50 protein-coding genes and 1 pseudogene (2 of these 51 running past the window's edge) are annotated in these 57,671 nt (G+C 33.1%); 49 read left to right on the top strand and 2 right to left on the bottom strand.

Going from position 1 to position 57,671, the window contains the following annotated elements; translation table 11 throughout:
* From BUB42_RS08045 to BUB42_RS08225, 36 genes are all read left to right on the top strand, one after another.
* On the top strand, positions 1 to 1,353 hold the 3' portion of the coding sequence (locus BUB42_RS08045; RefSeq protein WP_073018989.1) for a polysaccharide biosynthesis tyrosine autokinase. The gene continues 1,098 nt to the left of window position 1, outside the view; the window shows 1,353 of its 2,451 coding nt (coding positions 1,099-2,451); its start codon lies beyond the left edge, outside the window; it ends in the stop codon at positions 1,351 to 1,353.
* A gap of 25 nt (positions 1,354 to 1,378) precedes the next feature.
* Positions 1,379 to 2,362 (top strand): SDR family oxidoreductase, encoded by a 984-nt coding sequence (locus tag BUB42_RS08050; protein WP_073018991.1) that lies wholly within the window; start codon positions 1,379 to 1,381, stop codon positions 2,360 to 2,362.
* 119 nt (positions 2,363 to 2,481) lie between these two features.
* On the top strand, positions 2,482 to 3,873 hold the full coding sequence (locus BUB42_RS08055; RefSeq protein ID WP_073018993.1) for a UDP-glucose 6-dehydrogenase: 1,392 nt from the start codon (positions 2,482 to 2,484) through the stop codon (positions 3,871 to 3,873).
* Between the two features lie 333 nt (positions 3,874 to 4,206).
* The gene (locus tag BUB42_RS08060; protein WP_073018995.1) at positions 4,207 to 4,674 is read left to right on the top strand and encodes a UpxY family transcription antiterminator; all 468 of its coding nucleotides are present in this window, start codon (positions 4,207 to 4,209) and stop codon (positions 4,672 to 4,674) included.
* A gap of 399 nt (positions 4,675 to 5,073) precedes the next feature.
* Positions 5,074 to 6,357: a nucleotide sugar dehydrogenase gene (locus BUB42_RS08065; protein ID WP_073018996.1), complete on the top strand. Its 1,284-nt coding sequence runs from the start codon at positions 5,074 to 5,076 to the stop codon at positions 6,355 to 6,357.
* Positions 6,358 to 6,575: 218 nt separating this feature from the next.
* The gene (locus tag BUB42_RS08070; protein WP_073018998.1) at positions 6,576 to 7,583 is read left to right on the top strand and encodes a mannose-1-phosphate guanylyltransferase; all 1,008 of its coding nucleotides are present in this window, start codon (positions 6,576 to 6,578) and stop codon (positions 7,581 to 7,583) included.
* A gap of 454 nt (positions 7,584 to 8,037) precedes the next feature.
* Positions 8,038 to 10,104 carry a polysaccharide biosynthesis protein gene (locus BUB42_RS08080; protein ID WP_244533904.1) on the top strand — a complete coding sequence of 689 codons (2,067 nt, stop codon included), beginning with the start codon at positions 8,038 to 8,040 and terminating at the stop codon, positions 10,102 to 10,104.
* A 713-nt stretch (positions 10,105 to 10,817) separates the two neighbouring features.
* Complete coding sequence (locus tag BUB42_RS08085) at positions 10,818 to 13,274, top strand: SLBB domain-containing protein (RefSeq protein WP_073019004.1); 2,457 nt, start codon at positions 10,818 to 10,820, stop codon at positions 13,272 to 13,274.
* Between the two features lie 150 nt (positions 13,275 to 13,424).
* Positions 13,425 to 14,489, top strand: coding sequence for a Wzz/FepE/Etk N-terminal domain-containing protein (locus BUB42_RS08090; protein WP_073019006.1), 1,065 nt, complete (start codon positions 13,425 to 13,427; stop codon positions 14,487 to 14,489).
* Between the two features lie 105 nt (positions 14,490 to 14,594).
* Positions 14,595 to 15,545, top strand: a complete 951-nt coding sequence (locus tag BUB42_RS08095) for a GDP-L-fucose synthase family protein (protein WP_073019008.1) — start codon at positions 14,595 to 14,597, stop codon at positions 15,543 to 15,545.
* 218 nt (positions 15,546 to 15,763) lie between these two features.
* Positions 15,764 to 16,135, top strand: a complete 372-nt coding sequence (locus BUB42_RS08100) for a GxxExxY protein (RefSeq protein WP_073019010.1) — start codon at positions 15,764 to 15,766, stop codon at positions 16,133 to 16,135.
* A gap of 269 nt (positions 16,136 to 16,404) precedes the next feature.
* Complete coding sequence (gene gmd / locus BUB42_RS08105; protein WP_073019141.1) at positions 16,405 to 17,478, top strand: GDP-mannose 4,6-dehydratase; 1,074 nt, start codon at positions 16,405 to 16,407, stop codon at positions 17,476 to 17,478.
* Between the two features lie 6 nt (positions 17,479 to 17,484).
* Positions 17,485 to 18,453 (top strand): SDR family oxidoreductase, encoded by a 969-nt coding sequence (locus BUB42_RS08110; RefSeq protein ID WP_073019012.1) that lies wholly within the window; start codon positions 17,485 to 17,487, stop codon positions 18,451 to 18,453.
* Positions 18,454 to 18,503: 50 nt separating this feature from the next.
* Positions 18,504 to 19,778 (top strand): nucleotide sugar dehydrogenase, encoded by a 1,275-nt coding sequence (locus BUB42_RS08115; RefSeq protein ID WP_073019014.1) that lies wholly within the window; start codon positions 18,504 to 18,506, stop codon positions 19,776 to 19,778.
* Positions 19,779 to 19,799: 21 nt separating this feature from the next.
* Positions 19,800 to 20,198, top strand: a complete 399-nt coding sequence (locus tag BUB42_RS08120; protein ID WP_073019016.1) for a sugar 3,4-ketoisomerase — start codon at positions 19,800 to 19,802, stop codon at positions 20,196 to 20,198.
* A complete protein-coding gene (locus tag BUB42_RS08125) occupies positions 20,191 to 20,610 on the top strand; it encodes a sugar 3,4-ketoisomerase (RefSeq protein WP_073019018.1) in 420 nt (139 codons plus the stop codon). The genes BUB42_RS08120 and BUB42_RS08125 overlap by 8 nt, the downstream gene beginning before the upstream one ends.
* Positions 20,594 to 21,271, top strand: coding sequence for an LbetaH domain-containing protein (locus BUB42_RS08130; protein ID WP_073019020.1), 678 nt, complete (start codon positions 20,594 to 20,596; stop codon positions 21,269 to 21,271). The genes BUB42_RS08125 and BUB42_RS08130 overlap by 17 nt, the downstream gene beginning before the upstream one ends.
* Positions 21,272 to 21,542: 271 nt before the next feature.
* Positions 21,543 to 21,722 (top strand): hypothetical protein, encoded by a 180-nt coding sequence (locus BUB42_RS08135; protein ID WP_073019022.1) that lies wholly within the window; start codon positions 21,543 to 21,545, stop codon positions 21,720 to 21,722.
* A 10-nt stretch (positions 21,723 to 21,732) separates the two neighbouring features.
* On the top strand, positions 21,733 to 22,845 hold the full coding sequence (locus BUB42_RS08140) for a DegT/DnrJ/EryC1/StrS family aminotransferase (RefSeq protein ID WP_073019024.1): 1,113 nt from the start codon (positions 21,733 to 21,735) through the stop codon (positions 22,843 to 22,845).
* Positions 22,842 to 24,098 carry an O-antigen translocase gene (locus BUB42_RS08145; protein WP_073019026.1) on the top strand — a complete coding sequence of 419 codons (1,257 nt, stop codon included), beginning with the start codon at positions 22,842 to 22,844 and terminating at the stop codon, positions 24,096 to 24,098. Before BUB42_RS08140 ends, BUB42_RS08145 begins: the two co-directional genes overlap by 4 nt.
* A gap of 2 nt (positions 24,099 to 24,100) precedes the next feature.
* On the top strand, positions 24,101 to 24,988 hold the full coding sequence (locus BUB42_RS08150; RefSeq protein ID WP_073019027.1) for a glycosyltransferase family 2 protein: 888 nt from the start codon (positions 24,101 to 24,103) through the stop codon (positions 24,986 to 24,988).
* A 107-nt stretch (positions 24,989 to 25,095) separates the two neighbouring features.
* Positions 25,096 to 26,250, top strand: coding sequence for a hypothetical protein (locus tag BUB42_RS08155; RefSeq protein ID WP_170857200.1), 1,155 nt, complete (start codon positions 25,096 to 25,098; stop codon positions 26,248 to 26,250).
* Positions 26,251 to 26,259: 9 nt separating this feature from the next.
* Positions 26,260 to 28,191, top strand: coding sequence for an asparagine synthase (glutamine-hydrolyzing) (gene asnB, locus BUB42_RS08160; protein WP_073019031.1), 1,932 nt, complete (start codon positions 26,260 to 26,262; stop codon positions 28,189 to 28,191).
* A gap of 17 nt (positions 28,192 to 28,208) precedes the next feature.
* Complete coding sequence (locus BUB42_RS08165) at positions 28,209 to 29,372, top strand: glycosyltransferase (RefSeq protein ID WP_073019032.1); 1,164 nt, start codon at positions 28,209 to 28,211, stop codon at positions 29,370 to 29,372.
* A gap of 2 nt (positions 29,373 to 29,374) precedes the next feature.
* Positions 29,375 to 30,166: a glycosyltransferase family 2 protein gene (locus BUB42_RS08170; RefSeq protein ID WP_073019034.1), complete on the top strand. Its 792-nt coding sequence runs from the start codon at positions 29,375 to 29,377 to the stop codon at positions 30,164 to 30,166.
* Between the two features lie 3 nt (positions 30,167 to 30,169).
* Positions 30,170 to 30,760, top strand: a complete 591-nt coding sequence (locus tag BUB42_RS08175; RefSeq protein ID WP_073019036.1) for a DapH/DapD/GlmU-related protein — start codon at positions 30,170 to 30,172, stop codon at positions 30,758 to 30,760.
* A 10-nt stretch (positions 30,761 to 30,770) separates the two neighbouring features.
* A complete protein-coding gene (locus tag BUB42_RS08180; protein ID WP_073019038.1) occupies positions 30,771 to 31,586 on the top strand; it encodes a 2OG-Fe(II) oxygenase in 816 nt (271 codons plus the stop codon).
* 16 nt (positions 31,587 to 31,602) lie between these two features.
* Positions 31,603 to 32,406, top strand: coding sequence for a glycosyltransferase family 2 protein (locus tag BUB42_RS08185; RefSeq protein WP_073019040.1), 804 nt, complete (start codon positions 31,603 to 31,605; stop codon positions 32,404 to 32,406).
* The gene (locus BUB42_RS08190) at positions 32,407 to 33,303 is read left to right on the top strand and encodes an NAD-dependent epimerase/dehydratase family protein (protein ID WP_073019041.1); all 897 of its coding nucleotides are present in this window, start codon (positions 32,407 to 32,409) and stop codon (positions 33,301 to 33,303) included.
* 313 nt (positions 33,304 to 33,616) lie between these two features.
* A complete protein-coding gene (locus BUB42_RS08195; RefSeq protein ID WP_073019043.1) occupies positions 33,617 to 34,168 on the top strand; it encodes a sugar transferase in 552 nt (183 codons plus the stop codon).
* A gap of 259 nt (positions 34,169 to 34,427) precedes the next feature.
* Positions 34,428 to 35,564, top strand: a complete 1,137-nt coding sequence (locus BUB42_RS08200; RefSeq protein WP_073019045.1) for a DegT/DnrJ/EryC1/StrS family aminotransferase — start codon at positions 34,428 to 34,430, stop codon at positions 35,562 to 35,564.
* Between the two features lie 231 nt (positions 35,565 to 35,795).
* Positions 35,796 to 36,377, top strand: coding sequence for a hypothetical protein (locus tag BUB42_RS08205; RefSeq protein ID WP_073019047.1), 582 nt, complete (start codon positions 35,796 to 35,798; stop codon positions 36,375 to 36,377).
* Complete coding sequence (locus tag BUB42_RS08210; RefSeq protein ID WP_073019048.1) at positions 36,370 to 37,323, top strand: nucleotidyl transferase AbiEii/AbiGii toxin family protein; 954 nt, start codon at positions 36,370 to 36,372, stop codon at positions 37,321 to 37,323. The genes BUB42_RS08205 and BUB42_RS08210 overlap by 8 nt, the downstream gene beginning before the upstream one ends.
* Positions 37,324 to 37,552: 229 nt before the next feature.
* A complete protein-coding gene (locus BUB42_RS08215; protein WP_262987402.1) occupies positions 37,553 to 37,960 on the top strand; it encodes a sugar transferase in 408 nt (135 codons plus the stop codon).
* A gap of 259 nt (positions 37,961 to 38,219) precedes the next feature.
* Positions 38,220 to 39,362: a DegT/DnrJ/EryC1/StrS family aminotransferase gene (locus BUB42_RS08220; RefSeq protein WP_073019050.1), complete on the top strand. Its 1,143-nt coding sequence runs from the start codon at positions 38,220 to 38,222 to the stop codon at positions 39,360 to 39,362.
* A 284-nt stretch (positions 39,363 to 39,646) separates the two neighbouring features.
* The gene (locus BUB42_RS08225; RefSeq protein WP_170857201.1) at positions 39,647 to 40,162 is read left to right on the top strand and encodes a DUF2837 family protein; all 516 of its coding nucleotides are present in this window, start codon (positions 39,647 to 39,649) and stop codon (positions 40,160 to 40,162) included.
* A gap of 610 nt (positions 40,163 to 40,772) precedes the next feature.
* Here the strand turns inward: BUB42_RS08225 and BUB42_RS16230 are convergent.
* Positions 40,773 to 40,964 (bottom strand): hypothetical protein, encoded by a 192-nt coding sequence (locus tag BUB42_RS16230; protein WP_139257310.1) that lies wholly within the window; start codon positions 40,962 to 40,964, stop codon positions 40,773 to 40,775.
* A gap of 284 nt (positions 40,965 to 41,248) precedes the next feature.
* On the opposite strand from BUB42_RS16230, the gene rfbC reads away from it, so the two are divergent.
* The 10 genes and pseudogenes from rfbC (at position 41,249) to BUB42_RS08280 (ending at position 51,048) form a co-directional block, all read left to right on the top strand.
* Positions 41,249 to 41,797: a dTDP-4-dehydrorhamnose 3,5-epimerase gene (gene rfbC / locus BUB42_RS08235; RefSeq protein WP_073019054.1), complete on the top strand. Its 549-nt coding sequence runs from the start codon at positions 41,249 to 41,251 to the stop codon at positions 41,795 to 41,797.
* Positions 41,798 to 41,985: 188 nt separating this feature from the next.
* Positions 41,986 to 43,182 carry an ATP-binding protein gene (locus BUB42_RS08240; RefSeq protein ID WP_073019056.1) on the top strand — a complete coding sequence of 399 codons (1,197 nt, stop codon included), beginning with the start codon at positions 41,986 to 41,988 and terminating at the stop codon, positions 43,180 to 43,182.
* A gap of 111 nt (positions 43,183 to 43,293) precedes the next feature.
* Complete coding sequence (locus BUB42_RS08245; protein WP_073019057.1) at positions 43,294 to 43,659, top strand: helix-turn-helix domain-containing protein; 366 nt, start codon at positions 43,294 to 43,296, stop codon at positions 43,657 to 43,659.
* 176 nt (positions 43,660 to 43,835) lie between these two features.
* Positions 43,836 to 44,078 (top strand): hypothetical protein, encoded by a 243-nt coding sequence (locus BUB42_RS08250; RefSeq protein ID WP_073019059.1) that lies wholly within the window; start codon positions 43,836 to 43,838, stop codon positions 44,076 to 44,078.
* On the top strand, positions 44,069 to 44,305 hold the full coding sequence (locus BUB42_RS08255; protein WP_244533906.1) for a type II toxin-antitoxin system RelE/ParE family toxin: 237 nt from the start codon (positions 44,069 to 44,071) through the stop codon (positions 44,303 to 44,305). Before BUB42_RS08250 ends, BUB42_RS08255 begins: the two co-directional genes overlap by 10 nt.
* Positions 44,306 to 44,969: 664 nt before the next feature.
* On the top strand, positions 44,970 to 45,836 hold the full coding sequence (rfbD, locus tag BUB42_RS08260; protein WP_073019061.1) for a dTDP-4-dehydrorhamnose reductase: 867 nt from the start codon (positions 44,970 to 44,972) through the stop codon (positions 45,834 to 45,836).
* Positions 45,837 to 46,142: 306 nt separating this feature from the next.
* On the top strand, positions 46,143 to 47,192 hold the full coding sequence (gene rfbB, locus BUB42_RS08265) for a dTDP-glucose 4,6-dehydratase (protein WP_073019062.1): 1,050 nt from the start codon (positions 46,143 to 46,145) through the stop codon (positions 47,190 to 47,192).
* 28 nt (positions 47,193 to 47,220) lie between these two features.
* Positions 47,221 to 47,610, top strand: a pseudogene (locus BUB42_RS16720) (GxxExxY protein).
* Between the two features lie 40 nt (positions 47,611 to 47,650).
* Positions 47,651 to 48,520, top strand: a complete 870-nt coding sequence (gene rfbA / locus BUB42_RS08275) for a glucose-1-phosphate thymidylyltransferase RfbA (protein ID WP_073019064.1) — start codon at positions 47,651 to 47,653, stop codon at positions 48,518 to 48,520.
* Between the two features lie 566 nt (positions 48,521 to 49,086).
* The gene (locus BUB42_RS08280; protein ID WP_073019066.1) at positions 49,087 to 51,048 is read left to right on the top strand and encodes a polysaccharide biosynthesis protein; all 1,962 of its coding nucleotides are present in this window, start codon (positions 49,087 to 49,089) and stop codon (positions 51,046 to 51,048) included.
* A 398-nt stretch (positions 51,049 to 51,446) separates the two neighbouring features.
* On the opposite strand, the gene BUB42_RS08285 is transcribed toward BUB42_RS08280, so the two are convergent.
* A complete protein-coding gene (locus tag BUB42_RS08285; RefSeq protein WP_073019068.1) occupies positions 51,447 to 52,187 on the bottom strand; it encodes a tyrosine-protein phosphatase in 741 nt (246 codons plus the stop codon).
* Positions 52,188 to 52,458: 271 nt separating this feature from the next.
* Here BUB42_RS08285 and BUB42_RS08290 point away from each other — a divergent pair, with 271 nt between their 5' ends.
* From BUB42_RS08290 to BUB42_RS08300, 3 genes are all read left to right on the top strand, one after another.
* The gene (locus BUB42_RS08290) at positions 52,459 to 55,629 is read left to right on the top strand and encodes a SusC/RagA family TonB-linked outer membrane protein (RefSeq protein WP_073019070.1); all 3,171 of its coding nucleotides are present in this window, start codon (positions 52,459 to 52,461) and stop codon (positions 55,627 to 55,629) included.
* Positions 55,630 to 55,644: 15 nt separating this feature from the next.
* A complete protein-coding gene (locus BUB42_RS08295) occupies positions 55,645 to 57,108 on the top strand; it encodes a SusD/RagB family nutrient-binding outer membrane lipoprotein (RefSeq protein WP_073019072.1) in 1,464 nt (487 codons plus the stop codon).
* A gap of 228 nt (positions 57,109 to 57,336) precedes the next feature.
* Positions 57,337 to 57,671, top strand: the 5' end (the start) of a protein-coding gene (locus BUB42_RS08300; RefSeq protein ID WP_073019074.1) for a putative porin. Its footprint extends 1,618 nt past the window's final position; 335 of the gene's 1,953 nt are visible here — the first part of the coding sequence; its start codon is at positions 57,337 to 57,339; the stop codon falls past the right edge of the window.

Raw genomic sequence — 57,671 nt, forward strand, 5'->3', positions numbered from 1 at the left:
GCGCCATCTGTTGCCGGAATCGAAGATCCTAACATTGTAGTTAATGTTTCAAAACTAATTGCACTTTCTACGCAACGATCAGAAATGGCTTATGCGGTTAAAAGCGACAAGATTTTTAAAGATTTTGACAATCAAATGGAGGCTATTAAAAATGTACTTCTTGAAAACATAGCAACTGCTAAATCTTCTTTAGAGTACGATTTAGCAATGGTAAGTGGTAAGATAAATGAAACTGAAAGCACAATTAAGCGCCTTCCAGATGATCAACAAGAATTAATAAAGATCAAGAGAAAATACGATTTAAGCGATAACATTTACAGTACTTTTCTGCAAAAAAGGAGTGAGGCCGATATTGTAAAAGCAGCAAATTTATCTGATATTCATTTTATAGATCCAGCAAAAGATGTGGGAGGCGGATTAATTGGACCCAAGACATCAGTCAATTATGTGTTAGCTTTATTTTTAGGCATTCTCATTCCATTGATTTTTGTTTTTGCCATTTTCTTTATAAATGATTCGGTTCAAAATGCTGAGGACATCAGCAAGATGACAAAAATTCCATTAATAGGCGTTGTTGGAGTGAACAAAGACAGCGGAAATCTAGCAGTTTACGACAAACCAAAATCAGCACTGTCAGAATCTTTTCGGGCAATTCGATCTTCACTTCAATTTCTTTACAAAAAACAAAATGTTGATGGTGCTAAAACTTTGATGATAACCTCGTCAGTAAGTGGTGAAGGAAAAACATTCTGTTCTATAAACATCGCTACCGTTTTTGCCTTGAGCGAGAAGAAAACAGTTGTAATTGGTCTTGATTTAAGAAAACCTAAATTAGCTTCCGAATTTAATTTGACGAATGAGGTAGGCGTGGTTAATTATTTAATCAAGCAAAAAACGGTTGACGAAATCATAAATCATACTTCTATTCCTTATTTGGACGTTATATTGTCAGGGCCAGTGCCGCCAAATCCAGCTGAAATGATTCTTAGCGAAGGAATGAAAGAATTGATTGAGGAATTAAAGAAAAAATACGATTATATTATTTTAGATACGCCACCTGTTGGTCTTGTGTCGGATGCGCTAGAACTCGCACAATATTGCGATGTTACGCTATATATTGTTAGACAGAATGTGACTAAAAAAGATATGATTACAGTATTGAATAACCGAGTGAAACGCGGGGAATTAAACAATACGAGTATAATTTTGAACGGTTTAGAAAACAAGGCAAAATACGGAACAGGTTATGGCTATGGATACGGTTCTTATGCTCATGGTTATTATGAAGAGGACAAACCACTGAATTTATATCAAAAGATTGCTAAAAGATTGCGAAAAAGTAAATCGATTTAGAGACCGAACATAAAAATTTAATGTAATGACACAACGAAATCGAAGTGTAATTTTAATAACAGGAGGCGCTGGATTTATAGGTGCTAACTTATGCGAATATTTTTTGTCTAAAGGAGATCAGGTAATATGTTTGGATAATTTTGCCACTGGTCACCGCCATAATTTGACAAAATGCTTACAAAATCCAAATTTCAGATTAATCGAGGGCGACATTCGGAATGCTTCTGATTGTGTAAATGCAGTCAAAGGAGTAGATTATGTATTGCATCAAGCAGCTTTAGGTTCGGTACCACGGTCTTTAAAAGATCCTGTTACCACAAATGATGTCAATGTTTCTGGATTTTTAAATATGCTAGTTGCGGCTCGAGATGAGAAAGTAAAACGGTTTATATATGCAGCTAGTTCCTCTACGTACGGAGATTCAGAATCCTTACCAAAAGTGGAAGAAATAATAGGGAAACCGCTTTCTCCTTATGCAATAACAAAATACGTAAATGAGCTGTATGCCGAAATTTTTAGCAAAACCTATGGTTTAGAGACAATCGGACTACGATACTTTAATGTTTTTGGTCGAAAGCAAGATCCAAAAGGTGCTTATGCTGCTGTAATTCCAAAATTTGTAATGCAATTGATGCAACACGAAAGTCCAAATATAAATGGTGATGGCAATTATTCTCGTGATTTTACGTATATCGACAATGTAATTCAAATGAATGAGTTGGCGATGTTAACACAAAATCCTGAAGCTATTAATACTATTTACAATACTGCTTTTGGCGATAGAAATACATTAAATAATTTAATAGATTATCTTAAAGAGTTTCTAGCAGTTTATGATCCTAAAATTGCAAACATAGCTGTAAATTACGGACCAAATAGAGCCGGAGATATTCCGCATTCCTTAGCAAGTATTGACAAAGCGAAAAGACTACTCAGTTATAATCCGCAATATTCGATGCAACAAGGATTGAAAGAAGCAGTCAAATGGTATTGGGAGAATTTGAAGTAGCTTATTGATTCTAAGTAAGGAAAGGGAAAAGAACAAAGAAGAAAAAGCGTAAAATTATAAGCCTGAATGGCAAAGTAAAAGTTATTGAACCGACAACCAAAAACCAAAACGAAAAAAACATGGGAATTACAAAAATATGTTGCATTGGCGCAGGATATGTTGGTGGACCAACTATGGCAGTAATAGCACAAAAATGTCCTCACATACAAGTAACCGTTGTGGATTTGAATGAAGCTCGTATCGCAGCTTGGAATGATAAAGATTTAAGCCAAATACCAATTTACGAACCAGGATTAGATGTAATTGTTGGAGAGGCAAGAGGAAGAAATTTGTTTTTTTCGACAGATGTAGATAAAGCAATTGATGAAGCGCAAATTATTTTTATCTCAGTAAACACGCCCACTAAAACCTACGGAAAAGGAAAAGGCATGGCTGCTGACCTAAAATATATAGAATTATGCGCAAGACAAATTGCAAGGGTTGCCAAGGATAATAAAATTGTGGTCGAGAAATCAACACTACCTGTGCGGACCGCGGAGGCTATTAAAAGTATTTTAGATAATACTGGGAATGGTGTGCAATTCCAAATCTTATCAAATCCTGAATTCCTAGCAGAGGGTACCGCTGTAGAAGATTTATTAAATCCAGATCGGATTTTAATAGGCGGTGACAGTACTGTTGAAGGACAAAAAGCAATACAATCACTCGTTAACGTTTATTCAAATTGGGTATCTGATGAAAAAATCTTAACTACAAATGTGTGGTCTTCAGAATTGTCAAAGTTGACTGCAAATGCTTTTTTAGCACAGCGAATTTCGTCTATCAATGCAATGTCGGAATTATGTGAAAAAACAGGGGCCGATGTTAGTGAAGTAGCAAAAGCCATAGGAATGGACAGTCGAATTGGCTCAAAGTTTCTGAAAGCATCGGTTGGTTTTGGCGGTTCTTGTTTCCAAAAAGATATTTTGAATTTGGTTTATATTGCCAAGTCGTATGGATTAAATGAAGTAGCTGATTATTGGGAACAAGTAATTATCATGAATGATCATCAAAAAAGACGATTTTCGGATAAAATTGTTCAAACGCTTTACAACACCGTTTCAGGGAAGAAAATTACGTTTTTAGGTTGGGCCTTTAAGAAAGATACAAACGACACTAGGGAATCTGCCGCTATTTACGTGGCTGATGATTTAATCAATGAGCATGCAAATATCGCCGTTTACGACCCGAAAGTTTCTACAAATAAAATCATCGATGATCTAAATTATTTGGAAACTAGAACAGCTGAAAAGAATGAAAATAGAATAAGTTGCTTTACAGATCCGTACCAAGCCTGCCATAATGCACATGCTATTGCCGTATTAACAGAATGGGACGAATTTAAAACTTTTGACTGGCAAAAGATTTACGATGCTATGCAAAAACCAGCCTTTATCTTTGATGGTAGAAATTTATTAAATGGAGCGGAATTAAAAGCAATTGGATTTGTATATCATGGAGTAGGGGCATAATTAGGTACGAGGTAAAAGGTACGAGGTGCGAGGTTTGAAGTACGAGATACGAGGTAAAAGGAGGTATGAGGTAAAAGGTACGAGGTGCGAGGTTTGAAGTACGAGGTACGAGGTAAAAGGTACGAGGTAAAAAATATTTGGTACAAGGTATGAGGTAAAAGGTACGAGATATAAGGTACGAGATGCGAGGTGCGAGATTTAAGTTACGAGGTTCGGGGAGGAAAAGAGTTAATAAAATGAACGGAATAGTTTAGTTCACGATTTCGAATTCAAAAAAAGTAACTTCTAACAGATAACTTAAAACTGTCTCAACACATAAAAAAATAAAAAAGTATGAATTGGTATGTAGTTTACACGAAACCCAAATGGGAGAAAAAAGTTGCAGAACAATTAATAAAGAGTGGTATAGAATGCTATTGTCCGTTAATAACTCAAGTGCGTCAATGGTCAGATCGCAAGAAAAAAATTGAAGTTCCGCTATTTAATTCTTATGTTTTTGTTCAATTAGAGGAATCCCAGCGGAATACTGTTTTTAGCGCTTCGGGAGTTGTTCGGTATTTATTTTGGCTAGGGAAAGCTGCTATTGTTCGAGACGAAGAAATTAGCGTTATCAAAAAATGGTTGGACAATGCTGATGGAGCAGATATTTTGGTAGAATCTATTAAAATTGGCGATGCTATAAAATTAGAATCGGGGCCTTTCTCTAATCAGAAAGCAGTTGTACAAGAGATCAATAATACGCATTATGTGCTAGTTTTAGAATCGTTGGGATGCGTTTTGAAAATAAAAAAGAAGTTGTAATTCTAACGTCCGCTAAAAGTCAAAATTAAAACGCAACACATATAACATTACGCTGATCGAAGCAGATTTTGGGTATAATTAGTGCTTTTTTACGATTTAATTAAGAGCTTAGATGGACCTAAATATTATAAAACTGCTTTGTTTATGTTAGCGCAAAATTATTTAAAATAACTTTTTATTTTTGATATTAGTCTCATAAATTGCAATTACACAACGCATTTTTTAGTATCAGTAGTTTTACAAAATAAAGCTATTAAATTCTTTCTGTTTTGAAAAAGGACGAAAATAAATAACTGACTCACTATATTTGTGTAACCGTAAAAAGCGTGAATTGTTAATTTGGTTTTGAGTTGGAAAGCGAATTGTTAAAGGAATATTATCAAATAGGATTAAAAATAGATGGAATCTAATATAAAAATAGCGGTTGTAGGTCTTGGATACGTAGGTTTACCTTTAGCGCGCTTATTAGCTACAAAGTACTCCGTTGTGGGATTTGACATCAATGTGATTCGGGTTGCTGAACTGAAACTAGGAACCGATTCAACGCTAGAAATTGACTCTGAAACCTTGCAAAATGTTTTGGTAAATGATGTTTCAGCTAGCAATGGATTGTTTTGCACTACAAATATTAAAGATATAAGCCATTGCAATTACTATGTGGTTACTGTGCCTACGCCAGTCGATAAAAACAATCGTCCAGATTTGACACCGTTATATAAGTCGAGCGAGACGGTGGGCAAAGTATTGAAAAAAGGTGACATCGTTATATATGAATCAACAGTTTATCCTGGCGCAACGGAAGAGGAATGTGTACCTGTTTTAGAAAAAGTATCGGGCTTAAAATTCAACCTAGATTTTTTTGTGGGATATTCACCGGAGCGAATCAATCCTGGCGATAAGGAACATACTGTCGAGAAAATCTTAAAAATAACTTCAGGATCTACTCCAGAAACAGGTCAGAAAGTAGATGAATTATATCGCTCAGTAATTACCGCAGGAACACATTTAGCTCCTTCTATAAAAGTAGCAGAAGCAGCAAAGGTAATTGAGAATTCTCAACGAGATATAAACATTGCTTTTGTCAACGAATTAGCAAAAATTTTCAATTTGATGGAAATCGACACCCATGCTGTTTTGGAAGCAGCAGGAACTAAGTGGAACTTTCTACCTTTTAAACCAGGTTTAGTAGGCGGTCATTGCATAGGCGTTGATCCATATTATTTAGCCCAGCGAGCACAAGAGTTTGGTTACCATCCCGAAATTATTTTGGCAGGTCGTCGTTTAAATGATAGTATGGGAGAATACGTCGCTGCACAAATCGTTAAGCTTATGATTAAAAAAGGAATTTCAGTAAATGGAGCAACTCTATTAATGTTGGGTATTACGTTTAAAGAAAATTGTCCCGATGTTCGAAATACTAAAATCATAGATGTGATATCCGCCTTGACGGAATACGGTATTGAAATTACTATTTATGATCCTCTTGCAAATCCAATTGAAGTACAGAAAGAATATGCATTAATAACTACTAATACGATTCCAAAACAAAAATTTGATACGGTTGTACTAGGAGTAGCACATAAGGAATTTTTAGAACTTGATATTTCGGTATTAAAAAATACCAACAGTATTTTGTATGATGTCAAAGGCGTTTTAGGAGATAAAGCGGATGGGAAATTGTAATAGAATAAAGGGCGATCTGTAGAATTGAACACGTCACTTTTTATTTGAAGTAAACAAAATATTTAGTTATAATTCTGCTTTAAAAAGTCGGGTCGATGTTTTTAACAAAAGCATCCAATGTGAAAGTTATTTATTTTTGCTAGCGAAATTTACGTAAAGTAAAATTTAAGGTAATAAAATATAAAATAAGATTACTAATACGAATTAATAAGTAAGGTATGGAAAAGAAAAAATTAGTAACACATGTCATCTTAACTGGTGGAGTAGGGAGTAGACTTTGGCCATTATCAAGAAAAAGCCAACCCAAACAATACCTCGATATTTTTGAAGGTAAATCATTATTTGAAATGACGGTAGATCGCAATCGTAATATAGCTGACAAGGTAATGGTAGTTGGTAATATAGACAATTGTCATCTTAGCAAAGCTGTATTAGAAAAATCGAATACGAGTTATATAGATATTATCGAATCAACGCCACGAAATACAGCGGCAGCAATTGCTTTTGCTTCATTTGCATCAAATGAAGATGATATTTTGTTGGTCACACCTTCAGATCACATTATTGGTGAGATCGAACGTTATGAAGAAGCAATTCAAGAAGCAATTGAAAAAGCATCTCATGGAGCTATCGTTACTTTTGGAATTGTTCCTACCAAACCAGAAACTGGATACGGTTATATTGAACGCAATGGCGATAACGTGCTCTCATTTAGAGAAAAGCCAAACCAAGTTACCGCACGTGATTTTATTGCAAAAGGGAATTTTCTTTGGAACAGCGGGATGTTTTGCTTTAAAGCAGGTGTCTTTTTAGAGGAACTTAAAATGTATGCCCCAAAGGTATTTGAAACAGCAAAACTAGCTTGGGAAAATAATGATGAAGGCAATTTAGATTTAGCACTTTCTCTAGATATTCCTTCAATAAGTATTGATTATGCCGTGATGGAACGATCAAAAAAAATTAAAGTTGTAGGCTCTCAATTTGAATGGTCAGATTTAGGATCTTTCGAATCAGTATATGATTATTTGAAAACAATAGGTCATCCCGTTGATGAAAACGGTAATATGGTTATTGGCACCAAAAATTACACTGCTTTTATTGGTGTTCAGGATACTATTTTTGTTCATACAGATACTGCCAACTTAATTTTGAAAAAAGAGTTTTCACAAGATGTGAAAAGTGTCTATAGTGCCTTAGAGCGGGCGAAATCTGATTTGTTGAATTGAAAATGATGAGACTTTTCATTTAGATAGCCATTTGGTTTATCTGTATTTTTAGCAATAAAATATCAAAATTCGCGAAATAACAAGGAGTTACTTTTATTTTATAAAACTTTGAATTTTAAGAGTTTTGCTTTTTTTTCGATGTTAAGCAACTCCATGAAATAGGATTGAACAAGCAATATCGTTGAGCGTTGTATTAGACTTTCTTTTTTAGTAGTTTTTTTTTGAGATAAAAAATATAGTGATTCGTCAAAAACACATTAGTGAAAAACGTATCATTAATTTTTGAGCTTGTCGCAAATAAAAAAACGGTTTTCTGCGGTTGTGTAGCAGAATTATAATAAAGTGAAATCAATATATTCAAATTTTGATTTATAATGAAATAAATAATCACTAAAAAGTATGAATTTTTGGCAATCATACGAAGTTATTTTATCTTGATTAAAAACAAGCTGGAATGACAAGTAAAGTCAATCAATTACTATCTCCTTTAATAATATATTTTATATTTGCACACCGCCGCAATTTCGTTAGCGCGGTTCAATACATGAAAGCAAATTCCTCGCAAATAAAAAATAGTAATAATATACATGATTCGAAAAACTTTTCTCGAAGCAAGTTCTTTGAAAAATATATTCTAAGCTTAGAATACCTACCTAGATGGATAATCTTTTGCATTGATGTATTGTTTGTCGTTCTTGCTAATGTTATAACGTACACCGTTGTAAAAAATCTTGAAGTTGAATTTTACGATACTTTAACTATTGCGGTGCGATTTGGTATTATTTTGATAGTAAATATGATTTTCTTTTTACTGTTCAAAACATACTCAGGGATCATTCGCCACTCTTCTTTTATCGATGTTATAAAATTACTACTGTCCACAAGTTGTGCTTTAGTAACACTTGTATTATTTAATTATTTCACACATCTGATTACCGGGAAAAAAATATTTTTTATATCGGCATTGTTCATCAATTTTGTAATCACCTTTGTATTACTTTTTTTGTTTCGAATATTTGTCAAGAAATTTTTTGAACTTTTTACTAAACAAAGTGGTGAAGCAGAGGTTTTAAGAACAATGATTTATGGCACAGATGCCAATGCTATTTTTGTTGCCAATGCGTTAAAGTCAGAATTTCCATCGCGGTTTAAATTGCTAGGTTTTATAAGTAAATCAGAAAATAAATCAGCAAGAACCATTCATGGGCTTGCCATATTTAGTCAAAAACGGGGAATACCTATTTTGATGAGATCAAAGAATGCCAATGCATTAATTATTGCAGATAAAAGCCTGAGTACAGCAGACAAAATAACAATTGTAGATCGTTGTTTAGAATTTAATATCAAAGTGTTCACACTTCCCGCAATCTCAGATTGGGAAGATGCAAACGAAATTTCTAGAAAAGTTAAAAACATAGAAATAGCTGATTTACTTGAGCGCAGTCCTATTGTTTTGGATAATATGCTAATTTCGCGTCAAGTTAAATCGAAGACTATTCTTATTAGTGGTGCTGCAGGTTCGATAGGAAGCGAAATAGTTTGGCAAATTTTATCATTTAAACCCGATAAAATTATTTTAGTGGATCAAGCGGAAACGCCCTTGCATCATTTGTCTTTAGAACTCAATAAAGCTGATTCTACTGTTGAATTAAAATCATTAATTGCCGATATTCGGAATTTTGATACAATGGAAGACATTTTTCAAAAACATAAGCCTTCAATCGTTTATCATGCGGCAGCTTACAAACATGTTCCTTTGATGGAAGAAAATCCTGCGCAAGCTATTTTTACCAATGTAAAAGGGACAAAGAATTTAGCGGACTTATCGGTAAAATATAAAGTAGGAAGGTTTGTAATGATTTCTACTGACAAAGCTGTCAATCCAAGCAATGTTATGGGTGCAAGCAAACGTATAGCCGAAAAGTACGTTCAATCATTGTCTTTTAGGGACAATATGCAAGGATTTCATGAGACAAAATTTATAACAACACGTTTTGGTAATGTGCTCGGTTCTAATGGTTCTGTTGTTCCGCTATTTACGAAACAAATTGAAAGTGGAGGTCCCGTTACTATTACACATCAAGATATTATACGGTATTTTATGACCATTCCTGAGGCCTGTCAGTTAGTTTTAGAGGCAGGAGCAATGGGGAATGGAGGCGAAATTTATATTTTTGATATGGGTAAACCAGTGAAAATAATAGATCTGGCGAGAAAGATGATCAAATTAGCCGGTTTTATACCTGATAAAGACATCAATATTAAAATTATTGGACTTAGACCCGGAGAGAAATTATATGAGGAGTTACTAAATGACAGCTCGAAAACGGTACCAACACATAATGAAAAAATTATGATCGCACAGGAAAATGCCACAGACTTCGTTGCACTACATGTTGCAATAAACGAACTTCTAGAATGTGCTGAGCAACTAAATGATGATCTTATTGTGGCAAAAATGAAGGAAATAGTTCCCGAATTTAAAAGCATGAACTCAACTTTCCAGATTTTAGATAAGTAGGTCTGATTGTGTGTTTTCGATACAATTTTTAAAGTAAACGATTGGGGTGAATAGAAATTATTTTAAAGCTCTAAAAATCACTTCCAGCAAAAGTCCGGAATAAACATAAATTACTTGCACGATACAATTTTTAAGCGAGCGATTTTACTAATTGAACTCTATTTATCCATAAATACCGCTCGAATCGCCTTTTTAAATAATAACACTAAATGTTTAACGTTTACTATTCTCAACGCTTCATTATTCAAAAGCTAAGTGCGCTTTTTTGCGTGGTAAAATAACTTAGTGATTCAGAATATTTAATGTTTTAAACTAAAATGACTTATGTAACTATCTATATATGCATCACTAAATCTAGTGATATTTAATACCATTATTTTTATTTCTAAACGCACATCAATATGGTTGTAAAGAGGTTAACTTTTAATATGACATTTAATCGAAAATGCATGCCAAGACAAAATTTTTTTATACATTTTATAATACTATATTTGCCAACTGTTAAAAAGGGTTCTTTATTGCTAAGTCTCGATAAAACAAAAATTAATATAAAAATTTGTACTATGTGAGCCAATTATGGGATTCACTAGGGCGAAGCCATTTACAGAACGTTGTTTTTTATTTTTTAGAATCTGTCAGATTAAGAAAATAATCACCAATAGACAACCATTAAAATTTAAATTAAAGTATTTTTTTTCTCCAACTACATACACATGAAAAATTTCCTAATTATTGTTATGCTGTTTTTTGCTCTTTTTCAGTCGTCGGCACTGATGGCGCAAGATTTATTAAGAAGCAGTGATTTAAGCACCGTAAAAGTGGATTATTTATCGGATAGTGATATCGTAAAAATAAAAACACAATTGCAAGCCAATAATGTAACTGTCGAACAAGCTGAACCCATGGCCTTGTCTAAAGGTATGTCAGCTGGTGAGTTTAGCAAATTGAAAGCGCGTTTAGCTCAGTTTGAAACCAAAAAAGATCCTTCAAAAGACTCGTCAAAGAATGTTTCCAAAGATGGTGAGAAAGATTCAGAAGAGAAATTTAGACAAAAAGAATTTGGACGAAAACAACAGGAAATAATTAATACAAAGATTAAGGATTCGCTCAATGCCTTAGTTTTTGGATCAGAGTTGTTTGACAATCCCACATTAAATTTTGAACCCAATTTAAAACTAGCTACTCCTGTAAATTATGTTTTAGGGCCTGGTGATGAATTGCAAGTTAGTGTTTACGGTGTTCAGGAATTTAGCGCCAGTGTACCAGTAAGTGTCGAAGGGAGAGTAACCTTGCAGTACGTAGGGGAAATTTCAGTTTCTGGAATGAGTATTGAAGCCGCAACTCAAAAAATTAAAAGCGCATTTGCAAGAGTGTATAGTACAGTTGCTTCAGGACAATCACAAGTTAGTGTCAGTTTAAGCCAAATAAGAACTATCAAAGTTACTTTGATAGGAAGCAGACAACCCGGGAATTATTCTATTTCATCATTAGCAACTGTTTACAATGCTTTATTTTTAGGCGGAGGGCCAGCAAAGAACGGAAGTTATAGAAATATAGAGCTCCTGAGAAACAACAAAGTATATAAGACAGTTGATATATACAATTTTTTAGTCAACGGCGATCAATCAGATAATGTTGGTTTAAAAGATAATGATGTTATTCGGATTCCAGCTTACAACCAGAGAGTTACTGTTGAAGGGGAAGTCAAACGTCCGGGAATTTTTGAAATGAAAAAAGGAGAATCATTTGCTGATTTACTTCGATTCGCTTCTGGATTTAATGAATTTGCATATACCGCGTCGGTGAATGTTTTACAAAAAACAAGTACTGAATTTAAAGTTCGTGACATAAAACAATCTGAATTTTCAACATATAAGCCGTTATCAGGTGACGTTTTCAATGTTACAAAAATCTTAAATCGATTTGAAAATCGTATTAAAATTGAAGGAGCGGTTTTTAGACCAAATTTTTATTCTTTTTCTGAAGGAATGAAAGTCTTGGATTTGATACTTCGCGCCGAAGGATTAAAAGAGGATGCTTATAGCAAGCGAGGAATTATTATCCGACTAAAATCAGACTTAACCACTGAGATTGTTAATTTCGATGTTGCCAAAGCAATGTCAGGAGATTCAGCAGAAAATATACTTTTGAAAAGAGAAGATAATGTAACAATTTATTCGATACTAGATTTCAGAGAAGAATTTAAAGTTACAATAGATGGTGAGGTTAGAAAACCAGGCGAATATGACTATTATGACAACTTAACTTTAAACGATTTGATCGTTCAAGTAGGCGGATTGACAGGCTCAGCTTCTAAAAGAGTGGAAGTAGCCCGAATGATTACTTCTGAAGAAATAGATGATGCTAACCCTTTGAAAGCGCAACTATACACAATTGAGATCAGTCCTGGTAATAACGAACAAGCTAAAAATTTCAGTTTAAAACCGTTTGATGTAGTGAGTATCCGAAAAATGGCGGTATATGAGAAGCCAGAATCAGTTACAGTAACAGGAGCGGTCAATTATCCTGGGAAATATGCGTTAGTGAATAAAAAATCTAGAGTGTATGATTTAATTCAAAGAGCGGGAGGTTTAACATCATTAGCCAATGTTGAAGGAGTAAAAATAAAAAGACCAATTCAAGCAAAGCAAATTGAAGATCTTGAAAATGTAAATATTAATGTAGGTAAAAAAGATAGTATCCAAGATAAATTAGAGAAAAAACTAAAAGAGGAACTTAAGTTTGCTACTATTCCGTTGAACTGGAATGCAATAGTAAAAGATCCAAGTATAGGCGCTAATGTCACTTTATTTGCGGGAGATGAAATTGAAGTGGTTACTTTTAATGAGGGTGTTAAGGTTGCAGGTAATGTGTTATTGACCTCCGAGATTCCGTATGTCAAAGGAAAATCTTTCAAGTATTACTTGAATGCTGTAGGCGGTATTGACGGTAAAGGCTGGAAAAGAAAAGCGTATGTGATCTATCCAAATGGAAAAGCCTCTGTAACAACTTCATTTCTTTTTTTAAGAGCATATCCGAAAGTAAAGCCAGGATCTCAGATCATAGTTCCAGAGAAACCCGAAGTTAAAAAAGCAAGTGTGGGAGAGTTAGTAGGAATAGGAAGTGTAATATCTAGTCTTGCGCTATTAATTATTACTGCATTTAGATAGTGGTATTAACGTTTTGCAGAAGCATGGGTTTAAAATTGCTGTAGTATTTAATAGTAGTAATTTTTATATTTAGAAGATAAAGGCACAATACTTAAAAGACAAAAACTTCATTTAAAATAGCATCAACGATAAAAAAGATATTTGAATAATATGAATGAACCAACCCCAAACGACGAAATTTCGTTAAAGGAATTAATAGATAAAGCAAAGGAATGGTTTAAATACCTATTATCTCAATGGAAAATTGTTGTGTTAGCCGGAATTATTGGAGCTGCACTAGGCTTAGCGTACTCTTTTAGTAAAAAACCAATTTATACCGCAACTTTATCATTTGCGTTAGAGGATGAGAAAAGTGGAGGTGGTTTAGGCGGGGCTTTAGGTTTAGCAAGTTCTTTTGGTTTTGATTTAGGCGGAGGTGGCGGAAGTATTTTTACTGGATCGAATTTGAATGAGTTATTTAAATCGCGATCCATGGTAGAACAAACATTGCTGACACCAGTAAATTACAATGGTAAGGCTATTTCTCTAGCTGAAATGTACATTCAAGAAAATGAATGGAGAGAAAGTTGGGAAAATAAACCACAATGTAAAAACATTCAATTCCTACCACAAGCCAAACGCAAAGATTTTACCAGAGTCCATGACAGTATTATGGGAGTTATGTATAGCAACATATCTAAAACCGGTTTATCAGTTGGACAAAAAGATAAAAAAATAGCGATAATTACTATAGATGTAAATTCGACTAATGAATTATTTGCTAAATATTTTACCGAAGCTTTAGTTAAAAATGTATCTGATTTTTATGTTGATACCAAAAGTAAAAAGGCTCGTATGAATATGGCTATTTTACAAAAACAAACAGACTCGGTACGTGGTGCGCTAAACGGAGCCATTACTGGAGTTGCTGTTGCTAATGATAATACTTTTATGCTAAATCCGGCGCTCAATGTACGCCGTGCTCCTTCAGCTCGCCGACAAGTGGACGTGCAAGCCAACACTGCTATTTTAACAGAATTAGTAAAACAAAGCGAATTAGCAAAAGTAACTTTGCGAAAGGAAACGCCGTTAATACAAGTCATTGATCAGCCTATTTTACCATTAAAAATGGAAAAATTTGGTAAGGCTAAGGGCATTGTATTAGGTGGAATTTTGGCGGGATTTTTAACCGTTTTGGTTTTGATAATACGACGTGTTTTTAAAGGCTTGACTTAATTTACATTTACTTTTACATATCTTAGTAAAAAAATTCGTTTTGTAAGTGTTGAAAGAAATTTTTAAGTAAATTCACAATTGCCTTAAAAAGTAAAAAGCTTAGTTATGCAAAAACATACAAAAATTTATGTAGCGGGTCATAAAGGAATGGTAGGTAGCGCGATCTGGCGATCGCTTACAGCGAAAGGCTATACCAATCTGATTGGTGTTTCTAGCAAAGAACTTGATTTGAAAATCCAACAGGCAGTAAAAGATTTTTTTGCAAAGCAAAAGCCAGAAGTAGTAATTGACGCAGCTGCAAAAGTAGGCGGGATTTTAGCCAACAATGATTTTCCATACCAGTTCTTAATGGAAAACATGTTAATACAAAACAATCTTATTGATGCCGCATTGCAATCAGGTGTCGAAAAATTTATATTCTTAGGTAGTTCTTGTATTTACCCCAAATTAGCGCCGCAACCATTAAAAGAAGAATATTTGCTGACGGACTCATTGGAGCCCACAAATGAATGGTATGCCATTGCAAAAATTACGGGTGTCAAAGCGTGTCAGGCTATTAGAAAACAATTTAATAAAGATTATGTAAGCTTAATGCCAACAAATTTATATGGCACTCATGATAATTTTGATTTGAATTCATCTCATGTATTGCCGGCTATGATTCGTAAATTTCATGAGGCAAAAGAGAATAATAATGGGCCCGTAACGCTATGGGGAAGCGGCACACCGATGCGCGAATTTTTATTTGTTGATGATATGGCTGCAGCGGTTGTTTTTGCTTTAGAAAATAATTTACCGGAATACTTGTATAATGTAGGCACTGGTGAGGATTTAACAATTAAACAATTAGCAGAAACAATTCAAAAAATTACAGGTCATCAAGGAGAAATTGTGTGGGATTCAGAGAAGCCAGACGGAACGCCAAGAAAGCTGATGGATGTTTCTAAGATGCATGACCTAGGTTGGAAACATAAAACGCAGTTGGAAGAAGGAATCCAGAAAACATACAATTGGTTTTTAGAAAATATTGGTAATTATAAGGAAGTGAAATTATAGTTTTGTTACACAGAGTAACTCAGTGGAATAAAAAATTATAAAGTTTTGTTACACAGAGTATCGCAGAGTATTACACAGTGTAACACAGTGAAATAAAAAATTATTTAGTTTTGTTACACAGAGTAGCGCAGAGTACTGCACAGTGTAACACAGTGAAATACACAGTGTAACTCAGTGACACAAAAAAACCTACAGTGAAATAAAAACCTATAAAAACAATGGAACTAGATACAATAACCGGTAAAATCTTAACTGCGGCATTTAAAGTTCATTCTGCGTTAGGACCAGGTCTTTTAGAATCATCCTATCAAGCGTGTTTAAAGTATGAGTTACAAAAAGCTGGATTGTTTGTAGAAACTGAGAAGGCACTTCCATTAATATACGAAGAAGTGAAGTTAGATTGTGGTTATAGGATTGATATTTTGGTTGAAAACCAAGTTATTGTTGAACTAAAAACGGTTGATCACTTTACAGATGTTCACATCGCTCAAGTGTTAACCTATCTAAAATTTTCGAATAAAAAAATAGGATTGTTATTAAACTTCAATACTAAAAGTTTAAAAAATGGAATAAAAAGAATCATCCTATAAAATTTTTTGTCACTATGAATTAAAGTTGATTTTATTAATTTTAGTGTAGATTGGAAATGGCTTTAATACTGTGAAAATGCTCAATGTTATATTAAAATAGTTAGAAGCAAAATCAGTGTGGTTTTATAAATTATTTTAAACCAATACTATTATTGTAGAAATAAATAGTAATATAAGCTGTTAAAAAATTTAAAAAGCAACAATTAATTTATAAAAAACTTTGAGTAACTCAGTGCATAACACAGAGAAACTCAGTGAAACCAAAAAAAATGAAAGTAGCACTAATCACTGGAATTACAGGTCAAGACGGTTCCTATTTAGCCGAATTACTGTTAGAAAAAGGATATATGGTTCATGGTGTTAAGCGTCGTGCTTCCTCCTTTAATACCCAACGTATTGATCATATTTATCAGGACCAACATGAAAAACATGTAAATTTCAAATTACATTACGGTGATTTGACTGATTCTACTAATATTATAAGGATTATTCAAGAAGTCCAGCCAGATGAAATCTATAATCTTGGGGCGATGTCTCATGTGAAAGTCTCTTTTGATTCTCCTGAATATGTTGCTAATGTAGATGGAATTGGTACTTTAAGAATACTGGAAGCGATAAGGATTCTTGGTTTGATGGACAAAACTAGAGTTTACCAAGCTTCAACTTCTGAATTATATGGCGGATTGGCGGAGAATAAAAATGAAAAAGGTTTTTATGATGAAAACTCACCTTTTTATCCGCGATCCCCTTATGGTGTTGCTAAAATTTACGCATATTGGATCACTAAAAATTATCGCGAAGCTTACAATATGTATGCCTGTAATGGAATCCTATTTAACCACGAATCTCCAAGACGGGGTGAGACTTTTGTAACTCGTAAAATTACAATGGCAACCGCTGCAATTGCCAAAGGCAAACAAGATTGTTTGTATCTTGGAAATTTGAATTCACAAAGGGATTGGGGACATGCTAAAGATTATGTTGAAGCCATGTGGAGGATTTTGCAGCAAGATATTGCTGAAGATTATGTGATTGCAACCGGAGTTACCACTTATATTAGAGATTTTGTGATTATGGCTTTCGCCGAAGTAGGAGTTGAATTACTGTTTGAAGGTGAAAATGAAAACGAAACAGCAAAAGTTTCTGCTTGTAATAATCCTTTGTATCAAATAGAAATTGATAAAGTAATCGTTCGTGTAGATCCTGAATATTATCGTCCTACTGAAGTAGATTTACTAATTGGCGATCCAACTAAATCTAAGACTCAATTAGGATGGAAGCCTCAATATGATCTGAATGCATTGGTTAAAGAGATGGTGGAAAGCGATTTAAAGTTATATTAAAATTTTATGAAGATATTAATTACTGGAGGAGCAGGTTTTATAGGTTCTAATTTAACGGAACATTTTTTAAGTAAAGGTTACGAGGTGGTTTGTTTGGATAATTTTGCAACTGGTCATCGCCATAATATTATTTCGTTTTTACAAAATCCTAAATATTCATTGTTAGAGGGTGACATTAGAAATTTTATAGATTGTCAGAAAGCAGTTGCAGGAGTTGATTATGTTTTACATCAAGCTGCATTAGGGTCAGTACCAAGATCGATTAAAGATCCTATTACGACTAATGATGTGAATGTAACGGGATTTTTAAATATGCTAACGGCTTCACGTGATGCGAAAGTCAAACGTTTTGTATATGCCGCAAGTTCTTCAACTTATGGCGATTCGGAAAGTTTGCCTAAGGTTGAAGAGGTAATTGGAAAACCACTTTCACCTTATGCAATCACAAAGTATGTCAATGAATTATATGCCGATATTTTTAGTAAAACCTACGGCTTAGAAACCATTGGGTTACGCTATTTTAATGTATTCGGACGGAGACAAGATCCAAATGGTGCTTATGCTGCCGTAATACCACTTTTTGTTAAACAGTTTATGAATTATGAAAGTCCAGTAATTAACGGTGATGGTAATTATTCTAGGGATTTTACTTATATCGATAATGTTTTACAAATGAATGAACTGGCCATGACTACTCAAAATAGAGCAGCGCTAAACACAGTATATAACACAGCTTACGGAGACCGAACAACGCTTACACAATTAATTACTTTGTTAAAAAATAAATTATCGAAGTTAGACGCTAAAATTGGTGATGTAGAAATAGTCCATGGGCCAAACCGTAAAGGTGATATTCCACATTCCCTTGCTAGTATAGATAAAGCTAAAAGACTACTAGGTTATGATCCACAATTTTCTATCGATAAAGGCTTGGAGCAGGCTATAAATTGGTATTACAATAATTTAAAAAAATAGTTAGTTAAGAAAGTAGATTAACTTTTTAATCGCTGAAGTTAAGAATTAATATGAAAAAAATTGCAGTTGTTGGATTAGGTTACGTAGGTCTTCCGTTAGCGAGATTATTTGCTACGAAGTATCAGGTTGTGGGATTTGATGTTAGCCAAAAAAGGATAGATGCTTTAAAAGCAGGAAAAGATAATACTTTAGAAATCTCTGAAAGTGTTTTGAAAGAAGTTTTAGTTGAAAAGTTTTCTACTAAGAATGGTTTATTATGTTCTTCTTCTTCAATAGATATTGAAGATTGCAATTATTATATTGTAACAGTGCCAACCCCGGTAGATAAAAATAACCGTCCAGATTTAACTCCTTTATACAAAGCGAGTGAAATAGTTGGAAAGGTTCTTAAAAAAGGAGATATTGTTATTTATGAATCTACTGTTTATCCAGGAGTAACCGAAGATGAGTGTGTACCAGTTCTAGAAAAAATGTCAGGATTGAAGTTCAATATAGATTTTTTTGCAGGGTATTCACCTGAAAGGATTAATCCTGGCGATAAGGAACATACTGTGGATAAAATAGTTAAAGTTACTGCCGGTTCAACTCCTGAAATTGGATTGCAAGTAGATGCACTTTACAAAAGCGTGATTACGGCAGGAACCCATTTGGCACCTACTATTAAAGTTGCCGAAGCAGCAAAAGTAATTGAAAATTCGCAGCGTGATATTAATATTGCTTTTGTGAATGAATTAGCTAAAATTTTCAATTTATTAGACATTGATACGCATGCGGTACTAGAAGCTGCTGGCACTAAATGGAATTTTTTGCCATTTAAGCCTGGGTTGGTTGGGGGTCATTGTATAGGCGTAGATCCATACTATCTAGCTCAAAAAGCGCAAGAAAAAGGATACCATCCTGAAATTATTTTGGCAGGTAGAAGATTGAATGATAGTATGGGGGAATATGTTGCCTCCCAAGTAGTAAAATTGATGATCAAAAAAGGGATTACTATTAACGGTGCTGAATTGTTGATGCTGGGAATTACCTTTAAAGAAAATTGTCCTGATGTACGTAATACAAAAATTGTGGATGTAATTGCAGCATTAAAGGATTACGGAATTAAGATCACTATTTATGATCCTTGGGCTAATCCTGACGAGATTAAGCATGAGTATAACTTAAAAACGACTCAAGAAATACCAAATCAAAAGTTTGATGCGATCGTTTTAGGTGTTTCACATAAAGAGTTTCTAGAATCTGACTTCAGTACGATGCAGAAATTGAGAAGTATTATTTATGATGTAAAAGGAGTACTGAGTGGAAATGTTGATGGTAAATTGTAATTTAATTTAAATTTTGCAGTAATGATTCCTAAGTTAATTAATTTGCCCAAAATTCAGGATGTAAGAGGAAATCTATCTTTTTTTGAGTATCCAAATCAATTGCCATTTGTTATAGAAAGAACATATTGGATATATGATGTTCCTGGTGGAGAAAGTAGAGGTAGTCATGCTTTTAAAGAACAACAGGAATTCATAATTGCTCTATCAGGCAGCTTTGATGTAATTTTAAATGATGGAAAAAAAGAAATAAACTTTACCCTCAATAGATCGTATTACGGTCTTTATATTCCTTGTAAATACTGGAGAAAGTTAGAGAATTTTTCCACTAATTCTTTGGCAATGATTGTTTCTGATAAAGTCTATGATGAAAATGATTACATCAGAGATTATGAAGAATTTAAAATATTAAAAAATGTATAGCGTTGAAGATTGTATCATTGTTGATTTATGTAAAATTCATAATGATGCAGGGAACATTACTGTGTTAGAAAATAATAAAGATATTCCTTTCGCTGTAAAGAGGATATATTATTTGTATGATGTACCAATGGGTTCTGATCGTGGAGGTCACGGACATTATGAACTAGAGCAATATATCGTTGCAGCAAGTGGCTCGTTTACATTCATTTTAGATGATGGGGTTAATAGAAAAGAGTTTTTTTTAAATAATCCAGCAAAAGCATTGCATATTCCACCAGGTATTTGGAGAGAAATTGTTAATTTCTCCAGCGGTAGCATTTGTTTGGTTTTGGCATCAATGGAATATTGTGAAAGTGACTATATTAGAGATTATCAAGAATTTAAAATTCATAAATATGAACAAAATACATAAAACCGTTATAATAGAGGGTGATGTTAAAATAGGAGTCAATAATGAGATTTTGCCTTATAGTGTTTTAATTGGTCCTTTAGTAATTGGAGATAATAATTGGATAGGACCGCACGTAGTGATAGGAACTCCTGGTGAAGATACCAAAGACCCAAGGCATGATAGTGCGGATAAATTAATTGTCATAGGTAATAGAAATATTTTTAGAGAGCATGTGGCAATTCAAAAACCTTGTTATGAAGAGTTAACGATTATAGGTGATGATTGTTTTTTTATGCATGGATCTCACATTCCTCATGATGCAAGGGTTTCAAATCAAGTAACTCTAGCACCAAATGTTGTGGTTGGCGGTATATCTAAATTATTGGTCGGAGCAAATATAGGCATGGGGGCTGCTTTGCACCAACATAGTGTCATCGGACATTATTCAATAGTTGCAACTAATGCTGCAGCAATTAAAAATGTAAGACCTTTTTCGAGGTATATTCCAGGTAAAGCTATTTCGGTTAATACATATGCAATAAACAAATATGGTTTTGCTGAATTTGAAAAAGAAATTAGTGATTATGTATTGAATAATATTTCTCCAAAAAGCAAAATTATTAGCAGTATTATTGAAGAATTTAATCTTCTGCATAATGAATCTAATAGGGGTCTTTACTAAATAATCATTTTCTTAAACAGCAAAATAATTTACTGAAAATAGAAAGTTTCCACTAAATTTTTACAAATCTTCACAAAAGAGCTAATATAATTTTCTCGACTGATAGGACTTCGAATTTCTATCAGTCGAATGGGAAGAAATGTCTTAATCTACACTCCTGATCTAAAAATATAAAAAACAAACTATTTATTCAAGACGCGAAGATACGCTTGTAGTGTATTGGCAAAGTAAGATTTAAACAAAAATGAAGTAGCATTTTTATTAAAAAGATATGTCAATAGTTACACTAATCTTAAAACGAGTGATGCTTTGGTTAATAGGTGATGTTATTTTGATTGACTTAAGCGAAAATATTAAGATAAATGGAGAGATTAATCCAAATCGAAGTGATTTAATAATTTCTGTTTTCGGTTTTAATTCATCACAAAACAATCAATTTCAACAAAAGTAAAATTAATAATATGATTAGATTCTTAGATTTACAAAAAATAAATCTTGCTTATCAGCAAGAAATAGAAGAAAAATTATTAAGCGCTTTCAGATCAGGATGGTATCTTAATGGCATTCAATGTCAAAATTTTGAAGAAAACCTGGCTAAATATGTAGGATCGAATCATGCTATAGGTGTAGCCAATGGACTTGATGCGCTGAGATTAATTTTCAGGGCCTATATAGAACATGGTGTAATGTCAGAAGGAGATGAGGTTATTGTACCTGCAAATACATATATAGCATCGCTCTTGGCTCTTTCTGATAATGGACTCGTTCCAATACTTGTTGAACCTGATGAAACTACTTATAATATTGATCTTTTAAAAATTGAAAAAAAAATCACATCAAAAACGAAAGCAATTTTAATTGTCCATTTATATGGTCAGGTAGTTTTTTCTGATGAATTAGTTAGCATTGCTAAAAAACATAACCTTAAAATTGTAGAGGATAATGCACAGTCAATTGGAGCTAATTGGCGAGGAATTAATACAGGGAATCTTGGAGATGCTGCTGGTTTTAGTTTTTATCCTGGAAAAAACTTAGGTGCTTTGGGTGATGCTGGAGCCGTCACTTGTAAAGATGATGAATTAGCAAAAACAATCAGATCTATCGCTAATTATGGTTCTAAGCAAAAATACGTAAATATTTACAAGGGATTGAACAGTCGGTTAGACGAAATACAGGCTGCAGTTTTAACAGTTAAATTAAAGTATATTGACGATACAAATCAGAGAAGGCGATTAATTGCCGAAAGATATTGTGAAGAAATAGAAAACAAGCTAATTGTTTTGCCCAGTATTCCCTTAAATCCGCAAGAACACGTTTGGCATCTGTTTGTTATTCGATGTAAAGAGCGAAATGACTTGCAATCATTTTTAAAAGGTAATGGTATTGAAACATTAATTCATTATCCAATTCCTCCCCATAAACAATTGGCTTATAAAGAAATGAATTTGTTGTCACTACCAATAACTGAAAGTATTCATGATGAGGTATTGAGTTTGCCTATAAGTCCTGTAATGACTGATTCGGAGGTGACTGAAGTGATTAATGTTATAAATAAATTTAAATCGCTGACTTGAAGCTAATTAAAACATCTGTTTTTTCGGCAATAATAACTGTAATAAGAATAGCGTCAGGCTTTGTAGCAAACAAAATCGTAGCTATTTATACTGGACCTGGCGGCGTTGCTTTAATTGGAGCTTTCACTAATTTTATTTCGATCGCGTTGACCTTCTCTAATGGGGCGATTAATAATGGGGTTGTGAAATATGCCTCTGAATATAAAGATAAGGAAAAGAAGCAAAAATTACTGTATAGTACTTCATTTAAAATATCACTGTATTGCTCATTGTTGTTTGGACCAATTTTAATAATATTTGCAAAATATTTGTCTGATTTGGTGCTGACTAATGAAATCTATACCAATGCAATAAGAGTTCTTGGTTTTAGCATAGTTTTTTATTCGCTAAATAGTTTACTGATTTCGATTTTAAATGGAAGGCATGAAATAAAAATGTTCACTTTAGTCAATACTATTGGAAGTATTGTTGGTTTATTAGTAACCGTAGTGCTAGTGTATTTATATAAAGTTAATGGGGCATTGTATGCGTTAGTCCTTTCTCAGTCGATTGTTTTTCTTATTACACTAATTCTAGTGGTTAAATCTAATTGGTTTTCATTGAGCTATTTTACGCAGCCATTTAACAAAATCATTGCTCGCAAATTATGGGGATTTAGTTTAATGGCAATTATTACAGCTATAGCTGTTCCTGTATCACAAATAGTACTGCGGAATTTGTTAATTGATAAAGTAAGTATACAAGGAGCTGGATATTGGCAAGGTATGATGAAAGTGTCAGATGGCTACTTATTATTAATAGTAACGTCGTTAAGTACTTATTACTTACCTAAATTAGCGTCTCTTAAAACAGATAAGGAGCTACAAAAGGAAATTTTTAATGGGTATAAAATTATTTTGCCAGTAGTTTTATTGGGGTGTGTTGTAATATATAGTCTGCGATTTTTTATAATAAAATTGTTATATACGCCAACTTTTATTTCTATGGAATCCTTATTTTTATGGCAATTAGTGGGAGATTTCTTTAAGATGGCTGCATGGATTTTATCGTATTTGATGTTAGCCAAAGCCATGATCAAAGTTTTTATTATAACAGAGATAGTTTTTACCCTAATGTATGTTGCATTAGGATATCTATTCGTCAACTTCTGCGGATTACAAGGTATTACGATAGCTTTTGCATTGAATTACCTTCTCTATTTTGTGACTATGCTGTTTCTGTTTAGAAAGTTAATCTTTAAAAAATTTATTTAAATATGACGCCATTAGTTAGTGTTGCAATAGTTACTTACAATCAAAAAGAATATCTCAGGGAATGTATTGAATCAATCCTAAATCAGGACTATCCTAACAAGGAAATAATTGTGGCTGATGATGGATCAACTGATGGGACTCATGAAATGTTACTTGATTATGAGCAAAAACATGCAGGACTTTTTATACTTAAATTAGCAGTAAAAAATTTAGGTATCACAAAAAATCACAATGTAGCTCATTTTTCATGCAGTGGAAAATACATTGCTTGGATAGGTGGCGACGATTTAATGCTGCCTGGAAAGATTAGTAAGCAAGTTCAGTTTATGGAGTCTAATCCCAATTGTACACTATTATATCATAATTTAGATGTTTTTTATTCAGAGGGTTTTCAAGATTCGTATCTTTTAAATTCAAGTTCTAGTGCCAAAGAAGGTGATATTAAAACCATGATTAAATATGGTAGTTTTAATGGAGGTAGTTCAACTATGTTGAGAAGAAGTCAATCTCCCGTAATTGGTTTTGATGAGCGATTGCCTATTGCTAGTGATTGGATGTATTGGGTTGATGCACTAGGAAATGGAGGTGAGATTAAATATCTTGATGAAGTTTTAGGTAGATACAGACGTCATTCAAATAATGTAACTTCGCAAACTAATTATAATGCCTATATCGACCATCTTAATTCGTGTAATATTCTCTTAGCAAAATTTCCTCATTTACATAAAGAGATACTTTATAGATATTCTGAAAATTTGCGTGCTTTAAGGTATAAAGAGGATAGTAATTATTGCAATTGGTTAAAAGCAAGTATAATGGTTAATCTTAATTTTAAAAGTTTAATTGCTTATGTTTTATATTATATATCCTTTAAAACTATAAGGAAATAGTGATTAATCAAATAAGGTTTAGAAAGTCAATAATTAACGAGATATTTAGTTTTTTTACGAAATTGCTATTTGTCTTCAGTTTGTTATATGACATCAACTTTTCTTTTTTGCCTAGTTTTACGACCGCAAGAATTGCTTTTTTGTTTTTAGTTTTAATGAGCATAATGCGAAATTATGGAATTCCTAAAAAAGTTTTTTATTATTTATTTGTCTTGTTTTTAGTTCTAGCGGTAGCTTTTATTCAATTTATTTTCAAATCAGATTCTACACAATTGTCTAGATTGTTTTGGTTTATGATTTATGGAGTTATTTCGCCTTTTCTATTTGTTAATTTTTTAAAAAGTAGAAAGGAGTTCCTACTGCTAGTTAGTGTCGCAGTAGTAATTCAAGCTGTACTCTCGATTCTCTCATTTATGAATCCAGCTATTAAAGCGTTGTTTTATAATTTGGTCATTTTTACTTCTAATTTTGAAGAAGAACAAGTTTTGCGTGCTGTAGCATTCGCATCAATAGGAGGAGCAGGTTTGTCAGTGATTCAAAGTTTGGGAGTAATATCATCAATTGCACTTTTAAAGTTAAATGACTTTAGTATTTATAATAAAGTTTTACTTTGGGTCGGAATTACTATTACTCTAATTTCAATTTTTTTAATTGGCCGCACTGGTTTATTTATTTCTTTTTTATTTATCGCGGGGTATTTAATCAGTGAGATAAAAAGTTTTAAAAGTACACTAATCTTCGTTCTAATAATTGGGGCTATTTACCAAGTTAATTTTGTCTCTATTTTAGAGAATATGACCGCAAATGTTGATGGTTTTAATATCGATTTGTTTACTTCATGGATAGAAAATGCCTTTAAATTAAAAGGTAATGATACTAGTGAGGTACTAGCAAGTATGCCTATTCCGCCGATCAGTTTTGAAACTATAATCGGAACAGGTAGAGTTGTCGACGAGTCGGGTTTAGGTAATGCTTCAATGCACGATTCGGGTTATATTCAGACCTATTATTCACTTGGTTTATTATGTGCTTTTTATTTCTACTGCATTTATATTATTTTTTTATTACTACAGCTGAAAAGTAAGAGTAATGTATATAATTATTTTCTAATTTTAGTTATGTTAATTATAGAAGTAAAAGAGCCATTTATATTTCAATACGTATTTCCATTTTTTGTATTAAGTATAATTTTAGTCACTGCTAGATTGTCTGATAGCAATGAAGTAGTAATAAATAAGGAATTAAATATTAATTTGAACTAGTATATAATAATGTGTGGAATTTTTGGATTTGTAGGAAAAAAATATTTAGAGAAGGATGCTGATCTAAAGGCTATGAGGATAAGTTTGAAACATAGAGGGCCTGATCATTTTGATTATTTTTCTATGCAAAATGTTAATGAGGATAGTGAGGTTAACTTAGGGCATGTAAGGCTGTCAATAATTGACACCTCTAATGCTGGTAATCAGCCAATGCATAGTAAAAATGGTAGATTTACAATCGTTTTTAACGGAGAAATTTACAATTTTTTAGATATTAAAAAAGAGATTGAAGACAAGCTAAAAGATATAATATGGGCATCAAGCTCTGATACCGAAGTACTTCTGGCCGGAATAGAGGTCTTTGGTTTAAAAGAATGCGTTTCCAAATTGGTAGGCATGTTCGCATTTACTTTATGGGATAATGAAGAACAAAAATTAATATTAGTACGGGATCGAATTGGTGAAAAACCATTGTATTATGGTTATCAAAATGGACAACTACTTTTTTCATCTGAGTTAAAAGCATTTGAGGTTCACTCTTTTTTCGATAAAAGATTAAATTTGGAGGCTGCAGTAGGTTTTTTACATAGGAGTTGTGTGCCGCAAAATTTATCTATTTACGAAAATATTTATAAAGTAATTCCAGGTACAATCTTAGAATTTGACTTGGCAACGATTAAGCAGCAAATTATACCAGAGCCAATTGTATATTGGTCGTTAGTTCAGAAGGTGAAGGATTTAGAAAAAAATAATTTTAAAGGAACTTATCAAGAAGCTAAAGATGAGTTAGAAAAGTTACTAATTCAGGCGGTTAAAAATCAGTCAATAGCAGACGTTCCTATTGGAGCGTTCTTGTCAGGTGGTATTGATTCTTCGTTAGTTTGTGCTATTTTAAAAAAATATGTGAAAAGTGATTTACATACCTACACCATAGCAATGCCAGAACCTGGACAAAACGAGGCTATACATGCCGAAAAAGTTGCTAATAGTTTAGGTACGATTCACAAAGCAAAAGAACTCAATGCCCAAGAAATCATTAATAGATTAGATGAAATAATCAGTTACTGGGATGAACCCTTCGCTGATAGCTCACAAATACCAACTTTTTTTGTTTCAGAATTTGCAAAAAAAGAAGTGACAGTTTCTTTAAGTGGTGACGGTGCTGACGAGTTTGTTTATGGTTATTCAGACCATCCTATTTATGATAAGTATAGAATTTACGAAGTAGTATCTATTTTAGGTATAGACAAAATTTTTGGTTTTTTTACAAAATTTGAAATACTTCGCAAAGCAACTTTTTTAAACCGTCTACAAAATTTTTTATCTTTAACAACTATTCTAAAAAACAGTAAAAATCTTAACGAAGCACATGCAAAGTGGAGAAACAAATTTAGGAATACTCCATTACCTTTAAAAAATAATTTAATTTCTTTCTCAGAGAATTTTTTAAAAATAAATGATTTGGGATTTAATTTTGCTGGTTATTACGATGCACTAGCTTACTTGCCAGACGATATTTTAGTTAAAGTGGATCGTGCAGCAATGGCAGTTAGCTTGGAGTCTAGGGCTCCGTTTCTAGATCACAGAGTATTGGAGTTCTTAATAAGCTTACCACAAGAATTTAAATATGAAGGTAATGTTTCTAAAAGAATCTTGAAGGATATTCTATATGATTATGTTCCTAAAGAAATTGTAGATAGGCCTAAGCAAGGTTTTTCTATTCCACTGACCTTCTGGCTTAAAAACGATTTAAAAAATTGGGGATTTGAAATCATAAATTCAATTCCATCAGGATCTGTCTTCTGGGATAAACAGCTCGTTTTTAATATTTGGAATGAACACCAATCTGGTGAAATAGATCATACTGAAAGAATATGGAATATATTATTGCTTGAAAGTTTTTTTAGAAGAAAAGAATTACTTCATTATTCAATTAATTAAAACAAATAGATTTCAATTTGGAAGAGAAAAAAAAAATTGTTTTTCTTGAAGCAGTTCAAGATTATGGCGGTGCAAGGATTAGTGCTGTAGAGTTAGCCGATCGATTATCAAGAAAACATAATGTTTCAATAATTGACTTTTACGGTTCGTGTAAACCTTTTACAGAGGCCGTGATTAGTAAAGGATTGAAATTACATATTGTTGAGAAAAGAGATACGGCTTACATTATTAATAGGTCTAATAATTTAATAATGAAGATTATTAATTTTTTACTTTTTATCCCTCATTTAATAAGAATAAGAAGTAAAGTACATGTTTTATTAAAAGAGATTAAACCAGATTATATTATTCTTAATAATTCAAAGGTACTTTTATCATTAGCATTTTTTACGGACAAAAAATTTAAAGTTCTGTTTTTTGCAAGGGGATGGTTTATTTTAAGCCAAATAACCAAACTGGATCGAATATTGTATAAAATCCTTGTAGATAAATATGTTTGTGTAGCCAATGCAACTAAACAAGCACTTTTTTGTGGAGGACTTACTTCATTAGAAAATTTGTATGTTGTGCATAATGCGGTTACAGAATTGAATATGTCTAAAGAAATTGCTTCAATTAACAAGAAAGAGAATACTAAAGTTATCTTACATGCGGGAGGTTTTTTAAAAGATAAAGGTCAATTAGTATCGTTAGAAATGGCGAAGATTCTAAAAGAAAGATCTGTTGATTTTAAGCTTATACTGGCTGGCCTTGTCTACGAAGGAGGTGAGTCAGAAGTTTTCTACAACAAAGTTAAACAGATAATCATAGACTATCAGCTAGAAGACGTTGTGGAATTAGTTAAAAACAAGCCTAATGTCATCACTTATTTTAATGCATGTGATATTTTAATTCACCCGTCAGAAACCGAAGGATTGCCAAGAGTCATTATGGAGGCAATGATCCTAAAAAAACCTGTTATTGCTAATGCAGTAGGAGGAGTTTGCGACTACATATTAAATGAATTTACAGGTTTTTTACCACAACATAATTCGTCAGAAGAATATGCATCTTTTGTTCAAAAGCTTATTGCCGATAAGATATTGTACGATTTTGTATCGTTCAATGCATATAATTTGGTAAAAACAAGTTTTACTGAAGAAAATCAGTTGAAAAGTTTAGATAAAGTTTTTAATAGTTAAAGATGAAAATTTCTGTAGTAATACCAATGTATAATTCAAGCAAAACTATCTTGAAAACCTTAAATTCGGTAAAAAATCAAACGGTATTGCCTTTCGAAGTTATTATTGTAAATGATGGCAGTACAGATAATTCGTTAGCTATTATCGAAAATTTCGTTAATGAAAACACTTTCTTAAATATATCAATTATAGATAAAAAAAATGGAGGAGTTTCAACTGCAAGGAATGCGGGTATTAAAGCTTCAAAAGGAAATTGGATTGCCTTGCTTGATAGTGACGACGAGTGGCTGTCAAATAAATTGCAACGTCAAACAGAAATATTAAGTCAAAACCCTCAGATTGATTTTTTAGGAACAAATAGAAATGGTGAGTATTTTAGTAGTATTCTATGGAAAAAATTAGATTTATTAACTAAAATATCTCCCAAGTTATTGCTAGTAAAATTTATATTTGTTGTTCCTACGGTAATATTTAGGAAATCTATAACAGATACTATTGGATTTTTTGATGAAAGTCAAAGATATGCAGAAGAAGGAAATTATTTTATTCGGATTGTTCAAAAATACAATTGTTATCTTTTAAATGAAAGTCTTGTATTAACTGGTGGCGGTAAGGCGCATTTTGGGCATTCAGGTCTTTCAGGTAATATGAAAGAAATGGAGAAAGGTGAATTAAAAAACATAAGGGATTCTCTCGCATTAGAAATAATTAATATTTTTGAATATTTATTATTAGTAGTGTTTTCAATTCTTAAGTACTTTAGAAGAGTAATTGTAGTTAAATTTTTTAGATAGGATATGTTAACAAGATATGGTTTTTTGGGCTCAATAAAGCTTTTAATTTCGCTAGTTTATACTAAAATTTTTTATCCAAAAGCAAGATTAATTCGTCTGCCATTTGATGTAAGAAATAAAAGACACATCAAAATAGGTTCTGGTTTTACGTCAGGAGTTGGCTGTAGAATTGAAGCTTTTCCAATAGATCCAGCTTTCAAGACATGTATAGAAATAGGTGAGAACGTTCAGATAAACGACTATGTACACATTGGCGCCGTTGGATCAATTAAGATAGGAAAAAATGTTTTAATGGCTAGTAAGATTTATATATCTGATCATAATCATGGAAGTTATGATGAAGAAATAAGTGATCATCCTATGAGTCTTCCTTTAGATAGAAAAGCTATTTGCAAACCAGTAGTAATTGGGGATAATGTTTGGATAGGTGAATCGGTATGTATTTTGCCAGGGGTTACAATTGGTGATGGTTGCGTGCTAGGTGCTTTATCTGTAGTAAACAAAAGTATTCCAGCTTACAGTATTGCAGTTGGATCTCCAGCTAAAGTGGTTAAGCAATTTGATTTTGAACAAAATAAATGGATAAAAATTTAACTGATTAGTTATGAATATTACTAGAAAATATTTAGCAGATTTAATACTTGACAAATTAACTGCTGAAAAAGAAGTACTCAAAAGTGAATTTAATCAAAATGGTAGAATTAACTCATGTGTAATTGATGATTTATTTCCTGAAGATGTAGCTCTTGAAATATATAAAGGATATCCTTCTCCTGAAGAGATGACAGCTTATAAATCAATGAGAGAAAATAAAAGAATTGCTGCTCAAATGGATTTGTATAATCCTATATTGGAAGAAGCAGTTTTTGCGTTTCAAGATCTGAGAGTTATAAGAATTGTGGAGGAAATCACAGGACTAAAGGAAATGATTCCTGATGAACATTTATATGCTGGAGGCATAAGTTTAATGGCTCATGGTAATTTTTTAAATCCTCATTTGGATAATTCTCATGATAATGATAGAGAACATTATAGGGTACTAAACTTATTGTATTACTGTACTCCAAACTGGGATATTAATAATGGTGGTAATTTAGAATTATGGGATAAAGGAATGGGTAATTCTCAGCGGATAGTACATTCAAAATTTAATCGTTTAGCTTTAATGATTACTAACAAAACATCAATTCATTCTGTAAGTAAAGTTATTTCAGATGGAAAAAGATGTTGTGTATCAAACTATTATTTTTCAGAAAAACCGGCCGAATCGGATGAGTATTTTCATGTTACCTCCTTTTACGGTCGACCAGACGAGCCTGTTAAAAATATTTTTCTCAGAATTGATGCTTTCTTGCGACAAACGATTCGGCAGGTAACAGGTAAAAGGGTTGTAAAAACAAAACATATTTATAAAAAATAATTTTGAAGAGGTAAATATGAATGTTTCGGCATCAATTGTTTTATATAAAAGTGAATTATCGGAAATTGTTAAATTAGTAAAATGCTTATGCGATATTCATAGTTTGTTTATTATAGATAATTCACCAACAAATGAATTATCAACAATAGTAAGTTTTTCCAACGTTCAATATATTCATAACCCTAGTAATCCAGGTTTTGGGGCAGCACATAATATTGCTATTTTAAAAGCCTTAGAAATGGGATCAAAATATCATTTTATAGTAAATCCTGATATTTATTTTAACGGAGACGTTATTTCTCCAATGGTATCTTATATGGAACTAGATCATGGAATAGGAATGATGATGCCTCAAATCCTTAATTTAGATGGGAGTTTACAAAATTTGCCTAAACTGTTTCCAAGCCCATTTAGTATTTTATTACGTAAAATAAAAAAGCCAATCGGATTTTATAAAAAGTTCATTGAGAAATATGAATTGAGATTTGTAGATGAGGATAAAATTTACAACGCACCAATTTTGTCGGGTTGTTTTACATTATTAAACTTAAAAGCGATACAAGAAATAGGAATGTATGATGATAAATTCTTCATGTATTTTGAAGATTGGGACTTATCTCGAAGAATGCATCGGAAATACAAAACTATTTATTTTCCAAAAGTGTCTATTTATCACGGATACGAATCTGGAGCCAATAAGAGTAGTAAGTTGTTTAAAATATTTGTCAATTCTGCGATTATTTATTTCAATAAATGGGGATGGTTTTTTGATAAAGAACGGAAAAAATTAAATAAAAAGGCATTGTCACAATTTAATTAAATGAAAATATCAATTACTGGTGCCACTGGGTTTGTAGGCCAAAATCTTCAAGATTATTTGAATTCATATCACATGATTAAACCACTAAGTGTTCGTTATGTGCCTAATCAAAAGTTTATCTTGAATGGTGATGCAATAATCCATCTAGCAGGAAAAGCCCATGACTTAAAAAAAGTGAGCTTGCCCCAAGATTATTACGATGCTAATTTTGAGTTGACAAAACAGTTGTTTGACTCGTTTTTACTATCAGAAGCCACAGTTTTTATATTTATGAGTACGGTAAAAGCCGTTGCCGATGAAGTAGCAGGTTTATTGACAGAAGATACTACTCCTAGTCCTAAAACGCATTATGGTATTGCTAAACATCAAGCAGAGCAATATATTTTGTCCAAAGACTTACCAGCTGAAAAAAGAGTTTATATTCTCCGTCCGTGCATGATTCATGGTCTAGGAAACAAAGGAAATTTAAATTTATTATATAATTTAGTTAGCAGAGGATTGCCCTGGCCACTGGGCGATTTTGAAAATAAACGTTCTTTTTTAAGTATTGAAAACCTTTGTTTTGTGATCAAAGAATTATTAGACAATACAACTATTCCTTCGGGCATTTATAATATGGCTGATGATGAAGCGATTTCGACTAACCAGTTGATAGCATTGTTAGGAAAGAGTTTGGAGAAGAAGAATAAAATTTTAAATATTCCAGCGTCTTGGATTAAAAGTATAGCCAAACTTGGTGATACTCTAAACTTACCACTTAATTCTGAAAGGTTACAAAAACTCACGGAGAATTATGTCGTTAGTAACGATAAGATTGTGAAGGCTATTAGCAAACCCTTGCCTATTTCGTCAACAGACGGCTTATTAAAAACTTTTCAATCATTTAAGGAAGAATGATACGGTGGTAGTTTAGTAAATAAAATTTGAACTCCACATTATATTAAATTTTACACTCTCGTTCTGGGAGGCAGGACAACGGTTTTTGATCGTTTCGTGACGATACTAAAAAGTAGAAATTAATAAATAGAAGTATCAACTAACGATTGAATAATAACCAAAAATTTCGTAAAAATTATATTTATTGTCATTTATGGCGAGAGAGTTTATTTTTTTGAAGTCCTTGATTTGTTTTGCTATTTTGGATCGTTCGTTAGTTTTTTTATTTTTTCATGCCTATCTAAAAAAACAAAATTATAATTAAAGAATTAATATGGTAAATAGATTAATCGCAGCAATTGCAATCCTTGTTTTGTTACCTATTTTTATGTTGGTGGCGCTTTTCATTTTTTTTGAAGATGGTTTCCCCATTTTTTTTAAACAAAAAAGAGTAGGAGTCAATTATACTTTTTTCAAAATTTATAAGTTTCGTAGCATGCGCAAAGATACCCCAAATGTGGCAACGCATTTATTGGGAGATCCCGGTAAATATGTGCTTAATGTGGGCGGTATAATACGTAAGCTAAGTCTTGACGAATTGCCTAATCTAATTAATATTGTTAAAGGAGAAATGGTTTTTGTAGGGCCTCGTCCTGCGCTATACAATCAAGATGATTTAATGGCGTTACGTGTAGCAGAAGGCGTTGATCAGCTTAAACCCGGTATTACTGGCTGGGCTCAAATAAATGGACGTGATGAATTGTCTAATAAGGAAAAAGTGCGTTACGAAAAAGAATATTTAGAGCGCAAGTCTCTTTTGTTTGACCTTAAAATTATAGTGATGACTTTTACGCATGTTTTGGCTTCAAAAGGGGTGGCACATTAATCCTGTCCTTACTCTCCGCCGCGGTGGTAAGGGGGAGAGTAAAAGTTTAATAAAATCAGTTTGTTTGGGTTCATTTTCATTATCACAAAATCAGTCGGGTTGATCCCTCGATAAAAAGTCAGGGAATGCTATTGTAGTCAATTAAAAAGTAGTTTCAAGATTTTCTTTTTCACCATCACCATCGATTTTTGATTGTGTTTTTTTTCTTGGCATGACCGCTCGATATATTGTGGTAACAATGTCTTAAAACTTTATAAAAATGAAGCCTTCCAGAATATATCTCTCTTCACCTCACATGGGAGGAACAGAACAGAAGTTTGTTCAGGATATCTTTATTGGGAATTGGATTTCTTCAGAAGGTCCCAATCTTACTGAATTTGAACAAGACCTCGAAAAATATCTAGGTAAGGAATCTCATGTTGGAGCCTTAAGTTCAGGAACCGCAGCTATACATTTGGGACTAGTTATATTAGGCGTGCAGGCGGGAGATGCCGTTATTTGTCAAAGTATGACTTTCTCAGCTTCGGCTAATCCTATTTTGTACCTTGGTGCAACGCCTATTTTTATTGATAGTGAAAACAAAACTTGGAATATTTGTCCAAAAACATTGGAAGAGGCAATTGTTAATCGCATTGCTCGGGGTAAGAAACCAAAGGCTATAATAGCAGTTCATTTATATGGTGTACCTTATCAAATTGAGGCAATAAAGGCAATCTCTATAAAATATGACATTCCTGTTCTTGAAGATAGCGCCGAGGCTTTGGGAAGTTATTATAAAGGTCAAAAGTGCGGTACATTTGGTGATATTGGCGTTTTATCTTTTAATGGAAATAAAATAATTACTACGTCTGGTGGAGGGGCTATTGTTGTTGCATCTAAAGAATTAAAAGATAGAGCTGTTTTTTTTGCAACTCAGTCTCGAGATGACGCTCCACATTATCAGCATAGCGAAATTGGCTATAATTACCGTATGAGTAATATTTGCGCAGGCATCGGTCGGGGCCAAATGGAAGTGTTGGATGCACACGTACAGTTGCGCAGGAATATGCATGATTTTTATGTAGATTTATTTAAGGATATTGATGCAGTAACTGTTTTTACAGCTCCTAATGATGATTATTTTGCTAATTATTGGTTAAGTGCTATTTTAGTGGCGCCTAGTGAAGCAACAGGAATTAATCGAGAAGCATTAAGATTAGCTTTTGACGCCGCAAATATAGAATCGCGTCCTTTGTGGAAACCTATGCACTTACAACCTATTTTTCAGCAGTATCCTTATTATGGAACGAATGTAGCGGAGACTTTGTTTGAGAACGGTTTGTGCTTGCCCTCAGGTTCTAATTTAACCAATAAAGAAAGAGAAAGAATAAAAGCTGTGGTACTTAGATTCTTTTAATTTTTTTTTAATAAAGAGAAATAATACCAATTATATTTATGATTTGCTCGTCGCGAGCGCTTTAGAGACTTGTATAATATATATAGCTTGTACCGATTTTTCGACATAGTATGAAAACAGTACAATACAACTAAACTATATTGAACATAATCGATATTTATTTATCTTGCATGAATTTTACCAGATTATGCATGCATTTGGATTTTAATACGTATCTTTGAATTAAATTTTATGGAAGTATTACGCCAACATATAAAGCCGGGCAAAGTGTATCGCCGTTCCGACCTCGAGTATTACTCTACGGCTATAGACCGGCATTTAGCGCAATTAATCAAAGAGGGTGTTCTGGTAAAACTAAGTCAAGGTTTGTATTATGTACCTAAACAATCCAAATTTGGATTAGTTCCGCCTGATGATCGCTGCTGGGTTGAAAGTTTTTTAAAGGATGATGACTTCTTGATGGTTTCACCTAATTCCTATAACGCATTAGGCTTGGGCCTTACCCAACTCTATAACACGACTTGGGTGTATAATCACAAACGAAAAGGAGAATTCAAGTTGAACGCAAAAACCTTTGAATTCAAAATCAAATCTTCTTTCCCCAATGAAATCTCAAAAGAGTTTTTGCTTGTTGATTTACTTAATAACTTGGAGGAAGTTGGCGAGAATAAGAAGGTATTATTAGAAAAGGTACAGCATAAATTACTTGGTTTTAATGCTCAGGAATTGATGAACGCTGCACAACATTATGGTACAGGTAAAACCAAGCAATTTCTAAAATCTGTATTTCGAAATTCACTACTGCATGACTGATTTTATCCATAAGGATCCGGAATTTAAAGACTTGTTGGCTATTGTGTCCGCCCAAAGAGGAATCGACATCACCTTAATTGAAAAGGACTACTGGATTATGCATTCGCTGTATTCTTTGCAACAACAAGGAATCGATTTTGAATTGAAAGGGGGCACTTCATTGTCTAAAGGGTACGGGCTCATACATCGTTTTTCAGAGGATATTGATATTCATATAAGGACAAATTTTGGATTGGTTATAGAAGGGAAGGAAGCGAAACGCCAGGTTATTGCCGCCCGTAAACAATTCTATGATGTGCTAGCGGGTACTATTACCATTGATGGAATTGTTCGAGTGGAGAGAGACTATGAATTTGATGACACCGATAAATATAGAAGTGGTGGGATTAGATTGCATTATAAAAGTTATACACCTACTATGGACGGGTTAAAAGACGGGATTTTGTTGGAGGCTGGATTCGATACGGTTGCACCGAATACTCCCCTACCTATATCCTCATGGATTTGGGATCACCTCGTATCCATGAATTTACAATCAAAATATATTGACAACACTGCGCCCTCAGTACTTTGTTATCATCCAGGATTTACTTTGGTTGAAAAACTGCAAACGATTATTCGAAAGTATAGAAACAGAAAAAATACTGGCGAATCAAATGACAAAAACTTTATGCGTCAGTATTATGATGTGTATTGTCTGCTTGGTAATCAAGATATTTTAAGATTTATTGGAACTCCAAAGTATAGCGAGCATAAAGCGGCAAGGATAAGAGGAGCTGATAGTACAATTCCAATTGCGGAAAATCAAGCTTTTCTCCTGGATGACAGGCAGATTAGAGATTCATTTGAAATGCGATACAGCGCTACTTCCACGCTATATTATAACGGGCAGCCTGCTTTTGATGAGGTGATTGGTAGAATCCAGTGCTTTCTGACTATCTTATAATTTGTTTTGATATGAAATGAGCATGACCTTGATTTGGTCGCAAACACCGATAAAGATATGCGAATTCTATATTCCAATAAAAAACAAATATTATCTGCATATAAAATTAAGTAACAAGTTTAGTTGTCTGTTACCCTGTTTGCCATCTTGGGCTTGATTATTTCATTTGAAGATGGATTTCCTATTTTTTAGACAGAAAAGGTTAGGTTGAAATTATACTTTTTTCAAAATTTATAAGTTTCGTAGTATGCGCAAAGATACTCCAAATGTGGCAACGCATTTATTGGGAGATCCCGGTAAATATATTCTGAAAGTCGGTGGGATACTACGTAAGCTAAGTCTTGACGAATTGCCTAATCTAATTAATATTATTAAAGGAGAAATGGTTTTTGTAGGGCCTCGTCCTGCGCTGTACAATCAAGATGATTTAATGGCGCTGCGTGTAACAGCAGGTGTAGAGCAACTTAAACCCGGCATTACTGGATGGGCTCAAATAAATGGTCGTGATGAATTGTCTAATGAGGAAAAAGTGCGTTACGAAAAAGAATATTTAGATCGCAAGTCTCTTTTGTTTGACCTTAAAATTATAGTGATGACTTTTACGCATGTTTTGGCTTCAAAAGGGGTGGCGCATTAATCCTGTCCTTACTCTCCGCCGCGGTGGAAAGGGGGCGAGTATAAGTTTAATAAAATCAGTTAGTTTGGGTTCATTTTCATTATCACAAAATCAGTCGGGTTGATCCCTCGATAAAAAGTCAGGGAATGCTATTGTAGTCAATTAAAAATTAGTTTCAAGATTTTCTTTTTCACCATTACCATCGATTTTTGATTGTGTTTTTTTTCTTGGCATGACCGCTCGATATATTGTGGTAACAATGTCTTAAAACTTTATAAAAATGAAGCCTTCCAGAATATATCTCTCTTCACCTTACATGGGAGGAACAGAACAGAAGTTTGTTCAGGATATCTTTATTGGGAATTGGATTTCTTCAGAAGGTGCTGATCTTAATGAATTTGAAAAAGACCTCGAAAAATATCTAGGGAAGGAATCTCATGTTGGAGCCTTAAGTTCAGGAACCGCAGCTATACATTTGGGACTAGTTATATTAGGCGTGCAGGCGGGAGATGCCGTTATTTGTCAAAGTATGACTTTCTCAGCTTCGGCTAATCCTATTTTGTATTTAGGAGCAATACCTGTTTTTGTTGATAGCGAAGAGAAGACTTGGAATATTTGTCCAAAAGCATTAGAGGAAGCAATTGTTGATCGCATTGCTCGGGGTAAGAAACCAAAGGCTATAATAGCAGTTCATTTATATGGTGTACCTTATCAAATTGAGGCAATAAAGGCAATCTCTATTAAATATGACATTCCTGTTCTTGAAGATAGCGCCGAGGCTTTAGGAAGTTATTATAAAGGTCAAAAGTGCGGTACATTTGGTGATATTGGCGTTTTATCTTTTAACGGAAATAAAATAATTACTACGTCTGGTGGAGGGGCTATTGTTGCTGCATCTAAAGAATTAAAAGATAGGGCTGTTTTTTTTGCAACTCAGTCTAGAGATGATGCTCCACATTATCAGCATAGCGAAATTGGCTATAATTACCGCATGAGTAACATTTGCGCAGGCATAGGTCGGGGCCAAATGGAAGTGTTGGATGCACATGTACAATTGCGCAGGGATATGCATGATTTTTATGTAGATTTATTTAAGGATATTGATGCAGTAACTGTTTTTACAGCTCCTGATGAAGATTATTTTGCTAATTATTGGTTAAGTGCTATTTTAGTGGCGCCTAGTGAGGCAACAGGAATTAATCGAGAAGCATTAAGATTAGCTTTTGACGCCGCAAATATAGAATCGCGTCCTTTATGGAAACCTTTGCACTTACAACCTATTTTCGGTAACTATCCGTATTACGGAGCCAAAGTAGCAGAAAATTTATTTGAAGACGGATTGTGTTTGCCTTCAGGATCTAATTTAACGCAGCTGGATCGAGAAAGAATAAAAGAAGTGGTAGTTACCTTTTTTACAAAATAATTAAGGCGCATAAACGCATAATTTTTGATTATTTATTATGACGCTTATCATTTTCAAACTTTTAACAAAAAGACCATCTTGAGAGTATCATGCAATCTTGACTATTTTTTTATTTAATGTTTATAGTAGCTGCAATAGCGTACGCGATTTCTATTTTTATAGACGTTTCGGTGTATCATTTTAAATATTACATCCAGGACAATAAAAATACAAGACACCTACTAGCGCTAATAAATATTTTTCAGTATTTTTCCCGAGGGTTTATCTTGATTTTTATTCCAATAATGGCTTACGCCACGGAATCCGTTAAAGATAAAAATGAAGTATGGTTAATAACAATACTAGCACATGTATTAGTTATTTTGTTTTTGTTACCGCTTTATTCCTATCAGTTTACTTACCCCTTTTCTTTAAACGTAATCAAGATCTTAAATCGATTTTTTGGAAAATCAAAACCTATCCACTTAAAAGAAATAGTCAGGCGAACAACTAACGAGACAACTATTATTTCGAATAACTGGATGCTATTTGTTACCAATTATATTGCTGGTTTTTTATTTTCCATAAGTATTACTTTCCTGTACTACATCAGTTTTTATTTTGATCAAAAAGCATTAATGTTGAGTTCATTAACGCAATTTATTAATATGTTTGGTTCCATGTTGATTATACTTTTCATAGATCCTAGGATTATGGGTGCCATTGATGATGGTGGTGGAAGTAAAGAAATTCATATATTAACATCGAGTCGGATTTTAGTGCATATTACTTTAGTTCTTTTGCTTATTTTTATAAGATGATAGCACTTGTACTAGCGTTAATATTAACTTTTTTATCTTTTTACTTTGCCTGTTTATCAATTTTAGACAGAAACAAGCAAATAGTTGTAATCGCTTTTTTTATCATTGGATCTTTCTTGTTACGAAGTACGTTAAATGTTACTTTGAATAATGATTATTATTACTATTATGAATTTGCAATATTTAGCAAGCCAACTGGTTTTCTTTCTTATGTTTTAAACGAACCGTATCTCTATACTGTATATAGCTTTTTTTCGCTACTTATAAAACCCAAGCAGCATGTTTTTTTAGCCATGTATTGGTTTAATTTTATAGTAAGCACTTTGTTTTTTATCTGGTTATTATTGAGGAATGATATAGAAATATGGAAAAAAATGTTATTGTTCGTTCTTCACTATTTCGTTTTTGGTTTTGTTCTTCTCAGGAATGGGCCAACTTATATGTTATTTGCTCTCTATTTCTATTATACTTTCCGGGGCAAAAGATTCAATTGGATTTGGATAACGCCTTTCATGCACATTAGCTCGTGCATCATTTTGATTACCTATTTTCATAAATGGCGAAACTATTTCAAAATGCTTTTAGTTAGTCCAGTTGTGATAATTGTTTTTTATCTAGTCATTAAAACGTTTTTTTCTTCTGTGACAGCATTTAAATCGATACTATCCAAGGTTGATATATATTCAAAAGGAATGCCTTCAATTGGATACATGCACTTCGTTTTTTTTATTTTTATTTTCTCTTTGGTGGTAATGGGTTTTATAATGTATAAAAGTAAAATGTTACATCCTATCTTAGTCACAACCGTGCTTCTTTATGGCATAAGCTTTTTTGTAAATCCTATAGTTGCGCATCGGTTTTCACCTTATTTATTATTTTCTTTACTGCTATTTCCATTTGAAAAAATTAGAAATGTAAAAATAATGCTTCTTATGAATCGACTAAGTATTTTATTTTTCCCAATATTTTTATATTCACTTTTTCTGGCGCACAAGGCGAGATTACTTGACTATTATTTCTAAACATAGTTGTAAATAATTTTTTACGACATACAATCCCATTTATTCAAAAATTTTTATAAACGAAATGACAATAGAACAAACAACAATACAAGATCTTGTAATCATCAACCCAACCATTTTTAATGATGAGCGTGGTTACTTTTTTGAAGCATACAACCAAGTTAAATTCCATGAAAATGGAATCACTTATAATTTCATTCAAGACAATCAATCTTTTTCTACAAAGGGAGTAATTCGGGGTTTGCATTTACAAATTAACCCTTTTGCGCAAGCTAAATTAGTGAGAGTGTTGCAAGGTGAAATTCTAGATGTGGCAGTTGATTTACGCAAAAATTCTCCAACTTACGGACAGCATTTTTCAGTTGTATTAAGCGGTGAAAATAAAAAGCAATTGATGGTTCCGCCTGGTTTTGCTCATGGGTTTTCGGTATTGAGCGAGACTGCTTCGGTATTGTACAAAGTAGATCAGTTGTATGACAAGGAAAGCGAAAGAGGAATAAAGTATGATGATGCTACTTTAAATATCGATTGGCAAGTCGCTACTAACGAAGTGATTGTTTCAGCGAAAGATTTGATTTTGCCTGGTTTTGAGCAAATAGATTGGGAGTTTTGAAAAGAGTTTATGGTTTAAAGCTTAAAGTTATTGGTTTTTACATTACTTTTTAAGTTTTAGACAGAATATACAATTAGTGTTATTACACAATTGGTTTAATTTTGTATAGTGTACTATGCAAAATTTGTTCTTTTTTGCACGATGTATTAAGCAAAATATGACTATTTTTGTGTAGTTAACTATTCATTATGGAAGATTTATTTAGAAAATACAGCAAGAAATTACAGCGCGTTGAAACTAATTTTGTTAGGAGTTTTATTAATGATGTCAATTGGAATGCTCGTTTAATAGGGATTAAAGGTGCTAGAGGAGTTGGGAAAACTACGCTATTACTGCAGTATATGAAGCTTAATTTCAGTGATAAATTGGAGGAGTCTTTGTATGTAAGTTTAGACACTTTTGGTTTTAAAGATAGGACTTTGATTGGTTTGGCAGATGATTTTGTGAGAAATGGGGGTAAGTACCTATTTTTAGATGAAGTTCATAAGTACAGTAATTGGGCTCAGGAACTAAAAAATATTTATGACGACCATGCTGAGTTGAAAGTGGTGTTTACTGGTTCTTCGTTGCTGGGAATATTGAATGCTCGAGCTGATTTGAGTCGCAGGGCAATTATTTATTATATGCAAGGTCTGTCTTTTAGGGAGTATCTTGAAATGGAAACAGGGCAAAAGTTCGATAAAGTATCGTTGCAAGATATTTTGAAAAATCATTTAAAGATTGCGACATCGATAAATGGTAAAGTAAAGCCATTTCAGTATTTTGAAAATTATTTGAAGTATGGATATTACCCATTTTATCAAGAGGAGCCTGATTTGTACGAGCAACGATTAGAGGAAGTAATTAATATGATGCTTGAAATTGAGTTGCCTTTGCTGCGAGGTGTTGATTTGGGCTTTGTTCCTAAAATCAAACAATTGTTGGCTATAATATCTGAATCGGTTCCTTTTATACTTAATGTAAGTAACTTAAGTGATAAAATTGGTATAAATAGAACTACTTTGATGACTTATCTACATTACTTGGAAGAAGTAGGTTTAACTATTAATTTGCAAAAAGAAGCTAAAGGAGGTGTGAAATTGCAAAAACCAGCTAAGATTTATTTAGAAAACACAAATTTAATGTTTACACTTTCTCCGTCAAAAGCTAATATTGGGAACGTTAGAGAGACCTTTTTTGCAAATCAATTGGGATACAAAAATAAGTTGAGCCATCATGAAAAAACCGATTTTTTTGTTAATGATTTATATTCTTTCGAAATTGGAGGAAAGGATAAGACCAAAAAACAAATTGCGACTATCGAAAATTCCTATATCGCAGCCGATGATATAGAATATGGATTTCAAAACAAAATACCATTATGGATGTTTGGGTTTTTATATTAACTAAATAAATAGGGGATGACATATAATTTTTACATCAAGCAAAGTTTACATTCGATTTATAGGTACCCAGTCAGATTATGACAAAATAGCCTGTTCAAACATTTAGGAACTATGAGAACAATAGAAACAAAAGTAGAATATGAAGTGATAAATAATCGTATCGAGGATTTGTTAAAGATAGTAGATAATGAAACCGCTGTCGGTGATAAAAATTTTATTGAACTTGATTTACTCTGTGATTTAGTTGTTGAATATGAAAAAGCAAAAGAGCCTATAAAGCCACCAACACTTATTGAAGTAATGAAATTACGGATGTACGAACGTCGTCTAAATCAAAAATTATTATCGGAACTTTTAGGTGTAAGTACTTCCAGAGTTAGCGAATATCTAACTGGAAAGAGCGAACCACCTTTAAAAATAGCTAGAGATATTAGTTTGAAATTAGATATAGATCCAGAAATTGTATTGGGGGTTTGAAGACAGAATAAAAGCTATTTAACAGAATAAAAAGAACTATTTGCGGTTTGGAAGAATAAAAAGAAATACTTTTTTATTTCTTTATAAATACGATTTCAAAACCAGCTTGACTTTTATTGGGGTTCAAAAAAAAATTTAAAATATAAATTTCATATTTTTGTAAAAAAGTGTTAGTTATGGACTTACAATCAAGAAAAATAGAATTCGTACAAGAATTTCTTAAATTACAAAGTGAAGAAATAGTCTCGCAGCTCGAAAAAATATTGAGAAAAAGTAATAAATCTTTTTTGCAAGATAATTTTGTACCGATGAGTATTGAGGAATTTAATTCAAGAATTGACAAATCAATGGAAGATTCTGCGAACGGCAGATTAATTGAGTCTACTGAACTAGAAGCCAAGATTGAAAAATGGCATTAAAAATATTGTGGACTGAATTTGCAGAAAAAGAATTAAAAGAAATATTTAATTACTATCATGAAAAAGCAAATTATCAAGTCGCGAAAAACCTTATCGACGGAATTTATAATGCGACTTTGAAATTAGCAGCGCAGCCTGAAATAGGACAGATAGAGGAATTACTTATAGCTCGAAAAGAAGGTTTCAGATATTTAGTTTTTAAAGTTATAAAATTATTTATTGGGTAAATTCACAAAAGAATTGGATTGAAATAAACGATGTTTTTGATCCCCGGCAAAATCCACACAAAATGAAAAGGAATAAATAAAGCCAGCGGCCAGTGTGGAAATTATATTTTGAATTAAACTAGTACAAACAGCAAACGTGCAAAAAACCATTGACTAAATTATTTAGGTATATAATATTATATCCACAATTTAAGAACTTCCAACCAAATCATCTAATATATTAAAACAATTTCATTTCATTTTTGTCTGATAATACGAAAACGAACGAGCCTTTAAAGCCGCCAACACTTATCGAAGTAATGAAATTGCGGATGTACGAACATGGTCTAAATCAAAAATTATATCGGAACTTTTTGGTGTAAGCATTTCCAGAGTAAGCGAATATCTTACTGGAAGAAGCGAACCACCTATAAAAACATCGAGAGATATAAGTTTGAAATTAGATATGGTTCAGAAAATAAGTATGGAGTTTAAATACTTTAATGACGATGCCACAGCGAATTTACCGGAACTTGTGGTAGGTGATATTCTTATGTAAATTATGGTTTTGCAATTCTAAAAGCAGATATTTACAAATCAAAAATCATTACACATATATATTAATAGTAAGCAAATAGTTAAGGGCAAACTAGCGCTCAAATTATAGTTAAATAGAATCAAATTTATGAATAAAATATTAATAACAGGAGCAAATGGACAATTAGGTTCAGAGCTTAGACAAATAGCTGTAAATAAAAAACAATATGAGTGGGTTTTCACTGATTATCAAGAGCTTGATTTGTGCGATTTAGATCATTTAGAAGAAAAAATAAAAGTAATTAATCCGCAAATCATAATCAATTGTGCTGCCCATACTGCCGTAGATAAAGCAGAGACCGAAGTTGAATTATCAGATGTTTTAAATCATCAATCGGTCGCAATTATGGCCAAATGGAGTTATCATAACGATTGTAAGTTGATTCATATTTCTACTGATTATGTTTTTGACGGGAACTCGGCTATCGCATTAACAGAAACAGCCGAAACTAATCCGATAAACGTGTATGGAGTTACCAAATTGGCAGGTGAAAAGGCTTGCATGAATGCGAATCCAAATGCAATTATTATCCGTACTTCATGGGTTTATTCTAGCTTTGGAAACAATTTTGTGAAAACAATGTCGCGTTTGATGAAGGAGAAAGACAGTTTGAATGTAGTTAATGACCAAGTAGGTTCTCCAACGTATGCAGCCGACTTAGCACAAGCAATTATAACAATAATAGAACATAAAAATTGGCAGCCTGGAATCTATAATTTTTCTAATGAGGGAGAAATCAGTTGGTACGAATTTGCTTTGGCAATTCAAGAAATAGGTGGTTTCAAGTGCGAAATAAGCGGTATTCCAGCTGCTAATTATCCAACACCAGCAAAGCGACCAGCCTATTCTTTATTGGATAAAACTAAAATAAAAACTACGTTTGGCGTAATTGTACCTAATTATAAGAAAAGTTTAAAAAAATGTATGGAATTACTGGATATTAACACAAATTAAAAAGCATTTAAAAATGAATTAAGACGTATTAAAACAAATTTCTCTACTAGATGTAACTTAGAAAATAGTTTGTAAAGAAGAATATTTTAAAAGTATTTAAGTTGGTATTAAAGTGTTTGCTGCTTTTATTTTGGTTTTTTTACAGGTTGTTTGTTAAAAGGCTTTCGTTAACAAACAATAAAAATATTAATTTAAGAAATTTGCAGTAATTTGATTAATTCGTAACAATTCGAAATAATTCGTAAAAAAGATATATTAATTTGAGAAATTCGAGATAATTCGTTTTTATTCGATAAACTAAAAAAAATGAAAAAAATTTTAATTACCGGTGGTGCTGGTTTTATTGGTTCACACGTTGTTAGGCGTTTTGTAAATAACTATCCAGAATATCAAATTTATAATCTGGATGCATTGACTTATGCTGGAAATTTAGAAAATATTGTAGATATCGAATCAGCGCCAAATTATACTTTTGTAAAAGGCGACATAGTTGATGCTGGCTTTATAGATGCACTTTTTACCGAACATCAATTTGACGGTGTCTTGCATTTAGCTGCCGAGTCGCATGTAGATCGTTCTATTACAGATCCATTGTCATTTGTAAAAACGAATGTTATTGGAACAGTAAACCTTTTGAATGCTGCTAAAATGATTTGGAAAGACAACATGCAAGGAAAGCGTTTTTATCACATTAGCACTGATGAGGTTTACGGTAGTTTAGGTGCTGAGGGATTGTTCACCGAAACAACGGCTTACGACCCAAATTCACCTTATTCAGCTTCAAAAGCGAGTTCAGACCACTTTGTAAGAGCTTATGGTGAGACCTACGATTTTCCTTATGTGCTTACAAACTGCTCCAATAATTACGGTCCGTTTCATTTTCCTGAAAAACTAATTCCGTTATTTATCAATAATATTATTCAAAACAAACCGTTGCCAGTTTACGGAGATGGGAAATATACTCGCGACTGGTTATTTGTTGAAGATCATGCAGTGGCTATTGACTTAGTTTTCCATAATGGCGTTAATCACGATACCTATAACATTGGTGGTTTTAACGAATGGCAAAATATTGATTTGGTAAAATTACTTTGCAAAATCATGGATGAAAAGTTAGGAAGAACAACAGGAACCTCAGAAAAGCTAATTGCTTATGTCAAAGATCGTCCAGGACATGACTTGCGATATGCTATTGATGCGTCGAAGATTAATAAAGAACTGGGTTGGAAACCTTCTGTGACTTTTGAACAAGGATTAGAAAAAACGGTGAACTGGTATTTAGCGAATGAAACTTGGTTGAAAAACATCACTTCTGGGGAATATGCAACCTATTATGAAAAGCAGTACGCGAATTGAAAAACAAATTTAAAGCGTATTAAAACGAATGGATGCTACCAATAAAATTCTTTATAAAGAAGAAAGTTTTACTATTATTGGCGCTTGTATGAAAGTGCATGGTTCATTAGGAGCAGGATTCTTGGAGGCGGTTTATGAAGAAGCATTGGAAAGAGAATTTCAAACTCTAAAAATTCCTTTTAAAAGACAAGTTAAATTGGATTTATAAAACTACAATCAGAAATTGAAAAAACAGTATCGAGCAGACTTCGTTTGTTATGATACTATTATTTTAGAAATAAAAGCGGTACCACAGATACTAGTGACATTTTATATGCAAGTGCAAAATTATTTAAAATGTACAAATATGGAATTAGGAATGTTGATTAATTTTGGCATGCCCTCATTAACTTATAAAAGAATGATTAATTTGAAGTAATTCGTAAAATTCGGATTAATTCGTAAAATTCGTGAAAAACATGAAAGGAATAATATTAGCCGGTGGATCCGGTACTCGATTACATCCACTAACACTTGCAATGAGCAAGCAAATGATGCCCGTTTACGATAAACCAATGATCTATTACCCATTGTCAACATTGATGATGGCCGGTATAAACGAAATATTAATTATCTCGACACCACATGATTTGCCTAACTTCAAAAAATTATTAGGGGATGGAAAAAATATTGGCTGTCAATTTAGTTATGCGGAGCAAGCAATTCCAAATGGACTAGCCCAAGCTTTCGTAATTGGGGAGGATTTTATCGGTGAAGATAGCGTGGCGCTAGTTTTAGGCGACAATATTTTCTTTGGTGCTAATATGGATCAATTGCTAAAGTCAAATACAAAACCAGAGGGCGGAGTTGTTTTCGCGTACCACGTTTCAGATCCAGAGCGTTACGGAGTGGTAGAATTTGATAAAAATCTAAACGCACTTTCTATTGAAGAAAAACCATTGCAACCTAAGTCAAATTATGCGGTTCCTGGTTTGTATTTTTATGATAATTCAGTGGTTGAAATTGCTAAAAACATCAAACCAAGTCCGCGTGGAGAATATGAAATTACTGATGTCAATAAAGTATATTTAGAAAAAGGAGCGTTGAAAGTTGGTATTTTGAGTAGAGGAACAGCTTGGTTGGATACGGGAACTTTCAACAGTTTGATGCAAGCTGGTCAATTTGTTCAGGTGATTGAAGAGCGTCAAGGTCTGAAAGTAGGATGTATTGAAGAGATTGCTTGGAGACAAGGTTTTATTACAGAACAGCAACTAGCAGAACTAGCAGAACCATTGAGAAAATCAGGTTATGGAGAGTATCTTTTAGGTTTACTGAAACAGAAATTGTAGTTACAATGCTTACTTTATAAATTTTAATTCAACAAACGAAAAATTAAATTTACTTTGTGCAATCAGTCTGATTTATAAATGCAACATTAACGGTATATTTGTTTTGCTTCTATGCTTTCAATTATGCCAGTGAGATAACAACTATTTAGTCAATCCAAAAATTACCAACCGGATAAACAGAGAAATGTTACGGTTAGCCTTTGAAGAAAAAAACATAGAATCACGTCCGCTTTGGAAACCTTTCCATTTACAACCCGTTTTTTAGTCAGTATGACTTTTACGGTAATAATGTTGCAGAAAATCTTTTTGAAAACGGTCTTTGTTTACCATCGGGGCCGATATTATCAGAGGCGTATCAAAATAGAATAAAAGCTTCTTTGCAAAAATTATTTGGGATCTAAAAAGCAAATCCTCCAGTATTGGTGATCAAAAACAACTCGAGATTGGCAGTAATTTTAGATAGTATATTATGTTGCGAAAAATAAACACCCTGAATATCCATTTTACAAATGATTAACAACTATTTTTACAACAATAAAAGACATTAATTTTTAATAAGAGCTATTTTGAATTCTAATTTCGATTTTTCAGCAATCAAGCAGTTTATTTTTTCGAGAGAAAATTTGAAACTAAATTTGCTTAATTTAGGATACCTTCCCAGATGGGTCATTGTTCTCATTGATTTATCTGTTCTTTTATTAGCTTATTTGTTTACTCTTGTCATATTTAGAGGTACAGGTCTAGACTATATAGTTACGCCCCACATCATCAGTTTTTCAGTCTGTTTCTTTATTGTAAATGTTTTCTTTTTTTGGTTGTTTAGAACATACTCAGGAATTATTAGGCATTCGTCTTACATTGATGCTGTCAAGTTGCTATTTTCTCAAACAGGAGTATTAACTATTTTTCTGCTTTTTAATTTTATTTATGAATTGTATACGGGTGAAAAAGCATTTTTAAATACTGCATTCTTTATAAATATAGTACTTTCATTTTGCGGTCTTTTTATTTATCGAATAATAATAAAACAAACGTTCGAACTCTACTTTTCTGAAATAGGAGCTGAGAAGTTAATTAGGACTATTATTTATGGTACTGATGCCAATGCAATTTCAGTTGCTAATGCGTTAAAGTTTGAAACACCTACTCGTTTTAAAATTGTAGGCTTCGTTGACAAAAAAAATAAAAATGCCTCTAAAAGAATGCTGGATTTACCCATTTTAGTCCAAAAGAAAAAGTTACCCACATTAATGCGTTCAATAGGTGCCGAAGGTTTAATAATTGCTGATAAAAGTTTATCAAAAGATGAAGAACTAACTATTATTGAACAATGTCTCGAGTTCAATTATAAAGTGTATCATGTTCCTTCGATAATTAACTGGCAGGATCAAAAAGAGATTTCTCAAAATGTAAAAACATTACAAATTGAAGATCTTCTTGAACGCAAGCCTATTGTGCTTGACGGTCAATTAATTTCTAAACAATTAAAGGACAAGACTATTTTAATTACTGGAGCTGCAGGGTCAATCGGTAGCGAAATTGCGAGACAAGTGTTGGGTTTCGACCCTAAAACGATAATTCTATTAGATCAGGCCGAAACTCCGTTACATCATTTAAAATTAGAGACCGAAGCTTTAAACTCAAATAGTGAAATAATTACAATAGTAGCAGATATCAGAAAAAGAGAGGCTATGGACAGGGTTTTTAGAAACTATAATCCCCAAGTCGTCTTCCATGCAGCAGCTTATAAACACGTACCGCTGATGGAGGAAAATCCGTCAGAGGCAATTCTCACTAATATTGAAGGCACAAAAATTATCGCTGATCTTTCTTGCGTTTACAAAGTCAAAAAATTTGTAATGGTTTCGACCGATAAAGCAGTAAATCCGAGTAATGTGATGGGAGCCAGTAAAAGGATAGCAGAAAAATATGTGCAATCGCTGCAATCTAGAAATAATAAATTGGTAGGAAAAGCAGCAACCAAGTTTATTACAACTCGTTTTGGAAATGTTTTAGGTTCTAATGGTTCTGTAGTGCCGTTATTTACAAAACAAATCGCAATGGGTGGACCAGTAACCATAACTCACGCCGATATTATACGATATTTTATGACTATTCCAGAGGCGTGCCAACTTGTTTTGGAGGCAGGTGCAATGGGAAATGGAGGAGAGATTTATATATTTGATATGGGAAAACCAGTAAAAATAATTGATCTGGCAAGGAAAATGATTAAGTTAGCAGGCTTCACTCCCGATAAGGAAATTAAAATTGAAATCGTTGGTTTACGCCCAGGCGAAAAGTTATTTGAAGAATTACTAAACGACACTTCAAAAACTTTACCCACACATCACGAAAAGATCATGATCGCTGAAGAAATTCAAGATGAATTTGAAATCTTAAATGCTGATATTGAGGAACTAATTTATAAAGCTAACTTCTTTGGTAACGAAGATATCGTGATGCAAATGAAAAAAATAGTACCCGAATTTAGAAGTATGAATTCGAGTTTTCAATTGTTAGATAAATAATAGTCAATCGAATATTTAAGAAAAAAAGCTCTCAAAAGTTTAGCACAATACCCCCATAAAGTTAGATACTTTTTGGGGGTATTTTTTATATCTAATTCACCTAAGTAAAATGTGATAAAATTTCAAGATTTTTTTAGTGCAAATAATCCGAGCGAAAATTAACAACACCATTCATTCTTTGAAAAGGCCGTAATAGTTTTGTCAAATCGAGCCCTTTTACTAACGCTCAGGAAAGGCTGCCGTCGAGATTACGAATCACTTATAAAAGGAGTTTTTCCCTTCGGTTACGTTGTACACATAGGACTCCACATGAAAAATAATAAGGCTTATTTCCAGTAAATTTAAAACACAAACGGGATAATGGATGTTCTTTTAAAATGTAACTTAATTTTCAACTGTTACCCAAATCTAAAGAATTCGTTATTACTGATCGCCTCTTTTAGCGGAGCTAAATCCTTTAAATAAACGGGCTGATTAAATGCTGCAATGTGTTTATGATGATGTACATCTGAACCTACATAACTATACAATCCTTTTATGAGTAATTGCTCTGCTATTTTCCGAATTCCTGAACCGTAATACCCAACCACTGATAGCAAATTCAATTGAAACAAGCATCCTGCTTTTTTTAATTTGTTATACTCATTTAAATTATTATGATAAAAAAGGTACCGCTCAGGATGCGCTAAAACTGGAATATATCCTGCAACCTGTAAATCAAATAGAATTGAATATAATTGTATGGGTGGATTAATATATGACATTTCTACTAATACATAATTATCTTTTAGTGTTAGCAATTGACCAGCCTGAAAAAGACTGACAAACTGGTCATCCATTAAATATTCGGCTGCTGCTTTTAATGGCGCTTTAAAATCTTTTTTTTCTAATAAAAGAACCGTTTCTTTTTCCTTTAATTTAATTCCTTCGAACGTATTATCCCAAACATGTTGAATAATATGTGGCGTAGTAATAAATTGACAAGTTCCAAAATTTTGCAATGCAGATGTAAGCCGCAACGTATCTTCAAATGTTAATGCTCCATCGTCAATTGCAGGCAAAAGGTGTGAATGAATATCAATATAATTGCTAGGAATTAAATTCTTAAGTCGAGTTTTTGATTTAAAAAATGTTAGCATGTTACAAATTTATAGAAAAGTTATGGTTTTTAGTGTGCGATTCTTCCATTTTTAGTATTAAAAAAATAATATTATCAAAAATTTTTTAGCTGTACAATTTATAAATTGTTTCTGCAGGGTAAGAATATACTTCCTAAGATCATAAAATAATAGCGATATTCATTTAACTTATTAATAACATAAAAAAATAGGCTGTTAAAATTAAAAAGTTCTTGTTTTTTAAATAATTTATTATGATTTTTGCCTCATAACTAATTCAAACAAATTTAATATGAGATTAAAATTCAAATGGATTTTCACGCTACTAGTAGCGTTGTCTATGCAGTTTTCTTTCGCACAGGAAAGAACTGTTTCGGGAGTTGTTTCTGATGCAACTGGTCCTATTCCGGGCGCAAATGTATTAATTAAGGGTACAAAGAAAGGAGTTTCCACTAACTTCGATGGTACCTATAGTATCACAGTTAACCCAGGGGCAACATTAGAGTTTCGTTCACTTGGTTTCCTATCACAAACTAAGGTTGTTGGCACATCATCGTCAATAAATGTAACTTTGGCAACAGATGCACAGTCACTTAACGAGGTTGTGGTAACATCATTTGGAATTAAAAGAGATAAAAAATCTCTGGGTTACTCTACTCCAGTAATAAAAGCAAAAGAGCTAACAGCTGCAAGAGCTACAAACGTAACCAACCAACTTGTAGGTAAGGTTGCTGGTGTACGTGTAACTGGATCAGGAGGAGCTTTTAGTGGTTCTAGCGTGATAATAAGAGGTTTAACTACTTTTACTGGAAGTAACCAACCTTTGTATGTTGTGGACGGCGTGCCTATTGATAACAGTGGTGGAGGTACTGCTTTACAAAGAGGTTCATCGCCATCAAACCGTGCTATCGATATTAATCCTGAAGATATTGAAAACGTAACTGTTCTAAAAGATGCTGCTTCAACAGTTCTTTATGGATCTAGAGGTGCATCTGGTGTTATTTTAATTACCACTAAAAAGGGTAAAAAAGGAGAGAAAGCAACAATTACTTTTGATTCAAGTTACAATATCGTAAATGTAAATCGTTTGCCGGATTATCAAAATGAATATGCGCAGGGGCTCAATGGTACGTTAACACCTGCTCAAATTGGTTCTGGTTTAGTGCCAAACAGATCAAATTCCGTAGGCCTTATGAACTCAGCTTCATTTGGACCTAAGATTATGGGTCAAAATATTATCAATGCTTATGGTCAACCTGTAGTATTACAGGCTTATCCAAACAACGTGCGCGATTTTTTTAAAACTGGTTTCAACGCTCAAAACAACTTAAGTTTTACCGGCGGTTCTGAAAAATCTAGTTTTAGACTTGCTCTTGGTAATACAAGAGAAACTTCTGTTATTGACAATAACAATTTATCTCGAACTAACATAACCTTTTCAGGAAACACTCAAATGTCTGATAGGTTGAACGTAGGAGCTAATATTACCTACACTAATACATCTTCGCAAAGAACTGTACAAGGTAATAATTTGTCTAACCCATTGTTTAGAGGGTGGTTTACTCCGAGATCATATGACTTAACTGGCTTGCCTTTTGAAAATTCGCTAGGACAGCAATTGTATCCTGGTGGCGAAGACAACCCTTATTGGACTGTTAAAAACAATTTGTCCAATGATAAAGTAAATAGAATATTGGCTAATTTTAATGCTAAATACGAGCTTGCTTCATGGTTGAGTGCTGACCTTAAAATCGGAACAGATTTTTTCAATAGGAATAACCGCGGTTTTGACGAGGTTGGAAACAGAGGTGCAGGTTTTACTCAGGGTGCAGTCAATATTGGTAGCGTACGTGAGAATGCCACCAACGTTCACAATTTAAACCAGTACTTTACCTTAAACGCTAACAAAAAGTTCAATAATTTCACTTTGTCGGGGACAGTTGGAAATGAATTTACTAACAACTATCGCTTCGATTCTGATGTTACAGGTCTAAATTTAGTAATACCTGGTTTTGCCAATTTATCTAATGCTACAACGTTTGCTCCGAGCTCTGATTTCGCAATCACAAAATTGTTTGGAGTTTTTGCCGATGTTGCGCTAGAGTATAAAAATTTCTTGTCCGTAAATGTCAAAGCAAGAAATGACTGGGATTCTACGTTAGCTCCAGAGAATAATTCTATTTTCTATCCAGCAGTGTCAGGAAGTTTTGTATTGACTGAGGCATTTCCAGCGATCAAGTTTGGAGATAAAATTAATTTAATAAAGTTTAGAGCAAGTGCGGGTGAAGTAGGAAAAGGTGCGCCTGCTTTTGCAACTGATACTTATTTTAACCAAGCTCTTGCTGAAGATGGTTTTGGTCCACGAATTGTTTTCCCTTTTAATCAGAATGCTGGTTTTAGTCTATCGCCACAAGCGGGTAATGCAGCACTTACGCCAGAGTTTACTAGCGAAGTTGCTTTTGGAACTGAAATGGCATTTTTTAATAATCGATTAAATATTGATGCTACCTATTACGAACGTAATACTCGTAATGTAATTTTGAGTGTACCTGTGTCAGCGGCATCAGGAGTTACAAACGCTTTAAGAAATGCAGGAAAGCTTTCAACTAAAGGTCTTGAAATTCAAGTATCTGGAACACCAATCAAAACCCAAAATTTTTCATGGGATTTAGGAGCAAATTACACTCAGTATGTATCTACAGTTGAAGAACTGGCTCCAGGAGTAACGAATATATTCTTAGGTGGTTTCGTAAGTCCTAGTGTTCGTTTGGTTGCAGGCGATGAATATGGTCAACTTTATGGTACTACATATCAACGTAATCCTGCTGGGCAAATGTTAATTAATCCTACAACCGGTTTACCATTATTAGCTGCTGGTGAAGTAGCAATAGGGAACCCAAACCCTGATTTTACAATGGGTATAACTAATACTTTTACTTACAAAAACTTTAGCTTGTTCGTTTTACTTGATATTAAAGAAGGTGGAGATCAGTATTCAAGAAATATTGCTGACTTACAAAGAAACGGTGTGGCCGCAGAAACAGCTGAATTCCCTAGATTTGGAGCGGATAATGTGACTCCTAATAGACCATATCTTTATGAAGGTGTTTTTGCTTCAGGCCCGAACGCAGGGCAGCCAAACAATATAAACGTGAATGCTCAGGATTTTTATGGCAATCAGGGTAAGTATCTTGCTGCTGAAGGATTTATATATGACACCTCTTGGTTTAGAGTTAGAGAGGTAGCTTTTTCTTATAATTTAAATTCTAGGTTTTTAGCGAATACTGGAATTAAACAATTTGAAGTTGGAGTATTTGGAAGGAATTTATTCTTGCACGCACCTAATTATCCACATCTTGACCCAGAACAAAATGCGTTAGGGATAAGCAATGCACAAGGTTTAGAGTTTAATGCTCAACCGCAGACGAGAACAATTGGTTTTAATCTTAAAGTAGTACTTTAGAAATAAATTTAGCAAATGAAAAATATAAAAAATAAAATAGTATCTGTTCTATTCTTAGCTGCTTTTGTAGTTACAGGATGTGAATTTGGTGACATCAACACGGATCCAAGCAGAGTAAAAGCTGCTCCAATCGCTCAGCAGTTAACTTCATTGACTGTTAATGTAGGTTTTTTAGCGGGTAGTGATTTAAATCGGTACTCGTCATTGATCATGCAACAGTATTCAGGGCAATCTGTTGGTGCTACTACCCAGACTCAATTTTTCGAACAATTTCAAATTATTGGCCCTGATTTGAACAACCTTTGGTCGAATATGTATGCCGTTATCTTAAATGATGCCGAGAACATTATAGTTGACGCAACGGCCACTAATAGTCCACACTATTCAGGTGTTGCAAAAATTTTAAAAGCATACACGTATCAATTAGCTGTCGATACTTGGGGTAAAATACCTTATTCTGAGACTCAAAAGTTATCTGCTAATGTAAAACCAAAGTATGATTCTGATGAACTTATTTATACAGAATTAATAACTTTATTAGACCAAGGTATCGCTGAAGTCAATGCGCCAACATCTGCAATTTCTCCAGGGACTAACAGTTCAATCTATCCAGGGGCATTTTCAGCTTCGAGAAACAATTGGGTAAGATTTGCAAATACATTAAAGTTGCGTATCTTTTTACATTACAGTGAAAAAGATGCTGCTTTTGCTAAAAGTAGAATGGATGCATTGATAAGCTCAGGTGCTCCTTTAATGATTGGTAATGCAGATAGCTTTCAAATGAATTTTCTTGATGCTGCTAATGCTAGAAACCCAATTGATCAATTTGAGACTCTTAGACTTGGTAATTTAGTTGCTAATGCTAGAATTGTTAATATGATGAACTCAAAAACAGATCCTAGAAGACAATTTTATTTTACGCAATTTCCTGCGAATTCTGGTTTATATGTAGGGTCTGTTGCTGGAGCTCCAGCAAATCCAGGTATCTATTCTAGATTTCACACTTACTTAAGAGGAGCTATTACTGGTGTAACATATACTGGAGCGGCGCCTATTAGAATGTTAACTTTTGCAGAGTATAACTTTATTAGAGCTGAAGCATCCTTAAGATTCGCTTCACCAGGTAGCGCACAAACGTTTTACCAAGCTGGTATAAGAGCTTCTATGGAAAGTGCAGGTGTTGTAGCTGCAGATATTACTGCTTATTTAGCAGCAAATGGTGCATTAACTGGTACCAATGCACAACAACTTGAACAAATAATCAATGAAAAATATATTGCTGGTTATGGTGTTGTTTTAGAACCATGGACTGATTTCCGTAGAACGGGTTTTCCTTCTTTAACTTTACCTTCAAATGCAGTTATACCATTTTTTCCAAGATCGCTTTTTTATCCTCAAAGTGAGATTGATTTAAATCCTGAGAATGCTACGCAAAAAACTGGCATGAATGTTAAAGTTTTTTGGGATACAAGACCATAAAACACCTATAATTTTATTAAACCTTCTCTTTTTTGAGAAGGTTTTTTTTTGTTTAAATATTTTCATTTTTGAATATTTTTAGACATTTTATCGATAATTACTAAATCATAATATTTAATTATTACCGTCTAAAATTTATTTTAGACGGTTTTTTTATTTACTGCTATATTAATTTACCTTTGCATTGTCATGGATGTGTTTATGGCGACTTAACCATAGCTTTATCAAATGAGGATTTTCTTTTATTTATTATTTTTGGCTGTACCTACGATATTGTTGTCTCAAACTAAGGATACAAAGGAAAGTACTAGTAGCCTAAAAAATCAAAGTCAAAATGATACAACAAAAACTAAGGTCGCCTCTATTGATCTTTACAGAGTAATTACCATAGATAGAGACACCACGTACATTGATACCTCGCTTACTATTCAAAAAGAATACAGCCATAATTATTTGCGTAAAGATATTTTTGGACTATTGCCATTTGCTAATGATGGACAAACTTATAATACGCTACAATATAACTTAGCTGATATTTCTCCTTATCCAGAGTTTGGATTTAA

This window comes from Flavobacterium micromati (assembly GCF_900129585.1).
GTDB lineage: Bacteria > Bacteroidota > Bacteroidia > Flavobacteriales > Flavobacteriaceae > Flavobacterium > Flavobacterium micromati.

Coding starts and splice junctions, on each gene's coding strand:
- BUB42_RS08245 (WP_073019057.1), top strand. CDS start 43,294: ATGAGAACAATAGAAACAAAAGTAGAATATGAAGTGATAAATAATCGT.
- gmd (WP_073019141.1), top strand. CDS start 16,405: ATGAAAGTAGCACTAATCACTGGAATTACAGGTCAAGACGGTTCCTAT.
- BUB42_RS08100 (WP_073019010.1), top strand. CDS start 15,764: ATGGAACTAGATACAATAACCGGTAAAATCTTAACTGCGGCATTTAAA.
- BUB42_RS08095 (WP_073019008.1), top strand. CDS start 14,595: ATGCAAAAACATACAAAAATTTATGTAGCGGGTCATAAAGGAATGGTA.
- rfbC (WP_073019054.1), top strand. CDS start 41,249: ATGACAATAGAACAAACAACAATACAAGATCTTGTAATCATCAACCCA.
- BUB42_RS08130 (WP_073019020.1), top strand. CDS start 20,594: ATGAACAAAATACATAAAACCGTTATAATAGAGGGTGATGTTAAAATA.
- rfbB (WP_073019062.1), top strand. CDS start 46,143: ATGAAAAAAATTTTAATTACCGGTGGTGCTGGTTTTATTGGTTCACAC.
- BUB42_RS08090 (WP_073019006.1), top strand. CDS start 13,425: ATGAATGAACCAACCCCAAACGACGAAATTTCGTTAAAGGAATTAATA.
- BUB42_RS08140 (WP_073019024.1), top strand. CDS start 21,733: ATGATTAGATTCTTAGATTTACAAAAAATAAATCTTGCTTATCAGCAA.
- BUB42_RS08195 (WP_073019043.1), top strand. CDS start 33,617: ATGGTAAATAGATTAATCGCAGCAATTGCAATCCTTGTTTTGTTACCT.
- BUB42_RS08170 (WP_073019034.1), top strand. CDS start 29,375: ATGAAAATTTCTGTAGTAATACCAATGTATAATTCAAGCAAAACTATC.
- BUB42_RS08255 (WP_244533906.1), top strand. CDS start 44,069: ATGGCATTAAAAATATTGTGGACTGAATTTGCAGAAAAAGAATTAAAA.
- BUB42_RS08210 (WP_073019048.1), top strand. CDS start 36,370: ATGACTGATTTTATCCATAAGGATCCGGAATTTAAAGACTTGTTGGCT.
- BUB42_RS08175 (WP_073019036.1), top strand. CDS start 30,170: ATGTTAACAAGATATGGTTTTTTGGGCTCAATAAAGCTTTTAATTTCG.
- BUB42_RS08285 (WP_073019068.1), bottom strand. CDS start 52,187: ATGCTAACATTTTTTAAATCAAAAACTCGACTTAAGAATTTAATTCCT.
- BUB42_RS08080 (WP_244533904.1), top strand. CDS start 8,038: ATGACAAGTAAAGTCAATCAATTACTATCTCCTTTAATAATATATTTT.
- BUB42_RS08240 (WP_073019056.1), top strand. CDS start 41,986: ATGGAAGATTTATTTAGAAAATACAGCAAGAAATTACAGCGCGTTGAA.
- BUB42_RS08050 (WP_073018991.1), top strand. CDS start 1,379: ATGACACAACGAAATCGAAGTGTAATTTTAATAACAGGAGGCGCTGGA.
- BUB42_RS08060 (WP_073018995.1), top strand. CDS start 4,207: ATGAATTGGTATGTAGTTTACACGAAACCCAAATGGGAGAAAAAAGTT.
- rfbA (WP_073019064.1), top strand. CDS start 47,651: ATGAAAGGAATAATATTAGCCGGTGGATCCGGTACTCGATTACATCCA.
- BUB42_RS08250 (WP_073019059.1), top strand. CDS start 43,836: ATGGACTTACAATCAAGAAAAATAGAATTCGTACAAGAATTTCTTAAA.
- rfbD (WP_073019061.1), top strand. CDS start 44,970: ATGAATAAAATATTAATAACAGGAGCAAATGGACAATTAGGTTCAGAG.
- BUB42_RS08150 (WP_073019027.1), top strand. CDS start 24,101: ATGACGCCATTAGTTAGTGTTGCAATAGTTACTTACAATCAAAAAGAA.
- BUB42_RS08065 (WP_073018996.1), top strand. CDS start 5,074: ATGGAATCTAATATAAAAATAGCGGTTGTAGGTCTTGGATACGTAGGT.
- BUB42_RS08110 (WP_073019012.1), top strand. CDS start 17,485: ATGAAGATATTAATTACTGGAGGAGCAGGTTTTATAGGTTCTAATTTA.
- BUB42_RS08185 (WP_073019040.1), top strand. CDS start 31,603: ATGAATGTTTCGGCATCAATTGTTTTATATAAAAGTGAATTATCGGAA.
- BUB42_RS08220 (WP_073019050.1), top strand. CDS start 38,220: ATGAAGCCTTCCAGAATATATCTCTCTTCACCTTACATGGGAGGAACA.
- BUB42_RS08200 (WP_073019045.1), top strand. CDS start 34,428: ATGAAGCCTTCCAGAATATATCTCTCTTCACCTCACATGGGAGGAACA.
- BUB42_RS08125 (WP_073019018.1), top strand. CDS start 20,191: ATGTATAGCGTTGAAGATTGTATCATTGTTGATTTATGTAAAATTCAT.
- BUB42_RS08295 (WP_073019072.1), top strand. CDS start 55,645: ATGAAAAATATAAAAAATAAAATAGTATCTGTTCTATTCTTAGCTGCT.
- BUB42_RS08055 (WP_073018993.1), top strand. CDS start 2,482: ATGGGAATTACAAAAATATGTTGCATTGGCGCAGGATATGTTGGTGGA.
- BUB42_RS08180 (WP_073019038.1), top strand. CDS start 30,771: ATGAATATTACTAGAAAATATTTAGCAGATTTAATACTTGACAAATTA.
- BUB42_RS08070 (WP_073018998.1), top strand. CDS start 6,576: ATGGAAAAGAAAAAATTAGTAACACATGTCATCTTAACTGGTGGAGTA.
- BUB42_RS08225 (WP_170857201.1), top strand. CDS start 39,647: ATGGCTTACGCCACGGAATCCGTTAAAGATAAAAATGAAGTATGGTTA.
- BUB42_RS08115 (WP_073019014.1), top strand. CDS start 18,504: ATGAAAAAAATTGCAGTTGTTGGATTAGGTTACGTAGGTCTTCCGTTA.
- BUB42_RS08190 (WP_073019041.1), top strand. CDS start 32,407: ATGAAAATATCAATTACTGGTGCCACTGGGTTTGTAGGCCAAAATCTT.
- BUB42_RS08135 (WP_073019022.1), top strand. CDS start 21,543: ATGTCAATAGTTACACTAATCTTAAAACGAGTGATGCTTTGGTTAATA.
- BUB42_RS08120 (WP_073019016.1), top strand. CDS start 19,800: ATGATTCCTAAGTTAATTAATTTGCCCAAAATTCAGGATGTAAGAGGA.
- asnB (WP_073019031.1), top strand. CDS start 26,260: ATGTGTGGAATTTTTGGATTTGTAGGAAAAAAATATTTAGAGAAGGAT.
- BUB42_RS08085 (WP_073019004.1), top strand. CDS start 10,818: ATGAAAAATTTCCTAATTATTGTTATGCTGTTTTTTGCTCTTTTTCAG.
- BUB42_RS08290 (WP_073019070.1), top strand. CDS start 52,459: ATGAGATTAAAATTCAAATGGATTTTCACGCTACTAGTAGCGTTGTCT.
- BUB42_RS08205 (WP_073019047.1), top strand. CDS start 35,796: ATGGAAGTATTACGCCAACATATAAAGCCGGGCAAAGTGTATCGCCGT.